The 54,297-nt window shown below is 69.1% G+C and carries 61 protein-coding genes and 1 pseudogene (1 of these 62 cut by a window edge); 10 read left to right on the top strand and 52 right to left on the bottom strand.

Going from position 1 to position 54,297, the window contains the following annotated elements:
• Both coaA and ACWDYF_RS18890 read left to right on the top strand, forming a co-directional pair.
• Window positions 1-86, top strand: the 3' portion of a protein-coding gene (gene coaA, locus ACWDYF_RS18895) for a type I pantothenate kinase (RefSeq protein ID WP_381736718.1). The gene continues 883 nt to the left of window position 1, outside the view; the window shows 86 of its 969 coding nt (coding positions 884-969); its start codon lies beyond the left edge, outside the window; it ends in the stop codon at window positions 84-86.
• A 28-nt stretch (window positions 87-114) separates the two neighbouring features.
• Complete coding sequence (locus tag ACWDYF_RS18890) at window positions 115-1,065, top strand: DUF389 domain-containing protein (RefSeq protein WP_389469001.1); 951 nt, start codon at window positions 115-117, stop codon at window positions 1,063-1,065.
• Window positions 1,066-1,095: 30 nt separating this feature from the next.
• Here the strand turns inward: ACWDYF_RS18890 and glmM are convergent, their stop codons facing one another.
• From glmM to rplM, 3 genes are all read right to left on the bottom strand, one after another.
• Complete coding sequence (gene glmM / locus ACWDYF_RS18885; RefSeq protein WP_389468998.1) at window positions 1,096-2,454, bottom strand: phosphoglucosamine mutase; 1,359 nt, start codon at window positions 2,452-2,454, stop codon at window positions 1,096-1,098.
• 284 nt (window positions 2,455-2,738) lie between these two features.
• Window positions 2,739-3,251, bottom strand: coding sequence for a 30S ribosomal protein S9 (gene rpsI, locus ACWDYF_RS18880; protein ID WP_018564827.1), 513 nt, complete (start codon window positions 3,249-3,251; stop codon window positions 2,739-2,741).
• Window positions 3,252-3,293: 42 nt separating this feature from the next.
• Entirely contained in the window at window positions 3,294-3,737 is a 444-nt protein-coding gene (gene rplM, locus ACWDYF_RS18875) for a 50S ribosomal protein L13 (protein WP_018564826.1), read from the bottom strand.
• A 317-nt stretch (window positions 3,738-4,054) separates the two neighbouring features.
• Here rplM and ACWDYF_RS18870 point away from each other — a divergent pair, with 317 nt between their 5' ends.
• Complete coding sequence (locus tag ACWDYF_RS18870) at window positions 4,055-4,933, top strand: hypothetical protein (protein WP_381736720.1); 879 nt, start codon at window positions 4,055-4,057, stop codon at window positions 4,931-4,933.
• A 47-nt stretch (window positions 4,934-4,980) separates the two neighbouring features.
• Here the strand turns inward: ACWDYF_RS18870 and ACWDYF_RS18865 are convergent, their stop codons facing one another.
• The 35 genes and pseudogenes from ACWDYF_RS18865 to ACWDYF_RS18695 all read right to left on the bottom strand — a co-directional run bounded on the left by ACWDYF_RS18865 (window position 4,981) and on the right by ACWDYF_RS18695 (window position 25,027).
• Entirely contained in the window at window positions 4,981-5,778 is a 798-nt protein-coding gene (locus tag ACWDYF_RS18865; protein ID WP_389468993.1) for a polyprenol monophosphomannose synthase, read from the bottom strand.
• A gap of 51 nt (window positions 5,779-5,829) precedes the next feature.
• A complete protein-coding gene (truA, locus tag ACWDYF_RS18860) occupies window positions 5,830-6,684 on the bottom strand; it encodes a tRNA pseudouridine(38-40) synthase TruA (protein ID WP_381736722.1) in 855 nt (284 codons plus the stop codon).
• Window positions 6,685-6,774: 90 nt separating this feature from the next.
• Window positions 6,775-7,260: a 50S ribosomal protein L17 gene (gene rplQ, locus ACWDYF_RS18855; RefSeq protein ID WP_018564822.1), complete on the bottom strand. Its 486-nt coding sequence runs from the start codon at window positions 7,258-7,260 to the stop codon at window positions 6,775-6,777.
• Window positions 7,261-7,429: 169 nt separating this feature from the next.
• Window positions 7,430-8,452 carry a DNA-directed RNA polymerase subunit alpha gene (locus tag ACWDYF_RS18850; RefSeq protein ID WP_003966937.1) on the bottom strand — a complete coding sequence of 341 codons (1,023 nt, stop codon included), beginning with the start codon at window positions 8,450-8,452 and terminating at the stop codon, window positions 7,430-7,432.
• A 140-nt stretch (window positions 8,453-8,592) separates the two neighbouring features.
• Window positions 8,593-8,997 carry a 30S ribosomal protein S11 gene (gene rpsK / locus ACWDYF_RS18845; RefSeq protein ID WP_003956432.1) on the bottom strand — a complete coding sequence of 135 codons (405 nt, stop codon included), beginning with the start codon at window positions 8,995-8,997 and terminating at the stop codon, window positions 8,593-8,595.
• Window positions 8,998-9,063: 66 nt separating this feature from the next.
• Window positions 9,064-9,444 (bottom strand): 30S ribosomal protein S13, encoded by a 381-nt coding sequence (gene rpsM, locus ACWDYF_RS18840; RefSeq protein WP_018564821.1) that lies wholly within the window; start codon window positions 9,442-9,444, stop codon window positions 9,064-9,066.
• A 202-nt stretch (window positions 9,445-9,646) separates the two neighbouring features.
• Window positions 9,647-9,760, bottom strand: coding sequence for a 50S ribosomal protein L36 (gene rpmJ / locus ACWDYF_RS18835; protein WP_003998809.1), 114 nt, complete (start codon window positions 9,758-9,760; stop codon window positions 9,647-9,649).
• Window positions 9,761-9,830: 70 nt separating this feature from the next.
• A complete protein-coding gene (infA, locus tag ACWDYF_RS18830) occupies window positions 9,831-10,052 on the bottom strand; it encodes a translation initiation factor IF-1 (RefSeq protein WP_004927214.1) in 222 nt (73 codons plus the stop codon).
• A gap of 236 nt (window positions 10,053-10,288) precedes the next feature.
• Window positions 10,289-11,125, bottom strand: a complete 837-nt coding sequence (gene map / locus ACWDYF_RS18825) for a type I methionyl aminopeptidase (protein ID WP_389468982.1) — start codon at window positions 11,123-11,125, stop codon at window positions 10,289-10,291.
• Between the two features lie 120 nt (window positions 11,126-11,245).
• On the bottom strand, window positions 11,246-11,908 hold the full coding sequence (locus tag ACWDYF_RS18820; RefSeq protein WP_018564819.1) for an adenylate kinase: 663 nt from the start codon (window positions 11,906-11,908) through the stop codon (window positions 11,246-11,248).
• On the bottom strand, window positions 11,908-13,221 hold the full coding sequence (gene secY, locus ACWDYF_RS18815) for a preprotein translocase subunit SecY (RefSeq protein ID WP_018564818.1): 1,314 nt from the start codon (window positions 13,219-13,221) through the stop codon (window positions 11,908-11,910). The genes ACWDYF_RS18820 and secY overlap by 1 nt, the downstream gene beginning before the upstream one ends.
• A 242-nt stretch (window positions 13,222-13,463) precedes the next feature.
• On the bottom strand, window positions 13,464-13,919 hold the full coding sequence (gene rplO / locus ACWDYF_RS18810) for a 50S ribosomal protein L15 (protein WP_018564817.1): 456 nt from the start codon (window positions 13,917-13,919) through the stop codon (window positions 13,464-13,466).
• A gap of 2 nt (window positions 13,920-13,921) precedes the next feature.
• Complete coding sequence (gene rpmD / locus ACWDYF_RS18805) at window positions 13,922-14,104, bottom strand: 50S ribosomal protein L30 (RefSeq protein ID WP_009190145.1); 183 nt, start codon at window positions 14,102-14,104, stop codon at window positions 13,922-13,924.
• Window positions 14,105-14,106: 2 nt separating this feature from the next.
• Window positions 14,107-14,712 carry a 30S ribosomal protein S5 gene (rpsE, locus tag ACWDYF_RS18800; RefSeq protein ID WP_007494753.1) on the bottom strand — a complete coding sequence of 202 codons (606 nt, stop codon included), beginning with the start codon at window positions 14,710-14,712 and terminating at the stop codon, window positions 14,107-14,109.
• 40 nt (window positions 14,713-14,752) lie between these two features.
• Window positions 14,753-15,136, bottom strand: a complete 384-nt coding sequence (gene rplR / locus ACWDYF_RS18795) for a 50S ribosomal protein L18 (RefSeq protein ID WP_079660410.1) — start codon at window positions 15,134-15,136, stop codon at window positions 14,753-14,755.
• A 3-nt stretch (window positions 15,137-15,139) separates the two neighbouring features.
• On the bottom strand, window positions 15,140-15,679 hold the full coding sequence (rplF, locus tag ACWDYF_RS18790; RefSeq protein ID WP_018564815.1) for a 50S ribosomal protein L6: 540 nt from the start codon (window positions 15,677-15,679) through the stop codon (window positions 15,140-15,142).
• A gap of 24 nt (window positions 15,680-15,703) precedes the next feature.
• A complete protein-coding gene (gene rpsH, locus ACWDYF_RS18785) occupies window positions 15,704-16,102 on the bottom strand; it encodes a 30S ribosomal protein S8 (protein WP_389468977.1) in 399 nt (132 codons plus the stop codon).
• 212 nt (window positions 16,103-16,314) lie between these two features.
• Window positions 16,315-16,500, bottom strand: a complete 186-nt coding sequence (locus ACWDYF_RS18780; protein WP_003948630.1) for a type Z 30S ribosomal protein S14 — start codon at window positions 16,498-16,500, stop codon at window positions 16,315-16,317.
• Between the two features lie 5 nt (window positions 16,501-16,505).
• Window positions 16,506-17,063, bottom strand: coding sequence for a 50S ribosomal protein L5 (gene rplE, locus ACWDYF_RS18775; RefSeq protein ID WP_018564813.1), 558 nt, complete (start codon window positions 17,061-17,063; stop codon window positions 16,506-16,508).
• The gene (rplX, locus tag ACWDYF_RS18770) at window positions 17,063-17,386 is read right to left on the bottom strand and encodes a 50S ribosomal protein L24 (RefSeq protein ID WP_024883202.1); all 324 of its coding nucleotides are present in this window, start codon (window positions 17,384-17,386) and stop codon (window positions 17,063-17,065) included. The genes rplE and rplX overlap by 1 nt, the downstream gene beginning before the upstream one ends.
• A gap of 2 nt (window positions 17,387-17,388) precedes the next feature.
• Complete coding sequence (gene rplN, locus ACWDYF_RS18765) at window positions 17,389-17,757, bottom strand: 50S ribosomal protein L14 (RefSeq protein ID WP_003998823.1); 369 nt, start codon at window positions 17,755-17,757, stop codon at window positions 17,389-17,391.
• Window positions 17,758-17,853: 96 nt separating this feature from the next.
• On the bottom strand, window positions 17,854-18,138 hold the full coding sequence (rpsQ, locus tag ACWDYF_RS18760) for a 30S ribosomal protein S17 (protein ID WP_018543912.1): 285 nt from the start codon (window positions 18,136-18,138) through the stop codon (window positions 17,854-17,856).
• Window positions 18,135-18,359 carry a 50S ribosomal protein L29 gene (gene rpmC, locus ACWDYF_RS18755; protein WP_018564811.1) on the bottom strand — a complete coding sequence of 75 codons (225 nt, stop codon included), beginning with the start codon at window positions 18,357-18,359 and terminating at the stop codon, window positions 18,135-18,137. Before rpmC ends, rpsQ begins: the two co-directional genes overlap by 4 nt.
• Window positions 18,359-18,778, bottom strand: coding sequence for a 50S ribosomal protein L16 (rplP, locus tag ACWDYF_RS18750; RefSeq protein WP_018564810.1), 420 nt, complete (start codon window positions 18,776-18,778; stop codon window positions 18,359-18,361). The genes rpmC and rplP overlap by 1 nt, the downstream gene beginning before the upstream one ends.
• Window positions 18,779-18,783: 5 nt before the next feature.
• The gene (rpsC, locus tag ACWDYF_RS18745) at window positions 18,784-19,614 is read right to left on the bottom strand and encodes a 30S ribosomal protein S3 (protein ID WP_028420771.1); all 831 of its coding nucleotides are present in this window, start codon (window positions 19,612-19,614) and stop codon (window positions 18,784-18,786) included.
• Entirely contained in the window at window positions 19,614-19,961 is a 348-nt protein-coding gene (rplV, locus tag ACWDYF_RS18740; protein ID WP_006130776.1) for a 50S ribosomal protein L22, read from the bottom strand. Before rplV ends, rpsC begins: the two co-directional genes overlap by 1 nt.
• A gap of 44 nt (window positions 19,962-20,005) precedes the next feature.
• Window positions 20,006-20,287, bottom strand: coding sequence for a 30S ribosomal protein S19 (gene rpsS, locus ACWDYF_RS18735; RefSeq protein ID WP_003948639.1), 282 nt, complete (start codon window positions 20,285-20,287; stop codon window positions 20,006-20,008).
• A 12-nt stretch (window positions 20,288-20,299) separates the two neighbouring features.
• Window positions 20,300-21,136 carry a 50S ribosomal protein L2 gene (gene rplB / locus ACWDYF_RS18730; protein WP_018564806.1) on the bottom strand — a complete coding sequence of 279 codons (837 nt, stop codon included), beginning with the start codon at window positions 21,134-21,136 and terminating at the stop codon, window positions 20,300-20,302.
• A gap of 53 nt (window positions 21,137-21,189) precedes the next feature.
• Window positions 21,190-21,609, bottom strand: a complete 420-nt coding sequence (gene rplW / locus ACWDYF_RS18725; protein WP_018564805.1) for a 50S ribosomal protein L23 — start codon at window positions 21,607-21,609, stop codon at window positions 21,190-21,192.
• A complete protein-coding gene (rplD, locus tag ACWDYF_RS18720) occupies window positions 21,609-22,268 on the bottom strand; it encodes a 50S ribosomal protein L4 (RefSeq protein ID WP_064534640.1) in 660 nt (219 codons plus the stop codon). The genes rplW and rplD overlap by 1 nt, the downstream gene beginning before the upstream one ends.
• A gap of 8 nt (window positions 22,269-22,276) precedes the next feature.
• The gene (gene rplC, locus ACWDYF_RS18715; RefSeq protein WP_018564803.1) at window positions 22,277-22,921 is read right to left on the bottom strand and encodes a 50S ribosomal protein L3; all 645 of its coding nucleotides are present in this window, start codon (window positions 22,919-22,921) and stop codon (window positions 22,277-22,279) included.
• Between the two features lie 17 nt (window positions 22,922-22,938).
• Window positions 22,939-23,247, bottom strand: coding sequence for a 30S ribosomal protein S10 (gene rpsJ, locus ACWDYF_RS18710; protein WP_003948644.1), 309 nt, complete (start codon window positions 23,245-23,247; stop codon window positions 22,939-22,941).
• Window positions 23,248-23,694: 447 nt separating this feature from the next.
• Window positions 23,695-23,883: a DUF397 domain-containing protein gene (locus tag ACWDYF_RS18705; protein WP_389468966.1), complete on the bottom strand. Its 189-nt coding sequence runs from the start codon at window positions 23,881-23,883 to the stop codon at window positions 23,695-23,697.
• A gap of 51 nt (window positions 23,884-23,934) precedes the next feature.
• Complete coding sequence (locus tag ACWDYF_RS18700; protein ID WP_389468963.1) at window positions 23,935-24,186, bottom strand: DUF397 domain-containing protein; 252 nt, start codon at window positions 24,184-24,186, stop codon at window positions 23,935-23,937.
• A pseudogene (locus ACWDYF_RS18695) lies at window positions 24,183-25,027 on the bottom strand (helix-turn-helix domain-containing protein). Before ACWDYF_RS18695 ends, ACWDYF_RS18700 begins: the two are co-directional and overlap by 4 nt.
• Before the next feature lie 158 nt (window positions 25,028-25,185).
• On the opposite strand from ACWDYF_RS18695, the gene ACWDYF_RS18690 reads away from it, so the two are divergent.
• Both ACWDYF_RS18690 and ACWDYF_RS18685 read left to right on the top strand, forming a co-directional pair.
• Window positions 25,186-25,653, top strand: coding sequence for an ATP-binding protein (locus tag ACWDYF_RS18690; protein ID WP_389468961.1), 468 nt, complete (start codon window positions 25,186-25,188; stop codon window positions 25,651-25,653).
• 274 nt (window positions 25,654-25,927) lie between these two features.
• Window positions 25,928-26,839 (top strand): helix-turn-helix domain-containing protein, encoded by a 912-nt coding sequence (locus ACWDYF_RS18685; protein ID WP_389468958.1) that lies wholly within the window; start codon window positions 25,928-25,930, stop codon window positions 26,837-26,839.
• A 48-nt stretch (window positions 26,840-26,887) separates the two neighbouring features.
• On the opposite strand, the gene ACWDYF_RS18680 is transcribed toward ACWDYF_RS18685, so the two are convergent.
• Entirely contained in the window at window positions 26,888-27,385 is a 498-nt protein-coding gene (locus ACWDYF_RS18680) for a MarR family winged helix-turn-helix transcriptional regulator (protein WP_389468955.1), read from the bottom strand.
• Window positions 27,386-27,775: 390 nt separating this feature from the next.
• Here ACWDYF_RS18680 and ACWDYF_RS18675 point away from each other — a divergent pair, with 390 nt between their 5' ends.
• Window positions 27,776-29,308, top strand: a complete 1,533-nt coding sequence (locus ACWDYF_RS18675; protein ID WP_381736725.1) for an MFS transporter — start codon at window positions 27,776-27,778, stop codon at window positions 29,306-29,308.
• A gap of 124 nt (window positions 29,309-29,432) precedes the next feature.
• Here the strand turns inward: ACWDYF_RS18675 and gdhA are convergent, their stop codons facing one another.
• On the bottom strand, window positions 29,433-30,791 hold the full coding sequence (gene gdhA / locus ACWDYF_RS18670; protein WP_381736726.1) for an NADP-specific glutamate dehydrogenase: 1,359 nt from the start codon (window positions 30,789-30,791) through the stop codon (window positions 29,433-29,435).
• Window positions 30,792-31,097: 306 nt separating this feature from the next.
• On the opposite strand from gdhA, the gene ACWDYF_RS18665 reads away from it, so the two are divergent.
• The 3 genes from ACWDYF_RS18665 to ACWDYF_RS18655 all read left to right on the top strand — a co-directional run bounded on the left by ACWDYF_RS18665 (window position 31,098) and on the right by ACWDYF_RS18655 (window position 34,463).
• Window positions 31,098-31,763, top strand: a complete 666-nt coding sequence (locus tag ACWDYF_RS18665) for a hypothetical protein (protein WP_451584285.1) — start codon at window positions 31,098-31,100, stop codon at window positions 31,761-31,763.
• A 189-nt stretch (window positions 31,764-31,952) separates the two neighbouring features.
• Window positions 31,953-32,921, top strand: coding sequence for a LysR family transcriptional regulator (locus tag ACWDYF_RS18660; protein ID WP_381736728.1), 969 nt, complete (start codon window positions 31,953-31,955; stop codon window positions 32,919-32,921).
• A gap of 165 nt (window positions 32,922-33,086) precedes the next feature.
• Window positions 33,087-34,463, top strand: a complete 1,377-nt coding sequence (locus tag ACWDYF_RS18655) for an alpha-lytic protease prodomain-containing protein (protein WP_381736729.1) — start codon at window positions 33,087-33,089, stop codon at window positions 34,461-34,463.
• Between the two features lie 146 nt (window positions 34,464-34,609).
• Here the strand turns inward: ACWDYF_RS18655 and ACWDYF_RS18650 are convergent, their stop codons facing one another.
• The 8 genes from ACWDYF_RS18650 to ACWDYF_RS18615 form a co-directional block, all read right to left on the bottom strand.
• On the bottom strand, window positions 34,610-35,116 hold the full coding sequence (locus ACWDYF_RS18650; protein WP_389468949.1) for a hypothetical protein: 507 nt from the start codon (window positions 35,114-35,116) through the stop codon (window positions 34,610-34,612).
• A gap of 163 nt (window positions 35,117-35,279) precedes the next feature.
• Entirely contained in the window at window positions 35,280-37,100 is a 1,821-nt protein-coding gene (locus ACWDYF_RS18645) for an alpha/beta hydrolase (protein ID WP_389468946.1), read from the bottom strand.
• A 9-nt stretch (window positions 37,101-37,109) separates the two neighbouring features.
• Window positions 37,110-37,547 carry a hypothetical protein gene (locus tag ACWDYF_RS18640; RefSeq protein ID WP_389468943.1) on the bottom strand — a complete coding sequence of 146 codons (438 nt, stop codon included), beginning with the start codon at window positions 37,545-37,547 and terminating at the stop codon, window positions 37,110-37,112.
• 174 nt (window positions 37,548-37,721) lie between these two features.
• A complete protein-coding gene (tuf, locus tag ACWDYF_RS18635; RefSeq protein ID WP_018564791.1) occupies window positions 37,722-38,915 on the bottom strand; it encodes an elongation factor Tu in 1,194 nt (397 codons plus the stop codon).
• A gap of 165 nt (window positions 38,916-39,080) precedes the next feature.
• Complete coding sequence (gene fusA, locus ACWDYF_RS18630; RefSeq protein WP_381736733.1) at window positions 39,081-41,207, bottom strand: elongation factor G; 2,127 nt, start codon at window positions 41,205-41,207, stop codon at window positions 39,081-39,083.
• A 39-nt stretch (window positions 41,208-41,246) separates the two neighbouring features.
• Window positions 41,247-41,717, bottom strand: coding sequence for a 30S ribosomal protein S7 (gene rpsG, locus ACWDYF_RS18625; RefSeq protein WP_003992340.1), 471 nt, complete (start codon window positions 41,715-41,717; stop codon window positions 41,247-41,249).
• A gap of 2 nt (window positions 41,718-41,719) precedes the next feature.
• A complete protein-coding gene (rpsL, locus tag ACWDYF_RS18620; protein ID WP_003948652.1) occupies window positions 41,720-42,091 on the bottom strand; it encodes a 30S ribosomal protein S12 in 372 nt (123 codons plus the stop codon).
• A gap of 345 nt (window positions 42,092-42,436) precedes the next feature.
• The gene (locus ACWDYF_RS18615; RefSeq protein ID WP_389468938.1) at window positions 42,437-43,480 is read right to left on the bottom strand and encodes a glycosyltransferase family 2 protein; all 1,044 of its coding nucleotides are present in this window, start codon (window positions 43,478-43,480) and stop codon (window positions 42,437-42,439) included.
• Between the two features lie 137 nt (window positions 43,481-43,617).
• On the opposite strand from ACWDYF_RS18615, the gene ACWDYF_RS18610 reads away from it, so the two are divergent.
• Entirely contained in the window at window positions 43,618-44,937 is a 1,320-nt protein-coding gene (locus ACWDYF_RS18610; protein ID WP_389468935.1) for a glycosyltransferase family 39 protein, read from the top strand.
• Window positions 44,938-45,021: 84 nt separating this feature from the next.
• Here ACWDYF_RS18610 and ACWDYF_RS18605 read toward each other — a convergent pair whose 3' ends face one another.
• The 4 genes from ACWDYF_RS18605 to rplJ all read right to left on the bottom strand — a co-directional run bounded on the left by ACWDYF_RS18605 (window position 45,022) and on the right by rplJ (window position 54,158).
• Entirely contained in the window at window positions 45,022-48,921 is a 3,900-nt protein-coding gene (locus ACWDYF_RS18605) for a DNA-directed RNA polymerase subunit beta' (RefSeq protein ID WP_018564787.1), read from the bottom strand.
• 102 nt (window positions 48,922-49,023) lie between these two features.
• Window positions 49,024-52,509: a DNA-directed RNA polymerase subunit beta gene (gene rpoB, locus ACWDYF_RS18600; protein WP_018564786.1), complete on the bottom strand. Its 3,486-nt coding sequence runs from the start codon at window positions 52,507-52,509 to the stop codon at window positions 49,024-49,026.
• 618 nt (window positions 52,510-53,127) lie between these two features.
• The gene (gene rplL / locus ACWDYF_RS18595) at window positions 53,128-53,511 is read right to left on the bottom strand and encodes a 50S ribosomal protein L7/L12 (protein ID WP_381736736.1); all 384 of its coding nucleotides are present in this window, start codon (window positions 53,509-53,511) and stop codon (window positions 53,128-53,130) included.
• A 116-nt stretch (window positions 53,512-53,627) separates the two neighbouring features.
• A complete protein-coding gene (rplJ, locus tag ACWDYF_RS18590) occupies window positions 53,628-54,158 on the bottom strand; it encodes a 50S ribosomal protein L10 (protein ID WP_018564784.1) in 531 nt (176 codons plus the stop codon).
• Window positions 54,159-54,297 lie beyond the last annotated feature (139 nt).

The following is a 54,297-nucleotide window of genomic DNA, read 5'->3' as shown; positions in this document are numbered from 1 at the left end:
TCGCCCCCACCCGCGGCCGGGCCACCCTCGTCGTGCGCAAGGGTCCCGACCACAAGGTGCAGCGGCTGCGGCTGCGCAAGCTGTGAGGCCGCGGCGGCGTCTACGCTGCCCCGCATGCTGCATCTGCGACTGATCACCCCCGCCGGCCGCACCGACGAGGTCGCGGCGCTGATCGAGGGAACGGTCGGCACCGCCCACCTCGTGGTGCTGCCGGGCGCCGCCCGCAGCCCCGCCGGGGACGTCGTGATGTGCGACGTCGCCCGCGAGGCCGCCGACGAACTCCTCGGCGGACTGCGGGAGCTGGGCATCGACCGCAGCGGTTCCATCGCCGTGGAGAGCATCGACCTGACGCTGTCCGACCGGGCGGAGCGGGCCGAGGAGGAGGCACCGGGCGAGGCCGCCGACGCGGTGCTGTGGGAGGAGCTGACCGACGCCACCCACGAGGAGTCGACGCTGTCGATCACCTATCTGGCGTTCATCACCCTGGCCACCATGATCGCGGCCTGCGGTGTGGTGCTCGACAACGCCGTGCTGATCGTCGGCGCGATGGCCGTGGGCCCGGAGTTCGGCCCGCTGGCCGGGGTCAGCACGGCCCTGGTGCGGCGGGCGCCGCGGCTCGCGCTGCGCTCACTGGTCGCGCTGCTGGCCGGGTTCGCGCTGGCGATGGCCGTGACCGTGGGTTTCAGCCTGTTCATGGACGTGCTCGGCCTGTTCAGCAGGGCGAAGCTGGAGGCGCCCCGGCCCAACACCAGCTTCGTGTACGCGCCCGACGCGTTCTCCTTCGTGGTGGCGGTCCTCGCCGGGGCCGCCGGCACGCTCTCGCTGACCTCCGCCAAGTCCGGCGCCCTGGTCGGCGTGGCGATCTCGGTGACCACCGTCCCGGCCGCCGCCAACGCGGCCGTCGCCCTCGCCTACGGCGACACCGCCCAGACCTGGGGTTCCAGCAAGCAGCTCCTGCTGAACCTCTTCGGCATCGTGCTCGCCGGGACCCTCACCCTGCTCCTCCAGAAGTGGCTGTGGTCCACCCAGCGCGCCCGGATGCGCAGGCCCGCCGGGCGCCCGTAGGACGCCCGGCGCACCGCGTGCTCACGCTCTTCAGCCCAGCGCCGACTTCACCGCGTCCGCCAGCCGTCCCGCCACCGAGCGGGCCTGCTCGATGTCCGCGGCCTCGACCATCACCCGCACCAGCGGCTCGGTGCCCGACGGGCGCAGCAGCACCCGGCCGGTCTGGCCCAGCTCGTGCTCGGCCTCGGCGACCGCGGTGGCCAGGTCGGCGGAGGTCCGCACCCGGGACTTGTCCACGTCCGGCACATTGACCAGGACCTGCGGCAGGCGCTCCATCACCCCGGCCAGGTCCCGCAGCGTACGGCCGGTGTCCGCGACCCGGGCCGCCAGCATCAGGCCGGTCAGCGTGCCGTCGCCGGTGGTGGCGTGGTCGAGGATGATGACGTGGCCGGACTGCTCGCCGCCGAGGGCGAACCCGCCGGACTTCATCTCCTCCAGGACGTACCGGTCACCGACACCGGTCTGCACGAGGTGGATGCCCTCGCGCTCCATGGCCAGCTTGAAGCCCAGGTTGGACATGACGGTCGCGACGACGGTGTCGGAGCGCAGCGCGGAACGCTCCCGCATCGCCAGCGCGAGCACGGCCAGGATCTGGTCGCCGTCGATCTCCTCGCCGGTGTGGTCCACGGCCAGGCAGCGGTCGGCGTCGCCGTCGTGCGCGATGCCGAGGTGGGCGCCGTGCGCGACGACGGCGGCCTTGAGCTGGCCCAGGTGGGTGGAGCCGCAGCCGTCGTTGATGTTGAGGCCGTCCGGTTCGGCACCGATGGTGACGACCTCGGCACCGGCCCGCGCGAACGCCTCGGGCGAGACCCGGGCGGCGGCGCCGTGCGCCTCGTCCAGCACGATCCGCAGGCCGTCGAGCCGGTTGGGCAGGACCCCGACGAGATGGGCGACGTACTTGTCGAAGCCCTCGTCGTAGTCGCGCACCCGGCCGACCCCGGCGCCGGTCGGCCGGTCCCAGGGGGCGCCCGTGCGGTGCTCCTGGTAGATCTTCTCGATCCGGTCCTCCAGCTCGTCGGCGAGCTTGTGCCCGCCGCGGGCGAAGAACTTGATGCCGTTGTCCGGCATGGCGTTGTGGCTGGCCGAGAGCATCACGCCGAGGTCAGCGCCGAGCGAGCCGGTCAGATACGCGACGGCGGGCGTCGGCAGCACGCCGACCCGCAGCACGTCCACACCGGCGCTGGCCAGGCCCGCGACCACGGCGGCCTCCAGGAACTCACCGGAGGCGCGCGGGTCCCGGCCGACCACGGCCTTCGGGCGGTGCCCCTCGAAGGTGCCCGCCTCGGCCAGTACGTGCGCCGCGGCGACGGACAGGCCGAGCGCCATCTCGGCGGTCAGGTCCGCGTTGGCGACGCCACGCACGCCGTCCGTGCCGAAGAGTCGTCCCACTTGTCCTCCTGAGAAAGCGTCAGTTCGTGAAGCCGTGCCGTGATGTCCGACGCGCGTTCACCGTTCACTGGGTTCGATGGTCCCGGTGCGCCCGCGGATCCCGGTAGCCGGACCCCGCCGGATCCGGACATCCGGTCGGACCATCCGCTGAGCACCTGTGCGGCTGAGCACTTGAGCACCTTGTGCCGTTATACGCCCAAGGCCGGTGATAAACGAACGCCCCGGCGGCACAATGGCGTGCCGCCGGGGCGTTCGGAGTAGGCCTGTCCGCAGGCAGCCGCTGTTTAGCGCTTGCTGTACTGCGGAGCCTTGCGGGCCTTCTTCAGACCGGCCTTCTTGCGCTCGACCGCACGGTCGTCGCGCTTGAGGAAGCCGGCCTTCTTGAGCGGGCCGCGGTTGTTGTCGACGTCGGCCTCGTTCAGGGCGCGGGCGACACCGAGACGGAGGGCACCGGCCTGACCGGAGACACCGCCGCCGGAGATGCGGGCGACGACGTCGTAACGGCCTTCGAGCTCCAGCACCTTGAAGGGCTCGTTGACTTCCTGCTGGTGCACCTTGTTCGGGAAGTAGTCCTCGAGGGTGCGACCGTTGATCTTCCACTTGCCGGTGCCCGGGACGATCCGGACACGGGCGATGGCGTTCTTGCGGCGGCCCAGGCCGGCGGCCGGCTGCGGCTCACCGAAACGGGAGGCCATCGACTCGGAGGTGTACTCGCCCTCGACGGGCACCTCGGACTCGGTGGTGTAGCTGTCGATGTCAAGCTCTTCGAGCGGCTGCTCGGCAGTGGTCTCGGCCACGATTCTCCTCAGATTCTCTTCGGTCTTAGGGGGTGGCCGGACTTACTGCGCGACCTGGGTGATCTCGAACGGCACCGGCTGCTGGGCGCCGTGCGGGTGCTGGTCACCCCTGTAGACCTTCAGCTTCGAGAGCATCTGACGGCCCAGGGTGTTCTTGGGGAGCATGCCCTTGACGGCCTTCTCGACGGCCTTCTCGGGGTTGTTCGCGAGCAGGTCGTCGTAGCGGACGGACCGCAGACCACCCGGGTAGCCGGAGTGGCGGTACGCCAGCTTCTGCTGCCGCTTGTTGCCGGACAGGTGCACCTTGTCGGCGTTGATGATGATGACGAAGTCACCAGCGTCGACGTGCGGCGCGTAGATCGGCTTGTGCTTGCCGCGCAGGAGAGTGGCGGCAGTGGTCGCCAGACGACCCAGGACGACGTCCTGGGCGTCGATGACGTGCCACTGGCGCGTGATGTCGCCGGGCTTGGGGCTGTACGTACGCACGGTTCGTAGCCTTCGCTTCTTCAGTGAATGGTCCTGACAAGGTCACCGAAGACGATCACGACAGCCCTGACCGCACAGCGGTGACGCAAACCGCGTGCTGGTCGCTGGTCATCGGCCCGGTGGACCGGTGTAAGGGCCGGGTCCGTGAGAAGAGCCAAGCCAATACACAACGAACATGCAGGATACCCGTGCGGCACTCCGGGGGTCAAAACGGGGTTGCCCGGGTCGTTCCCGCGTGTTCCGCGACCCAGTGTACGGGCGGCGGGCTCCTGCCACGGCGGGCGGCGCCCGCGGCGGGCGCCGTTAAGATGCGCCCCATGAGCTATGGGCAGGGGGGCGGTCCGCAGTCCCAGTGGGACCCGTGGACACCGCATTCTCAGCAACCGTCCGGCGGCGACGACCAGACCCCGGACTGGGCGGCACTCGCCGAGGCGTCCGCGACCCGGAACAAGCGGCGCAGGCTGCTGTTCATCGGGGGCGGCGCGCTGGCCACGGTCGCCGTGGGCGCGGCCGTCGCCGTCGCCGTGGTGTCCGCGAACAGCGACGACGACACCTCCGGCGGCCACGCCTCCCAGCTGCCCTCCACCGCCGCCCTGCCGAGCGGCTCGGCCGGGGCGCCCTCCTTCGAGCCGACCACCGCCCCGCCCCCGCTGGACCCGAAGGACTTCATATCCAGCGCGCGCAAGGACACGGCCCCCCTCGGCCCGGACACCCTCTTCCCCGGCACCCGCCTCACCATGAACGAGGCCGCCTACGCCAAGGGCCCCACCGCCGACACCAAGGACTGCGCCTCCGCCGTCCAGGGCAGCCTGGCCAAGGCCCTCACCGGCAACGGCTGCACCCGTGTGATCCGCGCCACCTACACCCGTGACGGCGTCGACGTCACCGTCGGTGTCGCCGTCTTCGACAGCGCGGCACAGGCGGCCAAGGCCAAGAGCCAGACCGACAAGAAGAGCATCGTCAAGCCGCTCACCGGCAGCGGCGTCAAGGACTTCTGCTCCGGCGCGGTCTGCCGCTCCACCACCAACTCCTACGGCCGCTACGCCTACTTCACCCTCGCCGGCTTCCCCGGCGACAAGGACGTCACGACCAAGGACACCAAGGTCTTCCGCACCGGCGACGACCTCGCCGAGTACGCGTTCCGGCAGATCCGCCGGCGCGGCGAGGCCCAGGCGTCCGCGGCCGCCACCCGGTAGCCGCGGGGGCGGGCCCGGCCGCCAGGACCTGTCCTCCAGGACCTGTCCTAACGGCGCCGCAGCCTCAGCCGCAGCGGCACCACCGCCGACTCCAGCTGGGTGCGCAGCGTCATCTTCGACACACCCTCGGCGCGCTGCCCGAACCGGATCGGCACCTCGGCGGCCCGGTGCCCCGCCCGCACCGCCCGGTACTTCAGCTCGACCTGGAAGCTGTAGCCCGCGCTGTCCAGCGTCGAGAGGCCCACCTCGCGCAGGACCGCCGCCGACCACAGGTTGAAGCCCGCCGTGATGTCCTTGATCCGCGTACCGAGCACGGCGCGCGCGTAGGCGTTCGCGAACCGGGACAGCAGCACCCGGTGCGCGCCCCACTCCTCGTCCAGCGAGCCGCCCGCCGCGTACCGGCTGCCCACCACGAGCCCGGCGCCCGTGGTGAGCGCCTCGCGCAGCATGCGCGGCACCGCCTCCGCCGGGTGGCTGCCGTCGGCGTCCATCTGCACCACCCAGTCGGCGCCGTCCGCCAGCGCGGCCGTCATGCCCGCGACGTAGGCCCGGCCGAGACCGTCCTTCGCCGTGCGGTGCAGCACCCGCATCCGGGCGCCGCCCCCGGCACCGGCCGTGCCGTACTCCCGCGCCAGCTCCTCCGCGATCCGGCCGGTGCCGTCCGGACTGGCGTCGTCGACCACCAGCAGCCGCAGCCCGGCCAGCGGCAGCCCCAGCACCGCCGCCGCCGTGCGCGGCAGGCTCCCCGCCTCGTCGTACGTCGGCATCACCACCGTGACCCGCGCGTCCTCACCGCCGCCGTCCCCGCCGTCCCCGCCGTCCCCGCCGTCGCCAGATCGCCCCATCGGCTCCTCCGCCTCCCTCACCGCTGCCCGCCCGCCCCGGGCGGTGCCCGCTCAGCAGCAGCCGGCGGCCGGGAGCGACCGCTTGTTGCGGGCCTCCCGGCTGCGCGCGGCCAGCAGCTCGTCGGCCGGGTAGCCGACCTCCTCCAGCGTCAGCCCGTGCGGCCGCACCACATGCACGGCGGAGTCCCGTACGCCCGCGGCCAGCACCTTTCCCGGCCAGTCGGGCGGCCGGTGGCCGTCGCCGACGAAGAGCAGCGCGCCGATCAGCGAGCGCACCATGTTGTGGCAGAACGCGTCCGCGCGGACCGTGGCCGTGACGATCCCGTCCGCCCCGCGCTCCAGACCGAGCTGCTGGAGGGTGCGGATGGTGGTCGCGCCCTCGCGCTTCTTGCAGTACGCGGCGAAGTCGTGCTCGCCGAGCAGGGCGCGGGCGGCCTCGTTCATGGCGTCGACGTCCAGCGGCCAGTCGTGCCACAGGACGTGCCCGCGCAGCAGCGGGTCGACCCCGCCCGGGTTGTCGGTGACCCGGTAGGCGTAGCGGCGCCAGACGGCGGAGAAACGGGCGTTGAACCCGCTCGGGGCGGGCCGCAGCGCCCAGACCCGCACGTCCTTGGGCAGCCGCCCGGCGAGCCGCTTGAGCAGCTTCTCGTGGTGCTCGCGCCAGACCTCCTCCGGCAGGTCCACGTGGGCCACCTGGCCGCGCGCGTGCACCCCGGCGTCGGTCCGCCCGGCCACGGTCAGCTCGTACGTCCGCCGCGAGCGCGTGACCGTGCGCAGCGCGTCCTCGATCTCGCCCTGCACGGTGCGCTTCCCGCCGGCCTGCTTGGCCCAGCCGTGGAAGCCGCCGCCGTCGTAGGACAGGTCGAGGCGGACGCGGACATGACCGGGCTCTGCTTCGTCACTCACGGCGGAATCCTCTCAGGACACCCGCCGGTCCGGAAAACACGGAAGCGGGCCCGCCCCCGGAAAGGGACGGGCCCGCTTCAGGCATCAGCCTCAGGCGTCCTTGGACTCCTCGGCCGGAGCCTCGGTGGCCTCGGTCTGCTCGACCTTGGCCTCCTCGGCCTCCTTGACCGCACGCTTGGTGGCGGCCTCGGCCTCGCCCACGGCGTTCTGCTGCACCGTCAGCGCCTCGACCAGCTCGATGACGGCCATGGGCGCGTTGTCGCCACGGCGGTTACCGATCTTGGTGATGCGGGTGTAGCCACCGGGACGGTTCTCGTACCGCGGGCCGATCTCGGTGAAGAGCGTGTGGACGACGCTCTTGTCCGTGATGACCTGGAGCACCTGACGGCGGTTGTGAAGGTCGCCCTTCTTCGCCTTGGTGACCAGACGCTCGGCGTACGGGCGCAGGCGGCGGGCCTTCGCCTCGGTGGTGGTGATACGGCCGTGCTCGAACAGCGCCTTCGCGAGGTTCGCGAGGAGGAGCTTCTCGTGCGCGGCGCTGCCGCCCAGACGGGCACCCTTGGTGGGCCTCGGCATGATGTTTCTCCTAGGTGTCTGCCCCGGCCGTACGAGGTACCGGAGTCAGTATCCGAGCAGGCGGTCGCCTGTCGGAGATCCGGGGCCTTCCAGCCCCGGAAGGGGCGCGGGGAACTGCGCGATCAGGCACAGCGCCCCCGCACCCGGCAGGACCGTCGGTCCCGAGCTGTCAGTACTGCTCGGTCTCGACGAACCCGGCGTCCGCGTCGTCGTCGGCGCCGAAGGCGTCCGCGGCGGCGGTCGGGTCGAATCCGGGCGGGCTGTCCTTGAGGGCCAGGCCCATGCCGGCCAGCTTCGCCTTGACCTCGTCGATCGACTTCGCACCGAAGTTGCGGATGTCGAGCAGGTCGGCCTCGGAGCGGGCGACGAGCTCACCCACGGAGTGGATGCCCTCGCGCTTGAGGCAGTTGTACGACCGAACGGTGAGCTCCAGCTCCTCGATCGGCAGCGCCAGATCGGCGGCGAGCGCGGCGTCCGTCGGGGACGGACCCATGTCGATGCCCTCGGCGTCGATGTTCAGCTCGCGGGCGAGACCGAACAGCTCCACCAGGGTCTTGCCCGCGGAGGCCATGGCGTCGCGCGGACGCATCGCCTGCTTGGTCTCGACGTCGACGATCAGCTTGTCGAAGTCGGTGCGCTGCTCGACACGGGTGGCCTCGACCTTGTACGTGACCTTGAGCACCGGCGAGTAGATGGAGTCGACCGGGATACGGCCGATCTCCTGGCCCACCTGCTTGTTCTGCACGGCGGAGACATAGCCGCGACCGCGCTCGACGGTCAGCTCCATCTCCAGCTTGCCCTTGCCGTTGAGCGTGGCGAGGACGAGGTCGGGGTTGTGCACCTCGACACCGGCCGGGGGCGCGATGTCGGCGGCGGTGACCAGACCCGGGCCCTGCTTGCGCAGGTACATCACGACCGGCTCGTCGTGCTCCGAGGAGACGACCAGCTGCTTGATGTTGAGGATCAGGTCGGTGACGTCCTCCTTGACGCCCGGCACGGTGGTGAACTCGTGCAGCACGCCGTCGATGCGGATGGACGTGACCGCCGCACCCGGGATCGAGGAGAGGAGGGTACGGCGCAGGGAGTTGCCGAGGGTGTAGCCGAAGCCCGGCTCCAGCGGCTCGATGACGAACCGGGAGCGGAACTCGTCGACGACCTCTTCGGTCAACGAAGGTCGCTGAGCGATCAGCATCTGTGGATCAGATCCTTCATTCGTGGGCGCCCGCTATTTGACGCCCGACGGACCGCACCCGAAGGGGTGCGGATACTGCAAGGGTACGGGCGGCACGGCCCGAAGGAGCCGTACCGCCCGGCACACACTGCGAGACGGCGTCAGACGCGACGGCGCTTCGGCGGGCGGCAGCCGTTGTGCGGGGTCGGGGTGACGTCCTGGATGGAGCCGACCTCGAGACCGGTCGCCTGGAGCGAGCGGATGGCGGTCTCACGACCGGAACCCGGGCCCTTGACGAACACGTCGACCTTGCGCATGCCGTGCTCCTGGGCGCGGCGGGCAGCCGACTCGGCGGCCATCTGCGCGGCGAACGGCGTGGACTTGCGGGAGCCCTTGAAGCCGACGTGGCCGGCGGAGGCCCAGGAGATCACGTTGCCGCTGGGGTCGGTGATCGAAACGATGGTGTTGTTGAACGTGCTCTTGATGTGCGCGTGGCCGTGAGCGACGTTCTTCTTTTCCTTGCGGCGCACCTTCTTGGCAGCGCCCTGACGTCCCTTGGGGGGCATGTCGTTCTCCTACGGGAGGTGGTCGGTCCTACAGCGAAGACCGCTGGACGGCGAGTCCGCTGCGGACTACTTCTTGCCCGGCTTCTTCTTGCCGGCGATGGCGCGACGCGGGCCCTTGCGGGTACGGGCGTTCGTGCTGGTGCGCTGACCGCGGACGGGCAGACCGCGGCGGTGCCGCAGACCCTGGTAGCAGCCGATCTCGACCTTGCGGCGGATGTCGGCCTGGATCTCGCGACGGAGGTCACCCTCGGTCTTGATGTTGTTGTCGACGTACTCGCGGATCGCGACGAGCTGCTCCTCGGAGAGGTCGCGAACGCGGGTGTTCGGGTCGATGCCGGTGGCGTCCAGCGTCTGCTGGGACAGGGTCCGGCCGATGCCGAACACATAGGTCAGGGCGACCTCCACGCGCTTTTCGCGCGGGATGTCAACACCGGAAACGCGTGCCATTCAATGGCTCCAGTTTGATCTTCGGAGGTCTTCCACAGGACCGGTGCCCAGCCGCCGTACCAGGTACGAACTGGGTCCCCGGCCTCCGAACCGGGGGTGTCGAGCGTGCGCGCACGCCGCTCGGGTCCTGCGTATGAACATATTCAGCTCGCGTCGCGCGAATCTCTGCGATTGCGGTGCAGAGGGAGCGGTCGGTCGTGCGTCAGCCCTGGCGCTGCTTGTGGCGCGGGTTCTCGCAGATGACCATGACCCGACCGTGACGGCGGATCACCCTGCACTTGTCGCAGATCTTCTTGACGCTCGGCTTGACCTTCATGGGATGTGAGGTTCTCCGGGTCAGTTGCCGGCGGACCCATGGCCTGGCGGCCACGGGACGTGGGCAAGATCTACTTGTACCGGTAGACGATCCGGCCACGCGTCAGGTCGTACGGAGAAAGCTCCACCACGACCCGGTCGTCAGGGAGGATGCGGATGTAGTGCATACGCATCTTGCCGCTGATGTGTGCCAGGACCTGGTGGCCGTTCTGGAGCTCGACCCTGAACATGGCGTTCGGCAGAGACTCGACGACAGTGCCCTCGATCTCGATGGCACCTTGCTTCTTGGCCACGCTTCGCCCTTCGAATCGACTACCTTGATCGACTCTCGGTGCTTTCCCTTGCGGGCGCATGCGGACATACGGATGCACGAGAGCCGACGAGTCAGTCTACGTCAGCGCACCCGGAAACACGAATCGGGAAAGTCTGCCCCACCCGGGAGATCGTTACGCCGGGCCCCCTCGGACAACTCGTCCGAGCGTGGGCCGCGGGTGAGGGCGGCTGAGCCGGCGCCCGCGCCGGGCGGGAATCAGCCCAGCGGGTCCGGCGCCGCCGTCACGCCCAGCTCGGCCAGCTTCGCGCGGCCGCCGTCCGGGGAGGTCAGGACCAGCGGGCCCGCCTCGGTCAGGGCCACCGAGTGCTCCCAGTGCGAGGACCAGGTGCCGTCCGTGGTGATGACCGTCCACTCGTCGTCCAGGACACGGGTCCTCGGGGTGCCGAGGGAGACCATGGGCTCGATGGCCAGGCAGAAGCCGGGGACCAGCTTGGGACCCTTGCCGCGGCGGCGGTCGACGTAGTTCAGCAGATGCGGGTCCATGTGCATCTCGGTCCCGATGCCGTGGCCGCCGTAGTCCTCGATGATCCCGTACTTGCCGCCGCCGGGCTTGGGCTGGCGGCGGATGTACGTCTCGACGGCACGGGAGATGTCCACGAGCCGGTTGCCCTGCTTCATGGCCGCGATGCCCGCCCACATCGACTCCTCGGTCACCCGCGACAGCTCGACCAGTTCCGGGGCGTGCCCGGAACCGACGAAGGCGGTGTACGCCGCGTCACCGTGCCAGCCGTCGACGATCGCGCCGCAGTCGATGGAGATGATGTCGCCGTCCTTGAGGACGACGTCCTCGGCGGGGATGCCGTGCACGACCACCTCGTTGACCGAGGTGCAGATCGTGGCGGGGAAGCCGCCGTAGCCGAGGAAGTTCGGCTTGGCGTCGTGCTCGGCCAGCACCTTGCGGGCCACCTGGTCCAGGTCCTTGGTGCTCGCGCCCGGTACGGCCGCCTCCCGGGTGGCCGCGTGGATCGCGGCGACGACCAGCCCCGCCGCACGCATCGTGGCGATCTGCTCGGGGGTCTTGATCTGCACCATGGGGACGGGGCCTTTCTCGGAACCGGGGGCCGACTTCTTCAACCATAAGGGCGCCTCGGGGCGCCCACAGCGCAGCCGCGGCCCCCGGCGAAGGGACCGCGGCTGCGACCGTCGTGATGACTACTGCGTGGCGTCCTCGCGCTTGAGCGCCTCCAGGGCGCGCCGCGTGATCTCGTCCACCGGACCCAGCGACGAGATCGTCACGACCAGGCCCTGCTTCCGGTAGTAGTCGATGATCGGCTCGGTCTGCGTGTGGTAGACCTCCAGCCGCTTGCGGACGGTGTCCTCGTGGTCGTCGTCCCGCTGGTACAGCTCGCCGCCGCAGACGTCGCAGACGCCTTCCTGCTGCGGCTTGCTGTACGTCACGTGGAAGACGTGGCTGGAGTCGTTGCGGCAGATGCGCCGGCCGGCGATCCGCTTCACGACCTCGTCCTCGGGAGCCTCCAGGTCGAGCACCGCGTCCAGCCGGATGCCCTCGCTGCTGAGCGTCTCGTCCAGCGCCTCGGCCTGCGACACATTGCGCGGGAACCCGTCGAGCAGGAACCCGCCCTCGGCGTCCGGCTGCTCCATGCGGTCCTTGGCCATCGCGATGGTGACCTCGTCCGGGACCAGGTTGCCGGCGTCCATGTAGGACTTCGCGAGCTTGCCCAGCTCCGTCTGCCTGCTGATGTTGGCGCGGAACAGGTCACCCGTGGAGATGTGCGGGATCGACAGCTTCTCTGCAAGGCGCGTGGCCTGCGTACCCTTGCCTGCGCCAGGCGGCCCGACGAGGACGATTCGCATCAGCGGAGGAACCCTTCGTAATTGCGCTGCTGGAGCTGGCTCTCGATCTGCTTCACCGTCTCCAGACCGACACCCACGATGATCAGGATGCTGGTACCGCCGAACGGGAAGTTCTGGCTTGCCCCGAAGCCGACCAACGCCACTGTTGGCACGAGAGCGATCAGACCCAAGTACAGCGAACCCGGCCAGGTGATCCGGTTGAGCACGTACGAAAGGTACTCAGCGGTCGGTCGGCCAGCCCGGATGCCCGGGATGAAGCCACCATACTTCTTCATGTTGTCGGCGACTTCTTCGGGGTTGAAGGAGATCGCCACGTAGAAGAACGCGAAGAACACGATGAGCAAGAAGTACGCGGTGATGTAGATCGGGTGGTCGCCCTTGGTCAGGTTCTGCTGGACCCAGGTCTTCCACCCGGAGTTGCCGCCGGAGAACTGCGCGACGAGCGCCGGGATGTAGAGCAGCGACGAGGCGAAGATGACCGGGATCACACCCGCCTGGTTCACCTTGAGCGGGATGTACGTCGACGTACCGCCGTAGGACCGGCGGCCGATCATGCGCTTCGCGTACTGCACCGGGATGCGGCGCTGGGCCTGCTCCACGAAGACGACCAGACCGACCATGATCAGGCCGACCAGGAGCACGGTGCCGAACTCGATCCAGCCGTCGGCCAGCTTGCCCGACTTCTTGATCGACCACAGGGCCGACGGGAAGGTGGCGGCGATCGAGATGAACATCAGGATCGACATGCCGTTGCCGATGCCGCGGTCGGTGATCAGCTCACCGAGCCACATGACCGTGACGGTGCCGGCGGTCATGCAGATCACCATGACGACGGTGTTGAAGATCGCCTGGTCCGGGACGATGCTCGACGCCACCGTGCACCCGGAGAACAGGGCGCCGCTGCGGGCGGTGGCCACCAGGCCGGTGCCCTGGAGGATGGCGAGCGCCACCGTCAGGTAGCGGGTGTACTGGGTGATCTTCGCGGTGCCGGACTGGCCCTCCTTCTTGAGGGCCTCCAGCCGCGGGATCACCACGGTCAGCAGCTGAAGAATGATGCTCGCCGTGATGTACGGCAGGATCCCGAGGGCGAAGATCGTGATCTGGAGCAGCGCGCCGCCGCTGAACATGTTGACCAGACCGAACAGCCCCTGGTTGCCCGAGGCCTCGGTCACGCACTGCTGCACGGCCTTGTAGTTGACGCCCGGGATCGGGACGTGGGTACCGACGCGGTACACCACGACGATGCCGAGCGTGAAGAGCAGCTTCTTGCGCAGGTCGGGCGTCCTGAACGCCCGGGCGAAGCCGGTGAGCACGGTGCCTCCTGCGACCCCCGCGCACGTGCGTCAGGGTGACGGTTTTGAGGTTCCAACAGAGAACGACGAATGGACAACGGACGACTGCCGCTCCGGGTGCCCGAGGTGCGGCGTCCGGTGGAAGTGGACAGTGCAGGCCACCTTACCGGCGATACCGCCCCCCTAGGAACGACCAACCGGGGATACCCCATTTGTGGGTATCCCCGGTCGGGACGTTCAGGTCATCGAGACGTCCGAGGGTTTCAGACGAGCTCGGTGACGCTACCGCCGGCGGCGGTGATCTTCTCCTTGGCGGACCCGGAGACGGCGTCGACCGTCACCTGGAGCGCCACGGAGACCTCGCCCTGGCCGAGAACCTTGACGAGGCTGTTCTTGCGAACGGCACCCTTGGCCACCAGGTCCTCGACGGTGACCTCGCCACCCTCGGGGTACAGCGCGGCCAGCTTGTCGAGGTTCACGACCTGGTACTCGGTCTTGAACGGGTTCTTGAAGCCCTTCAGCTTCGGAAGACGCATGTGGAGGGGCATCTGGCCACCCTCGAAGCGCTCCGGAACCTGGTAGCGGGCCTTGGTGCCCTTGGTACCACGACCGGCCGTCTTACCCTTCGACGCCTCACCACGACCCACACGGGTCTTGGCGGTCTTGGCGCCCGGGGCGGGACGGAGGTTGTGGATCTTGAGCGGGTTCTGCTCCGCCATGATCAGTCGACCTCCTCGACCGTCACGAGGTGGCGGACGGTGTGCACCATGCCGCGGAACTCGGGACGATCCTCCTTGACGACCACGTCACCCAGGCGCTTGAGGCCCAGGGAACGCAGGGTGTCGCGGTGGTTCTGCTTGCTGCCGATGTAGGACTTCGTCTGCGTGATCTTGAGCTGCGCCATGATTACGCACCCGCCCCGGCACGCGCACGAAGGAGAGCCGCGGGGGCGACGTCCTCAAGGGGCAGACCGCGGCGGGCCGCGACCTCCTCGGGACGCTGCAGGCCCTTGAGGGCCGCCACGGTGGCGTGCACGATGTTGATCGCGTTGTCGGAGCCCAGGGACTTCGACAGGATGTCGTGGATACCGGCGCACTCGAGCACGGCGCGCACCGGACCACCGGCGATAACACCGGTACCGGGCGACGCGGGCTTGAGCAGCACGACGCCGGCAGCCTTCTCACCCTGGATCGGGTGCGGGATGGTGCCCTGGATGCGGGGGACCTTGAAGAAGTGCTTCTTGGCCTCCTCAACACCCTTGGCGATGGCGGCCGGCACCTCCTTGGCCTTGCCGTATCCGACACCCACGGTGCCGTCACCGTCGCCCACCACGACCAGCGCGGTGAAGCTGAAGCGACGACCACCCTTCACAACCTTGGCGACACGGTTGATCGCGACGACGCGCTCGACGTACGCGGTCTTCTCGGCGGCAGCTGCGCCGCCGTCACGGCCCTTCCGGTCCCGCCGCTCGCCGCCACCGGCACCGCCACCGCGGCGCTGGGGTCCAGCCATTGGAATTACCTCTCTCTGTTTCCGCTAGCTCGGAACCGGCTCAGAACTTCAGGCCGGCTTCGCGGGCGGCGTCCGCCAGGGCGGCGATGCGCCCGGCGTACTGGTTGCCACCACGGTCGAACACGACAGCCTCGACACCGGCGGCCTTGGCGCGCTCGGCGACCAGGGCGCCGACCTGCTTGGCCTGCGCGGACTTGTCGCCCTCGGCGCCGCGGATCGACGTGTCCAGCGTGGACGCCGATGCCACGGTGTGGCCCTTGAGGTCGTCGATCACCTGCGCCACGATGTGGCGGTTGGAGCGGGTCACGACCAGACGGGGGCGCTCCGCCGTACCGGAGATCCGCTTGCGGATCCGGATGTGACGGCGCTTGATCGCGGCGCGCTTGTAGGCGTCGCCCTTGAGGATCTTCTGCCCGTATGCCATGGCTTACTTACCCGCCTTTCCGACCTTGCGGCGGATGACTTCGCCCTCGTACTTGACACCCTTGGCCTTGTACGGGTCGGGCTTGCGCAGCTTGCGGATGTTCGCCGCAACCTCGCCGACCTTCTGCTTGTCGATACCCTCGACCGAGAAGCGGGTGGGGGCCTCGACCTTGAAGGTGATGCCCTCGGGTGCCTCGACGGTGATCGGGTGGCTGTAGCCGAGCGCGAACTCCAGGTTCGAACCCTTGGCCGTCACGCGGTAACCGACACCGCTGATCTCGAGCTTCTTCACGTAACCCTGGGTCACGCCGGTGATCATGTTCGCCACCAGCGTGCGGGACAGGCCGTGCAGGGCCTTGTTCTGACGCTCGTCGTTGGGGCGGGTGACGTTGAGAACGCCGTCCTCACCCTTGGCGATGTCGATCGGCGCCACGACGGTGTGGGTCAGTTCGCCCTTGGGGCCCTTGACCTTGACCGTACGGCCGTCGATGGTGACGTCCACGCCGGCGGGAACCGTGATGGGGAGCTTGCCAATGCGCGACATAGCTGTTTCCTCCGTTCCCTTCCGCTACCAGACGTAGGCGAGGACTTCCCCACCCACGCCCTTCTTGCCGGCCTGCTTGTCGGTGAGGAGCCCGTGCGACGTGGAGATGATCGCCACGCCGAGGCCGCCCAGCACCTTGGGCAGGTTGGTGGACTTCGCGTAGACCCGGAGACCGGGCTTCGAGATCCGCTTGATGCCCGCGATGGAGCGCTCACGGTTCGGGCCGTACTTCAGCTCGAGGACGAGGCTCTTGCCGACCTCGGCGTCCTCGGTCTTCCAGCCGGTGATGAAGCCCTCCTGCTGGAGGATCTCCGCGATGTGCGACTTGATCTTCGATGCCGGCATCGTCACGGAGTCGTGGTATGCCGAGTTCGCGTTCCGCAGACGCGTAAGCATGTCTGCGATCGGATCAGTCATGGTCATGAATTGGCCTTCGGCCTCTCTCGCCGGGGTTTCCTGGTGCGCCATCCCTCTCCCCGATCCGAGACGGGACGGGTGCGGCGCGGTGGACCTACGGCGTAGTAAGTCGTTTAGGGCGCGGCGGGCGCCCAACCCCACAAGCCTAAGGCATGGGGGGTGGGTCGCCTGCCGACCCCGGTTGCTTACCGAGAGTCCTGGTTAACCCAAGTGGGCTGTTACCAGGAGCTCTTGGTCACGCCCGGCAGCTCGCCACGGTGAGCCATCTCACGAAGGCACACGCGGCACAGGCCGAACTTGCGGTACACGGAGTGCGGGCGGCCGCAGCGCTGGCAGCGGGTGTAGCCACGCACACCGAACTTGGGCTTGCGAGCAGCCTTCGCGATGAGAGCCTTCTTCGCCATCTCGCTCACGCCTCCTTGAACGGGAAGCCGAGGTGACGGAGAAGGGCGCGGCCCTCTTCGTCGTTGGTCGCCGTGGTGACCACGGTGATGTCCATACCCCGGACACGGTCGATCTTGTCCTGGTCGATCTCGTGGAACATGACCTGCTCCGTGAGACCGAAGGTGTAGTTGCCACGGCCGTCGAACTGCTTGGGGGACAGGCCGCGGAAGTCGCGGATGCGCGGCAGCGCGAGCGACAGGGTGCGGTCCAGGAACTCCCACATGCGGTCGCCACGGAGCGTGACGTGGGCACCGATCGGCTGGCCCTCACGCAGCTTGAACTGCGCGATGGACTTGCGGGCCTTGGTGACCGCGGGCTTCTGGCCGGTGATCGTGGTGAGGTCGCGGATGGCGCCCTCGATCAGCTTGGAGTCGCGGGCGGCGTCGCCCACACCCATGTTGACCACGATCTTGACGAGGCCCGGGATCTGCATGACGTTCTCGTACTTGAACTCGTCACGCAGCTTGGGGGCGATCTCGCCGCGGTACTTCTGCTTCAGACGCGGGGCAGTGGTGGTAGCCATCAGATGTCCTCACCCGTCCGCTTGGCAACGCGGATCTTGTTGCCCTCGTCGTCGAAGCGGTAACCGACGCGCGTGACGACCTTGTTGCCGTCCTTCTCCACGACCAGCTGGACGTTGGAGACGTGGATCGGGGCCTCGGTGGTCACGATGCCGCCGGCCTGGGAACCGCCGGCGGTCGGGCCGGCCTTGGTGTGCTTCTTGACCCGGTTGACACCCTCGACCAGGACGCGGTCCTCGCGGGGGAAGGCCGCGATGACCTTGCCCTGCTTGCCCTTGTCCTTACCGGTGATGACCTGGACCAGGTCGCCCTTCTTGATCTTCATGCTCACAGCACCTCCGGCGCGAGGGAGATGATCTTCATGAACTTCTTCTCGCGCAGCTCACGGCCGACCGGGCCGAAGATACGGGTGCCGCGAGGGTCGCCGTCGTTCTTCAGAATGACGGCGGCGTTCTCGTCGAAGCGGATGTACGAGCCGTCCGGACGGCGGCGCTCCTTGACGGTGCGAACGATGACCGCCTTGACGACGTCACCCTTCTTCACGTTGCCACCGGGGATCGCGTCCTTGACGGTGGCGACGATGACGTCACCGATGCCCGCGTAGCGGCGACCGGAGCCACCGAGCACACGGATGCAAAGGATTTCCTTCGCACCAGTGTTGTCGGCGACACGCAGCCGCGACTCCTGCTGGATCACGTCTATCTCCTGTTTGTCTGCCGGTTCCCCGGGGGCCGCTCAGCGAGCGGCCCCCGGAGCCTGGCGGAACTGTCCTGCGGATGGTCCCCGCAGGAATTACTTGGCCTTCTCGAGGATCTCGACGACGCGCCAGCGCTTCGTCGCGGACAGCGGCCGGGTCTCCATGAGGAGGACGCGGTCGCCGACACCCGCGGCGTTCTGCTCGTCGTGCGCCTTGAGCTTGTTCGTACGGCGGATGACCTTGCCGTACAGCGCGTGCTTGACGCGGTCCTCGACGGCGACGACGACGGTCTTGTCCATCTTGTCGCTGACGACGAGACCCTCACGGGTCTTGCGGAAGCCGCGCGCCTCTGCGTTCTCAGTCACGTTCTTCTCGCTCATGCGTTCTCCACCGTTTCGATGCCCAGCTCACGCTCGCGCATCAGGGTGTAGATCCGCGCGATGTCCTTGCGGACCGCCTTGAGACGGCCGTGGTTTTCGAGCTGACCCGTCGCCGCCTGGAAACGGAGGTTGAACAGCTCTTCCTTGGCCTCGCGGAGCTTGCCCAGAAGCTCCTCGTTGCCCAGCTCGCGCAGCTCGGACGCCTTGGTACCGGCCGACATCACGCTTCACCTGCCTCGCGCTTGACGATCCGGCACTTCATCGGCAGCTTGTGGGCCGCACGAGTCAGCGCCTCACGGGCGATCTTCTCGTTGGGGTACGACAGCTCGAACATGACGCGTCCGGGCTTGACGTTCGCGATCCACCACTCCGGCGAACCCTTACCGGAACCCATGCGGGTCTCGGCCGGCTTCTTGGTGAGGGGACGGTCCGGGTAGATGTTGATCCAGACCTTGCCGCCACGCTTGATGTGGCGGGTCATCGCGATACGGGCCGCCTCGATCTGGCGGTTCGTGACGTAGGCCGGGGTCAGCGCCTGGATGCCGTACTCGCCGAACGCAACCTGCGTGCCACCCTTGGCCATGCCGTCGCGCTTGGGGTGGTGCTGCTTGCGGTGCTTGACCCTACGGGGGATCAGCATGGTGGTCAGGCCTCCGTTCCGGTGCTCTCAGCCGGAGCCGCAGCGGCCGGAGCCTCGGCCTTGGGGGCCTCGGCGGCCGGAGCCTGCTGCTGCTGCGGCTTGCGACCGCGCCGCTCGCCACCGCGGCCACCACGGGCCGGGCGGTCGGCACCGCCGCGGGCCGGGCGGTTACCCGCACGGGCCGCAGCGTTCTCGGCGCGGACCTCGGCGATGTTCTTGACGTCGCCCTTGTAGATCCAGACCTTCACGCCGATGCGGCCGAAGGTCGTCTTGGCCTCGAAGAAGCCGTAGTCCACGTTCGCGCGGAGCGTGTGCAGGGGCACACGGCCCTCGCGGTAGAACTCCGAGCGGGACATCTCGGCGCCACCGAGGCGGCCGCCGCACTGGATCTTGATGCCCTTGGCGCCGGCCTTCATCGCCGACTGCATGCTCTTGCGCATGGCACGGCGGAAGGAGACGCGGGAGGAGAGCTGCTCGGCGACGGCCTGGGCAACCAGCTGAGCGTCGGTCTCGGGGTTCTTGACCTCGAGGATGTTCAGCTGGACCTGCTTGCCCGTGAGCTTCTCGAGGTCGCCGCGGATGCGGTCGGCCTCGGCGCCGCGGCGGCCGATGACGATGCCCGGACGCGCGGTGTGGATGTCCACCCGCACACGGTCACGGGTGCGCTCGATCTCGACCTTGGAGATGCCGGCGCGCTCCATGCCGGACGTCATCATCCGACGGATGGCGACGTCTTCCTTGACGTAGTCCTTGTACAGCTTGTCGGCGTACCAACGCGACTTGAAGTCGGTCGTGACACCGAGCCGGAACCCGTGCGGGTTTACCTTCTGGCCCATTACCGGGTTCCTTCCTTGCTGCTGACGACCACGGTGATGTGGCTGGTCCGCTTGCGGATCCGGTAGGCACGGCCCTGGGCGCGCGGCCGGAACCGCTTCAGGGTCGGGCCCTCGTCGACGTAGGCCTCGGAAATGAAGAGGCTGTCGACATCGGTGTGGTCGTAGTTGTGCGCGGCGTTGGCGATGGCGCTGTCCAGCACCTTGCCGACCGGCACGCTCGCGGCCTGCGGGGCGAAACGCAGGACCGCCTGAGCCTCCGTGGCATCCATGCCACGGATGAGGTCCACCACACGGCGGGCCTTCATGGGCGTGACGCGGATGTACCGCGCCTGGGCCCTGGCTTCCATGGTTGTCCCTTCAGTGTTTGTCATGATCTTTCACACCCCGCTGACTAGCGGCGCTTCGACTTCCGGTCGTCCTTCACGTGACCCCGGAAGGTGCGCGTCGGCGAGAACTCGCCGAGCTTGTGGCCGACCATGGACTCGGTGACAAACACCGGGATGTGGGTCTTGCCGTTGTGCACCGCGATCGTGTGGCCGAGCATCGCCGGGACGATCATCGAGCGACGGGACCAGGTCTTGATGACGTTCTTGGTGCCTGCTTCGTTCTGTACGTCCACCTTCTTGATCAGGTGGTCGTCGACGAAAGGCCCCTTCTTCAAGCTACGAGGCATCTCAACCCGTCCTTAACGCTTCTTGTTCGTCTTGCGGCGGCGGACGATGTACTTGTTGCTCGCCTTCTTGGGAGAACGAGTACGACCTTCCTTCTGACCCCAGGGGCTGACCGGGTGGCGGCCACCCGAGGTCTTGCCCTCACCACCACCGTGGGGGTGGTCAACCGGGTTCATCGCCACACCGCGAACGGTCGGGCGGACGCCCAGCCAGCGCTTGCGGCCGGCCTTGCCCCAGTTGATGTTGCTCTGCTCGGCGTTGCCGACCTCGCCGACCGTGGCGCGGCAGCGCTGGTCGACCAGGCGGATCTCACCGGACGGCATGCGGAGGTGGGCCATCGTGCCCTCCTTCGCGAGCAGCTGCACGGAGGCACCGGCGGAGCGGGCGAACTTGGCACCGCCACCGGGGCGGAGCTCGATCGCGTGGATCGTGGTACCGACCGGGATGTTGCGGAGAGCCAGGTTGTTGCCCGGCTTGATGTCGGCCCCGGGACCGTTCTCGACGCGGTCGCCCTGCTGGAGGTTGCGCGGGGCGAGGATGTAGCGCTTCTCGCCGTCGGCGTAGTGCAGCAGCGCGATGCGCGCGGTGCGGTTGGGGTCGTACTCGATGTGCGCGACCTTCGCCGGCACGCCGTCCTTGTCGTGACGACGGAAGTCGATCACGCGGTAGGCGCGCTTGTGTCCGCCACCCTGGTGGCGAACGGTCACACGACCGGAATTGTTACGGCCGCCCTTGCTGTGCAGGGGACGGACCAGCGACTTCTCCGGCGTGGACCGCGTGACCTCGACGAAGTCGGCGACGCTGGCGCCACGACGGCCAGGAGTCGTCGGCTTGTACTTGCGGATACCCATTGTCTCTCAGTCCTCGGAAAGTGATTCCGAAATCTGGACGCTCCAGACCACCGTCAGGCGGTCGGACCGCCGAAGATGTCGATACGGTCGCCGTCGGCGAGGGTCACGATCGCGCGCTTGGTGGCGGCACGCTGACCGAAGCCGGTCTTGGTGCGCTTGCGCTTGCCCTGGCGGTTGATCGTGTTGACGCCGGTGACCTTGACCTCGAAGACCGCCTGGACGGCCTGCTTGATCTGGGTCTTGTTGGCGTTCGGGTCGACGATGAACGTGTACTTGTTCTCGTCGAGGAGCGCGTAGCTCTTCTCCGACACGACCGGCTTGAGCAGGACGTCACGGGGGTCCGTGTACGACTTGCTCAGCGGGGTCTCGACGGTGTTCTTGCCCTCGGCGGCGTGGCGGCGCGCCTTGGCGACGCGCGCGGCCTTGGCGGCCTTGGCGGCCTTCGAGGCGATGGAGGGGTGACGCGTAGCCATCAGGCCTCGCTCCCTTCGGTGTCGTTGGCCTTGTTCGGGCCGGCGACGAAGGACTCGAAAGCGGCCTTGGTGAAGACCACGTCGTCCGAGACGAGAACGTCGTACGTGTTCAGCTGGCCCGGCTCCAGGATGTGGACCTGGGGCAGGTTGCGGGCGGACAGCCACGCGGCCTCGTCGGCGCGGTCGACGACCAGGAGCAGGTTCTTGCGCTCCGAGATCTTGCCGAACAGCGTCCGGGCGGCCTTGGTGGAGGCGGTCTCACCCTCGACCACGCCGGAGACGACGTGGATGCGGTTGTGGCGGGCCCGGTCGGTGAGGGCGTGGCGCAGGGCCGCGGCCTTCATCTTCTTCGGGGTCCGCTGCGAGTAGTCGCGCGGCACGGGACCGTGCACGACGCCACCACCGGCGAACTGCGGCGCGCGGGTCGAGCCCTGACGGGCCCGGCCGGTGCCCTTCTGGCGGTACGGCTTCTTGCCACCGCCGCGGACCTCGCCACGCGTCTTGGTCTTGTGGGTGCCCTGACGGGCAGCGGCCAGCTGTGCGACGACGACCTGGTGGATCAGCGGAATGCTGACCTTCTCAACGCCGAAGATCTCCGCGGGGAGCTCGACGGTACCGGCCTTCTCGCCCGCCGGCGAAAGGATCTCAACAGTGCTCATCGGTTACCTCAGGCCCCCTTGGCCGCGGTGCGGACCAGGACGAGGCCGCCGTTCGGACCGGGAACCGCGCCCTTGATGAGCAGCAGACCCTTCTCCGCGTCAACGGCGTGGACGGTCAGGTTCTGGGTGGTGACCCGCTCGTTGCCCATACGACCCGCCATGCGGAGGCCCTTGAACACACGGCCCGGGGTGGCGCAGCCACCGATGGAACCGGGCGAGCGGTGCTTGCGCTGGGTGCCGTGACCGGCGCCGAGGCCCTTGAAGTTGTGACGCTTCATGACACCGGCGAAGCCCTTGCCCTTGCTCTTGCCGGTGACGTCGACCTTGATGCCCGCCTCGAAGACCTCGGCGGTGACTTCCTGGCCGAGGGTGTACTCGGAGGCGTCCGCGGTGCGGATCTCGACGAGGTGACGGCGGGGGGTGACGTCGGCCTTGGCGAAGTGGCCCTTGAGGGGCTTGTTCACCTTGCGCGGGTCGATCTCGCCGAAGGCGATCTGGACCGACTCGTAGCCGTCGACATCGTTCGTACGGACCTGGGTGACGACGTTGGGGCCGGCCTTGACGACGGTGACCGGAACAACACGGTTGTTCTCGTCCCACACCTGCGTCATGCCGAGCTTCTCGCCCAGGATGCCCTTGATCTGCTTAGCCATTCTCAGATCACCAGCCCTCAGAGCTTGATCTCGATGTCGACACCGGCCGGGAGGTCGAGTCGCATCAGAGAGTCAACGGTCTTGGGGGTCGGGTCGAGAATGTCGATCAGGCGCTTGTGCGTGCGCATCTCGAAGTGCTCGCGCGAGTCCTTGTACTTGTGCGGCGACTTGATGACGCAGTACACGTTCTTCTCAGTGGGCAGCGGCACCGGGCCCGCGACCGACGCACCAGTGCGGGTCACCGTCTCGACGATCTTCTTCGCCGAGGAGTCGATGACCTCGTGGTCGTAGGCCTTGAGCCGGATGCGGATCTTCTGTCCCGCCATGGCTACTTCGTAGTCCTGTCTCTTCTTACGCTCTGGAACCCGGTGTCTTCCTGGTTCCCCTTGGTCTTCGCCGACCCACGCGGTCGGGCGTGTCGCGCTCTCGCTGACATGGATGTCCCTTGTGAGGACATCCCTGCGGGATTGCGCGGCCCCACCGGAACCGCAGGCCGGGGATCGAAGACCCACCGGGCGCCTGGTCGGTGCCGCACCCACGCTTCCCGAAAGATTCCCGTACGTCCGCCCCAGCGCTGCCGTGAGGCAGTTAGGGCGACGAGTACTGTGGGACTCGCTTCCGGTCCTCCCGGCGGGAGGCGCGCAGCATCAACACTCGACCGAGCAACTCGGACAGTCTGCCATACGGGACGGCGGCCTGGCCAATCGAGCCGAAGAGATTACCCCGAAGGTGACGCAGGTCAAACCGGCGAGCGGGGCGGCACGGGCGAGAGATCAGCTCTCCGAGGCGTACGACACGAAGTCCACCCAGGCACCTGGGGCCAGCGCGAGCTGGGGGCCACCGGTGTTCTTGGAGTCGCGGACGTGGACGGTGGCGGGGGCGTGGGCCACCTCGACGCAGTCGTTGCCGTTGCTGCTGTCGCTGTAGCTGCTCTTGAACCAGTGGAGTTCCGGAGTGCTCATAGTTCCCTCCAGCGCTTGCTCGATGAAGACCAGAGACGCCCTACTGAGAGGTCAGCTCTCCGAGGCGTACGAGACGAAATCCGCCCAGACACCCGGCGCCAGCGCGAGCTGGGGGCCGCCGGTGATCTTGGAGTCGCGGACGTGGACGGTGCGAGACGCTACCGCGATCTCGACGCAGGAGTCGCCCTCTGTTCCGTCGCTGTAGCTGCTCTTGAACCAGGCGAGGGCGACTTCGAGGCAGTCGTTCACATCGGGGCCGCTGCTGTACCTGCTCTTGAACCAGTGGAGTTCCGCGGTGCTCATAGTTCTCCCAGCGTTTCCTCGATGAAGACCAGAGACTCCTCTGGCGTGAGCGCCTGAGCCCGGATGATGCCATACCGCAGTTCAAGCACCCGAAGTCGCTTCGGGTCCGAGGTCGGCCGACCGTTGAATGCGCCATCGGAGCGACCCAAGGCCGTACCGTCCCCGAATTTCAGCACCTCGATCTTGCCGTCAACTCCGGGGTGCGCACCGGACTTCGTCGGCATCACCTGGAACGTCACGTTGCGCAACTGGGCTACCTCCAGCAGATGTTCGAGCTGGTGGCGCCACACCATTGTGCCCCCCACCCGGCGGCGCAGCAGAGACTCTTCCAGCACGAAGCTCAACGCTGGCACCGGTGAGCGCTCGAAAATCGCCTTCCTGGCCATGCGCGCCGACAGGTTGCGCTCCACCTCTTTCTCCTCGTAGGGGGCTGCCGAGCTTCGAACAGCGCCCTCGCGTGCTCGGGCGTCTGCAACAAGCCGTGGATGCTGAGGCCGACGTACACACCGATCTCCACCGCCCGGCTCTCAAGCTCCGCCAGCCGCCGCACCTTCTTCGGATAGCGGGCCTTCCTCATGTCCTCCATGAAGGCCCGCAGATGCCCCTGCGCCCGCAGGAGCTGATCCGCCTTGTCCAGGAACTCCGGCCGGGGGATGCGGGCGCCCCGCTCGATCTTGCGGAGCATGTCCTCGCCGTACCCCATGGTCCTGGACAGGTCGGCCACCGTCATCCCGGCCGCCTCCCGGCAGACCTTGAGCAGTCGGCCCACCGCCTGCACCACCGGCTCGATCTCGTCGCCCGGCTCGACGTCCCAGCCCGCCTCGTCGGCCCCTTCACTCACCGCTTCGCTCACGACTCCTCCTCCGACGCGACCCGTACGTACCCGTACTCGTACAACGCCGAGACAGCCGAGACAGCCGAGACAAAAGCCGGGACAGTGGCAGTACGTGCAGGCGTTGTCACTCACCAACGGAAGCAGGTGAGGCCACGCTGAGTGACGTGAATCAAGAAACGCGTGCCCCTGAAAACCACCTCACAGGCCCCGTCCGGAACTTCAGCCTTCAGCTGTCCTCCACTCCCCGCGGGGCCCGTCTCGCCCGTCTGCTCGCCACCGAACAGTTGCGCTCCTGGGGTCTTCCGTCGCATCCGGCGGAGTACATCGTCGCCGAGCTGGCGGCCAACGCCGTGACCCATGGCCGCGTTCCCGGCCGCGACTTCCGGCTCCTGGTCTACGTCGTCGGCGACACCCTCCGTATCGAGGTGACCGACACGCGCGGCGACCGGCTCCCGCACCCGGAGCGAACGGCAGACGCCGTCGACGACGTCGCCGAGTCCGGCCGCGGCCTGCTCCTCGTGGAGGCACTCGCCGACCGCTGGGGAGTCACCACCGGGCCGCCCCCGCGCAAGACCGTCTGGGCGGAGGTGGCGACCGGGCCGGCCGGATCGCGGGTCGTCACGGCCCGGTGACCGGCTACGCGGTCCGGCGCGTGATCAATGCTTGAAAGGACCTGGGGGAAGACCTACCGACCAACCCACCCCACCTCGCCGGTCCGCCCCGGCCGCCACGCCGCACCCCGTCACCCGGAAGAGTGGCAACGCCCAACTCGGCTGGATTTCCGCCCCGTTCGCTGGCATATGCTCGCCGCGACCGCACCACCACCGCAGACATGCGACGGCCCCCGGCCGGGACTGGCATCCCGATCGAGGGCCTGACCACCGAGGAAGACAGAGGACCTTCCCGATGGGTACCCAGAACCTTAGCGCGCCCTCGTGCGCCCAGCCGCTAAATCCGCGCGGCATCACCCACATCCACACCAGGCACACGACCCGCTTCACGGTCGTCGGCAACCACCTCGCCCAGCACAGCATGCTCTCGCTCACCGCGATCGGCCTGGCCTGTCACATCCAGTCGCTGCCCTCCGGCGCCCGCGTCGACATCAAGACGCTGGCCGCCCGCTTCCCCGAGGGCGAGACCCGTATCGCCGCCGCCCTGCGCGAGCTGGAGGCCCACGGCTACCTGGCCCGCATCCGCGAGCGCCTGCCCAGCGGCCGCCTGGTCACGTACACGGTGTCCTACAACCAGCCCCAGCCCCCGCCACGGCCACGGCCCACCCGGGCCGCCGCGCCCAAGACGCCCGAGCCGCCCGAGCCCCCGCCGCCCGCCCCGACGGATCCGCCGCCACCGGCCCCCTCCGCCCCCGAGGCGGCTCCCGAACCCCCGGCCCCGGACCCGCTCCCGGCCCCGCTCGCCCCCGACCTCGCCCGGCACCGCACGGCCACCGCCCTCCTCGCCGGGCTGCACCGCCACGATCCCCGCCTCCTCCTCTCCGAACGGGCCGTCCGGCGGCTCGCCCCCGCCGTCGCCGCCTGGCTCGAACGCGGCGCCCACCCCGACGCCGTACGCCATGCCCTGACCGCGAACCTCCCCCGAGACCCCCTGCGGCACCCGGAGGCCCTGCTCGCCCACCGCCTCACCGAGCTGCTGCCGCCTCCCGCACCCCCGGTGCCCGCACCGCCACCGTCCGGTGCCGAAGCCGCCCCGCCGCCCTTCCACAACTGCGAGAGGTGCGAACGCGCGATCCGGACCCCGCATCCCGGCGCCTACTGCCGCGACTGCCGCGCCGCCGGTCTCGACACCGCGCCCGCCGCCTGAGCCAGGGGCCCAGGGAGGCCGGAGCGGGCAGAGCGGGCAGAGCGGGCCTCAGCCCGGGTGGCCTCCGCACGTCATGCGGCCGATGGCCGCCGCCGCTGCCGCGTCCGTGCGGGACAGGCGCAGGATGCGCAGGGCGTCGGTCAGGGCCTCGACGGCGGGCTCGTCCAGCGGGGCGAGGAAGTCGTGCTCGACGCGCTCGCGGGCCTGTTCGGCCTCGGCGAGGCACTGCTGCCCGGCCGGGGTGAGCGTGACGACGTTGCGGCGCCGGTCCTGGTCGCTGCGGCGGCGCTCCACATAGCCCTTGTCCTCCAGCGCGTCGACGATCCCGACCATCGTGGTGCGGTCGACGCCGAGCAGCGCGGCGATCTCCAGCTGGGACGGCTGCTCCAGGGCGGCGTCGATGACCGTCATGACGCCCAGCTCGCGCGGGATGAGGCGGAAGGGCGCGAGCGCCTCGCCCAGCTCGGCGGCGAGGGTGGCGTAGGCGTGCTTCAGCAGATATCCGAGCCGACGGCTCATGACATCGGGGGGAGGCACGTCGTTCATGCGGGCAGCGTACACTGCACTGACCATCAGGATCACTGACGATCTCCGTAGGTGACGATGGCGTGGGGGCACAGGGGCCGCGGGGGGACGGAAGACCTCCTGGGGCCCGGGGGAACGGGGCCGGGGGGCCGGACCGGACGGACGTCCGGGTCACCGTCGCCGCGCACGGCCGCGCCGGGCCGCGAGCCGGACCCGGCCGCCGCGTCACCGCGTCACCGCGCCCCGTCACCCGCCCGCGTAGCCCGACCACAGACCACAGACCACAGACGTACACCGCAGACGCAGACCGCAGACGTACACCGCAGACCACACACGCACACCACAGACCACGGCGGCGCGCCACCACCGCCCGCACGCCTCTCCACCAGCCAAGGAAGCGACGCCCGCCCCATGAGCGACTCCCCTCCGACCGAAGCCCCGGCCGAAGCGATACGGACGGCCCCGGCCGCCACCGCGCACACACCCGACGATGCCCCCGACCCCCGCCGCTGGTGGGGTCTGGTCATCATCGCCCTCGCCCAGCTGATGGTCGTCCTCGACGCGACCATCGTGAACATCGCCCTGCCCTCCGCCCAGAAGGCCCTCGGCATGTCCGACGGCAACCGGCAGTGGGTCATCACCGCCTACACCCTCGCCTTCGGCGGCCTGCTGCTGCTCGGCGGCCGCATCGCCGACCTCGTCGGCCGCAAGCGCACCTTCGTCATCGGCCTGGTCGGCTTCGCCGTCGCCTCCGCGATCGGCGGCGCGGCCGGCAGCCCCGGCATGCTCTTCGGCGCCCGCGCCCTCCAGGGCGTCTTCGGCGCCGTCCTCGCGCCCTCCGCGCTCTCCCTGATGACGACGACCTTCACCGACCCCCGCGAGCGCGGGAAGGCGTTCGGCATCTACGGCGCCATCGCGGGCGCGGGCGCCGCGCTCGGCCTGCTGCTGGGCGGTGTCCTCACCTCGTACGCGAACTGGCGCTGGTGCCTGTACGTGAACATCCCGATCGCGGCCGTCGCCGTGATCGGCGCCGTCGTCCTGCTGCGCGACCGCCCCGGGCACAGCGGGGCCAAGCTCGACATCCCCGGTGTCATCCTCGGCTGCGGCGGCCTGGTCGCCGTCGTCTACGGCTTCTCCGAGGCCGAGCCGCGCGGCTGGAGCGACAGCCTGGTCGTCGGCCTGCTGGCCGGCGGTGTGGTGCTGCTGGTGGCGTTCGTGCTGTGGCAGATGAAGGCCAAGCACCCGCTGCTGCCGCTGCGCGTGGTCTCCGACCGCAACCGCGCGGGCAGCTTCCTGACGATGGCCCTGGCCACCATCGGCATGTTCGGTCTGTTCCTGTTCATGACCTACTACTTCCAGGGCATCCTGGGCTACTCGCCGGTCCGCAGCGGCCTGGCGTTCCTGCCGATGTCCGCGTCGATCATCATCGGCTCCACGCAGATCTCCGCCCGGCTGCTGCCCCGCACTCCCCCGCGGCTGCTGATGGTGCCGGGCATGCTGCTCGCCGCCTCCGGGCTGCTGGTGCTGACCCAGCTCGGCGTCGACTCCGCGTACGCCACACACGTGCTGCCCGCCGAGCTGCTGCTCGGCCTCGGCATGGGCCTCACCTTCATGCCGGTCTTCTCCACCGCGACCAACGGGGTCCGGCCGCAGGACGCCGGTGTGACCTCCGCCATGGTCAACACCTCGCAGCAGGTGGGCGGTTCGCTGGGCACCGCGCTGCTCAACACCATCGCCACCTCGGCGACCTCCACCTATGTCGGACAGCACCTGACCGACCCCTCCCGCAAGGCGCAGGTCCTGCGCGAGGGCATCGTGCACGGCTACACCCAGGCCATCTGGTGGGGTGTGGGCGCGATGCTGCTCGCCGCGGTGGCCTCCGGCCTCCTGGTGACCGCCCGGCCGTCCCGGCACGGCGCCCCGGCGGGAGCCGCCGCGCACTAGCCGTACGGAGGACCAGCCGTACGACGGACCAGCCGTACGGCGGACACCCCCGCGTGACCGCGCCCCGCTCCGGAACGCATGTGTTCCGGAGCGGGGCGCACTCATGTGTCCCGGGCGGCCCCGGTCAGATGACGCCCTGGGCGAGCATCGAGTCGGCGACGCGCTCGAACCCGGCGATGTTCGCGCCGGCCACATAGTCGCCGGGGGCGCCGTAGCGCTCGGCCGTCTCGTGGCAGGTGGTGTGGATGTCGCCCATGATGCGCGCCAGCTCCTCCTCGACCCGGGCGGGCGACCAGGCCGTACGGGCGTGGTTCTGCGCCATCTCCAGGGCGCTGACCGCGACGCCGCCCGCGTTGGCGGCCTTGCCGGGCCCGAAGGCGACCCCGGCGCGCTGGAACAGGTGCACGGCCTCGGGCACGGTCGGCATGTTCGCGCCCTCGGAGACGGCCTTCACGCCGTTGCGCACCAGCGTGGCGGCGTCGTTCTCGTCCAGCTCGTTCTGGGTGGCGGACGGCAGGGCGACGTCGGCCGGCACCTCCCACACCCGGCCGCCGGACACATAGCGCGCGGAGCTGCCCCGGCGCTCGGCGTAGTCGCTGATCCGCCCGCGCTCGACCTCCTTGACCTGCTTGAGCAGATCGAGGTCGATGCCCTTGTCGTCGACGACATAGCCGCCGGAGTCCGAGCAGGTCAGCGGGTTGGCGCCGAGGGCGAGCAGCTTCTCGATGGTGTAGATGGCGACGTTGCCGGAGCCGGAGACGACGGCCGTCTGGCCCTCCAGGTCCTCGCCGCGCTCGCGCAGCATGGCCTCGGCGAACAGGACACTGCCGTAGCCGGTGGCCTCGGGCCGGATCGCCGAGCCGCCCCAGCCGGGGCCCTTGCCGGTGAGCACCCCGGCCTCCCAGCGGTTGGTGATGCGCCGGTACTGCCCGAAGAGGTAGCCGATCTCGCGTCCGCCGACGCCGATGTCCCCGGCGGGCACATCGGTGTGCTCACCGATGTGCCGGTACAGCTCCGTCATGAACGACTGGCAGAACCGCATGACCTCCGCGTCGCTGCGGCCGTGCGGGTCGAAGTCGCTGCCGCCCTTGCCGCCGCCGATGCCGAGCCCGGTCAGCGCGTTCTTGAAGATCTGCTCGAAACCGAGGAACTTGACGATGCCGAGGTTGACGGAGGGGTGAAAGCGCAGGCCGCCCTTGTACGGGCCGAGCGCGCTGTTGAACTCCACCCGGAAACCGCGGTTGACGTGCACCCGGCCCTTGTCGTCCTGCCACGGCACCCGGAAGATCACCTGCCGCTCCGGCTCGCACAGCCGCTCGACCAGGCCGGGCTCCGCGTATTCCGGGCGCGCCGCCAGCACCGGGGCAAGGGTGTCCAGCACCTCGTGCACGGCCTGGTGGAACTCGGGCTGAGCGGGGTTGCGCCGCTCGATCTCGCCGCGGAGGGCGTCGAGCTGGGTCTGGCTGTCCGGTCGGGTCGTCACGGTGTCCCCTTCATGGCACGGCTGCCACCGGTCCGGGACCGGTGGTGAGCTTGGTGAGCTTGCTGAGCGCTCGGCGCCGTTGCCGCGCGCGTGACGCTTCAGTGTTACTCCTCTGTGAATGTACTGACCAGTGATCGAACGCCGGTCTTCCATCATTTGAGACACGGTGGACCCTGCGGAGGCGCGCGGCGCGCGGTCATCCACCACCGGCCCGGTGCGGCCCGGTGCGTCTGAGCACCTGTCCCCAGCGGAGAATGAGTAGCGCACCGCTGCCGCGGGCCGGGAGCCGTCCGCTTCGATCGCCCCATGCCCACGACGACTCCGACGACTCCGACGACTCCGGTGGCTCCAGCGACCCCGGCGGCTTCGATCACCGCGACGACCGCGACGACCGCGGCGGCTCCGTCCGCCTCCGGTGGCTGCTACTTCACCGCCACCCTGATCGCGGCGCTCCTGACCGCGCTCATCGGCCTCTGCGGCGTCGGTCTGCAATCCCTGGAGGGCGGCCCGGTCAGGCCACCCGAGGCGTACCGCGAGCGCGTGGCGGTGACCAGGGCGGCGGGCGAGGACGTACTGCACGGCCTCGCCCCGCGCCCGGCCTCGGCCGACGCCACGCCCCGAAGGGTGCCGGACACGTCCTGCGTCGACGACCTCGGTTTCGACGACGACGGAGTCACCCGCGACCGGCCGGCCTACGAGTGGCGCGTGGACTACGCCGACCGCGCCGCCTACCACTCCGCCCTGGACGGCCTGCGCGGGATCTGGACCGGACGCGGCCTGACGGTACGCACCCTGGAGGCCCCGCCCCCGGGCACACCCGGCGCCGGTCTGCGCGGCATCGCGACCACCGACGAGAACGGCGTCGCCCTGTCGGTCGGCCCCGACTCCTTCACGGGCGAGCCCCGCGTGACGTCGGACGGCGGATGCGTACGGCACCAGCCGACGACGGAACTGACGGAACAGACGGAATAGACGGAATAGACCGAACTGACGGAACCGACGGAACTGACGGAATACAGGAGACCGACGGGGCGTACGGGTCCGGCGGGACGTTTCGACCGAAGGCGCCCCGGGTACCGCCCGGCCCGTGCGCCCGGCGGTGCTTCCAGTGGTCCGGACCAACCCCTTGCCCCTCCGCCGCCTGCGCAGCAAGCTCCCCACATGGAGCTGGAGTTGCGGCATCTCAAGACGGTCCGGGCGATAGCCGAGGCGGGCAGCCTCACCAGAGCGGCAACGGTCTTAGGGCTCGCACAACCCGCGCTGAGCGCCCAGCTCAGACGCATCGAACGGGCCCTTGGCGGAGAACTGTTCGAACGCGGGCGGCACGGCGTGCGCGCCACCCCGCTCGGCGAGCTGGTGCTGGAGCGCGCGCGGATCGTGCTGCCCGCGGTGACCGAACTCCAGCAGGAGGCCGTCCGGTTCGCCCGCGCGCGGGCCGGCCGGGAGGCCGAGCGGCTGCGGCTGGGCGCCACGCACGGGCCGCTGCTGGGCGCTCTCGTGGATCTGCTGGCGGCGGCCGCGCCCGACGTCCAGGTGTCCACCCAGGCCTCCTGGTCGGAACGCGAACTGGCGACGCTGCTCGCCGAGGGCCGCCTCGACTTCGCCGTCACCGGGGCCTGCGGCACCGCCGCGCCACCGGACAGCGAACACCTGGCGTGGGAGGAGTTCGCCGTCGACCCGGTGTTCGTCATGCTCGCCGACGACCATCCGCTCGCCCGCACCTGCGAGGTCGAGCTGGCCAAGCTGGCCGACGAGGAGTGGGCCTGCGTGCCCGGCGACGGCTGTTTCGCCGACTGCTTCACCGCCGCCTGCGCCCGCGCCGGGTTCGCGCCCGGCCGGATGTACGAGACGGACATCGCCTCCTGTGTGCACCTGGTCCAGGTGGGCCGGGCGGTGGGGCTGTGCCGGGCCACCTTCCCGACCACGCCCGGCCTCACCACCAGGCCGCTGGCCGGCACCCCGCTCCTGTGGCGGCACCTGCTGGGCTGGCACCCGGCGACCCAGCACACCGGCACCGCGGACACCGTCCTCGCCCAGGTCCGCCGCGCCCACTCCGCCGTGGCGGCGCGCAGCGACAGCTACGCCGACTGGCTCGCGGGCGGCGGCCGGACGAGCAGCACCCTGCCGTGACCCCGCCCGTGCCCGTACGGCACCGGCGCCTCCGCCGCGAACGCCGCGGCACGCCGGACGGACCGGTTCCATAACGCCGGGCAAGGGGGTCAACCGAGGTCTTACGCACCCCTGTCGGCCCTCCTACGGTTTCGGCACCCCCACCCGAATCCGAGGAGATCCCCCATGCCCCACAGACATACGAGAGCCGCGTGCGCCGCGGTGGTGGCGACGGGCGCCCTGGTCCTGACCGGGCTCAGCGGACAGGCCGGTGCCCAGGCAGCCTCCACCACGCAGTCGCGGGCAGCGGTGCAGTCGGCCGCCCGGACCCTGCACACCGCGGACACCTCCGCGGCCGTCCTCGACGCCATGCAGCGCGACCTGGGCATCGACCGGCAGCAGGCCGAACACCGGCTGGCCAACGAGGCCGGGGCCGGGGCCACCGCGGGCCGGCTGCGCGCCGCCCTCGGCGCGGACTACGCGGGCGCGTGGGTGCACGGCGCGGACTCCGGCAGGCTGAGCGTGGCCACCACCGACGCCGCCGACGCGGCGGCGATCAGGGCCGGGGGCGCCGAGGCGGTCGTGGTCCGCCACTCCCTCGCCTCGCTGGACGCGGCCAAGGCGCGCCTGGACCGCGCCGCCGCCCACCGCGACACACGCGACGCTCCCGCGTGGTACGTCGACGTCCCCACCAACACGCTGGTCGTACAGGCCCTGCGGCCCGCCGCGGCCCGTGACCTGCTGGCCGCCGCCGGGGTCGACCGGTCGCTGGCCAAGGTGGTGAAGACGTCCGAGCGGCCCCGGCCGCTGTACGACCTGCGGGGCGGCGACGCGTACTACATCAACGGCAACACGCGCTGCTCGATCGGCTTCCCCATCACCCGGGGGACGCAGCAGGGCTTCGCCTCGGCCGGGCACTGCGGGCAGGCGGGCTCCACGACCACCGGCTCCAACCAGGTGTCGCAGGGCACGTTCCAGGCGTCGATCTTCCCCGGCAACGACATGTCGTGGGTGGCCACCAACTCCAGCTGGACCGCGACGCCGTACGTCAGCCAGAACGGCCAGAACCTCCAGGTGACCGGGTCCACGGTGGCGACCGTCGGTTCCTCGGTGTGCCGCTCGGGTTCGACCACCGGCTGGCACTGCGGCACCGTCCAGCAGCTGAACTCCAGCGTGACCTACCAGGAGGGCACCGTCTCCGGTGTCACCCGCACCTCGGTGTGCGCCGAGCCCGGTGACTCCGGCGGCTCCTTCATCTCCGGCAGCCAGGCGCAGGGTGTCACCTCGGGCGGTACCGGGAACTGCTCCAGCGGCGGGACGACCTACTTCCAGCCGATCAACCCGATCCTGTCCAACTACGGCCTCACCCTGAAGACCACCGGTGACGGCCCCGGCCCCGGTCCCGGCCCCGGCGACCCCAGCGGCACCTGGGCGGCCGGCACGGTCTACCAGCCCGGCGACACCGTCACCTACGGCGGCTCCACCTACCGCTGCCTCCAGGGCCACCAGGCCCAGCCCGGCTGGGAGCCCCCGAACGTCCCGGCCCTGTGGGCCCAGTCCTGAGCCCGACCCCGGCTCCCGCCCCCCACGACAACCACCACCCCACCTGAACCACTGCCCGCCCGAGGGGGAAAAACGGGCCCGGACCACCCAACCCAGGGCGAGTCCGGGCCCGCTCCGGCGTGTGCCGCCAGGCTGAGGCACATACCTCAGGAGTGCTGGACCCTCTGCCCTTCCGGCACCCGATAGCAGCCCGAGGTGACCTCGACACCGATACTCGGCACCGCACGCTTGCTGTACGCGACGATCCAGACGCTCGCGCTCCGGGCGTCGTTGTCCGCGACCAGGTTGAGGTTCTTGTTCGCACTGGTGTCCCGGTACGACCGCTTGAGCACCCACCCACCCGTGCTCAGCCTCTTCTCCAGGTTCTTCATGGCCACGTCGTTGTCGGAGCCGGACGCCGGTGCGAAGTTCCACGGGTGGTAGACCTGGAAATACGTGTCAGGGTCCTTTCCCTCACACGCCCGCACACCAGGGCCGGGCTCGGAGGCTCGCCCGGGGATCCCGAGGAAGTCGTGGATCTGGCTCGACACCTCCTTCACCCGCGCGACCGCCTCCTCGGTCGTCGCGGTACCCGCGTCGGGGATCTCCGACCCGGACCCGGCCGACCTGCCCGCATCACCACCGGGAGACCCGGCGCCGCCATCGTCCGTCATGTCACATCCACTGAGAAGAAGGCCGGCCGCCACAAGACCGAGGCAGATGCCTCCTGGGCGACGCCGACGGGGCGGGCGAAACAGTGCACGGAGCATGCGATTCCTAGAGGTTGTCCGGCAGATCGGTACTGCTTCGAAGAACGACTGTACGAAGGGGCACCCATCACCGCGGAGCCGTGACGTCGCCGTACTCGCCGACCACGACCAGCGCCTGGTTCTTCAGCGCCGTCGTATCCGCGTTCCAGTAGTCACTGTGGCCCTCCGCTCCGCTGGTCCCCGACAGGCCGCTGCCCTCGGCATGCGTGTTCATCTGGTTGGCGCCGAAGAGATCGTCACTGGGGATGATGAACATGCCACCGCCCCATCGCCACTGGCTGCCGCCATGGCCCCAGCGGCCGATGTCAGGGACCACGTCTCCGTCCGCTTCCTCGTTCCACACATGCCCGTGGGGCACATCCAGGTCGTCGGCCGAGCCGACCCTGACCCCCGGGCTTCCCGCGAAGACCACGTCGTCCGCTCTCAGATCGCCGGTCTCGGCCGCCGCTCCGATGAGGGTGGTCCCGTACGAGTGGCCGATGGCCGTGCGGTGCACCTCGCCCGGACCGGTGTGCGACACGTCGAGGCCGTCCATGAACTGCCGGTAGGCGGGTGCCCCGTCATAGGCGTAGTGCCCGCGCGGCGCGTCCATGACGATGTCCTGCGGGGCGTCGTAACCGAGCCAGCTGATGGTCGACACGGAGGCGTCCGGGCTGGCCTGCTGGGTCTGCCGCCACAGTCGGGTCATCCGGTCGATGTCCCCGCCGGTCGTCCCGAGGTTCGAGGTCGTGCCGGGCACATACACCGCCTGGTGCCGGGCCGTGTCGGGGTTGCCGTTGGCCACGACGGCCCGCCCGTTGCCCTCGGGGCTGAAGGCCAGAAGGTAGGCCTCGGGCAGTCCCTCCACACCGGTCCGAGCGAACCGTGCATGGATGGCGTCCATCCCCTTGAGGGACGACTGCAGGTGCCGGTACTCGTCGCCGTACTGGTTGTCCCACGCCATCCACTCGTCGGTGTGCACCTTCGACGCGTACCCGTTCCCGCTGATCCACGTCCACTCGTCGGCGGGCGGCTCGGGCATGGCATCGAACCTGAGCCGGTAGTCGGCCTGGACCTCTTCCAGCACAGTCCGGTTCGCCTCGTCCCGCACCCCCGCCGGTACCCCGTCCAGCGCCCCGACCGTCTCCGGGTGGACGGACAGGTAGTCGGCGCGCTGGGTGTCGGTGAGGGATGTCCACCAGGCCGCGTTCTCCGCGGGGGTGCCGTGGGCGGGTGGGTGCGGGAGGGAGTCCAGGTAGCCGGCGGCGCCCTTGAGGACGCCGTCGGTGTCCTGCTTCACGTCCGTCCAGTCGCCCGCGGAAACGGTGAGGTCGTCGTCGGCCTTCAGGGCGCGCAGTTTCGGCGCCCACTTCTCGTCGGCCTCGGTGGCGTCCTGGAGGGCGGCGGCGATGCGGTCGGCGATGTCCTGGGCACGCCGGTGGGCGGGGTTCGGGTCGAGGGCACCGGCCTGGCGGCCCAGGGCGGCCGCCGTGGGATCGGTCAGCCCGGCGGCCGAGCCGCCGGACGGCCGTTCGCCACCGCTCTCCCCGACGCCCGCCGGATAGGTCACCGATCCGTCCGCGCCGACCGTGAAATCAGCCGCCCGCGCGTCCTCCAGCGCCGCTTCGAGCTTCCTCCGGGCGGCCGTCATCTCATGGGCGAAGGCGTCCAGCGCCGTGGCGGCGAGCCCGCATTCGACCTGGACGTAGTGGAAGTTCCCGGACAGCGCCTGGAGCTGGCCCAGCGCCTCGGTCGCGGCCTCGCCCTTCAGCGACTGCCGCATGGAGCGGGCGATCTCGTCGTCGACGCGCTCCCTGGCCGTGGACGCCATGCCGCTCGCGGCGCGGTACCCGTCGGCCGCGTCGGTGTACCGGGTGGGCCGCAGGGCCCTGAGGGTGGCCAGATCCATACCCTCGGGTCACTTCCCCCGGCCGTCGGCGGGCGTGTCCGCGCAGGCGGCCTTCATCCGGGCGATCTCCGCCTTGATCGCCTCCTCGGTCCGCAGCTCGTCGCGGCCGGCCCTCTCCAGGACGTCCGCCAGCTTCCCGCAGCGCCCGCTCACCTTGCGGAGGTACTTCTCCCAGGAGCCGTACACATCCTGCTGCGCCGCGGCGGTCAGACAGCCCGCGTCCTCGCCCGGCCCCAGCCCCTCCTGGCCGTCGGCCAGCTGTCCCAGGCCCTTGGCGAGATCCGTGCGCAGCGCGCCGACCCCGTGTCCGGCGCGGGACCACGCGGGCCGGTCGGACACCAGCGTGCCCGGGTCGCCGGGAGCGGACGGCGCGCCGTTCAGCTCCGTCCGGGCGGACTGCCGGGCGACCGCCGCGGCCTTGACCTGGTTCCACTCGTTCCACGCCATGCGCGGACGCCCTCCCCGTTCCCCGTGCATACCCGCCGGTGCGGTGATCGGAGTACACCGTAGTGGCCCACGGGCGGTGCTCCACCGGATCCGGACATGCGGAAGGGCCCGTACGACCGGAGTCGTACGGGCCCTTCCCGTAGCTCAGCTGGTGCTGGTGCTACAGGACCTGGGTCACTTGTTGATCTTGATGACCTGGCCGGCGCCCACGGTGCGGCCACCCTCGCGGATGGCGAACTTCAGGCCCTCTTCCATGGCGACGGGCTGGATGAGCTCCACCGTCATCTCGGTGTTGTCACCCGGCATGACCATCTCGGTGCCCTCGGGGAGGGTCACGACGCCGGTCACGTCCGTCGTACGGAAGTAGAACTGCGGGCGGTAGTTGTTGAAGAACGGCGTGTGGCGGCCACCCTCGTCCTTGGAGAGGATGTAGGCCTGCGCCTCGAACTCGGTGTGCGGGGTGACCGAGCCCGGCTTGATGATGACCTGGCCGCGCTCGACGTCCTCGCGCTTGATGCCACGGAGGAGCAGACCGACGTTCTCACCGGCCTGGCCCTCGTCGAGCAGCTTGCGGAACATCTCGATGCCGGTGACCGTGGTGGTGGTCTTCTCGGTCTTGATGCCGATGATGTCGACGGTCTCGTTGACCTTGAGGACACCACGCTCGATACGGCCGGTGACGACCGTACCGCGACCGGTGATCGTGAAGACGTCCTCGATCGGCATCAGGAACGGCTTGTCGACGTCGCGCTCCGGCTCCGGGATCGCGGTGTCGACGGCGCTCATGAGGTCCAGGACGGACTGGGTCCACTTCGCGTCGCCCTCGAGGGCCTTCAGCGCGGAGACCTTGACGACCGGAACGTCGTCGCCCGGGAACTCGTACTCGGAGAGGAGCTCACGCACCTCGAGCTCGACGAGCTCCAGGATCTCCTCGTCGTCCACCATGTCGGCCTTGTTCAGGGCGACGACGATGTACGGAACGCCGACCTGGCGGGCCAGGAGCACGTGCTCCTTGGTCTGCGGCATCGGACCGTCGGTGGCGGCGACGACGAGGATCGCGCCGTCCATCTGCGCGGCACCGGTGATCATGTTCTTGATGTAGTCCGCGTGACCCGGGCAGTCGACGTGGGCGTAGTGACGGGTCTCCGTCTGGTACTCGACGTGCGCGATGGAGATGGTGATACCGCGCTGACGCTCCTCGGGCGCCTTGTCGATGTTGTCGAACGCGGTGGCCTCGTTGAGCTCCGGGTACGCGTCGTGCAGCACCTTGGTAATGGCGGCCGTGAGGGTCGTCTTACCGTGGTCGATGTGACCGATGGTGCCGATGTTGACGTGCGGCTTAGTCCGCTCGAACTTCGCCTTCGCCACTGGGGTCCTCCTGTGGAGTGGTTCTGTACGCCTTACTTCATCGGCGCCAGGTGATCTTTGCTGGATGGCCCGGATCCCGGGGGCACTCCGGCCGGTTCCTGTCGGTTCCGGCGGAATGCCCCACGAGGCTCCGGAGTCAAGCCTACGGGCTGGAACTCGGGAGAGTTACTCGCCCTTGGCCTTCGCGATGATCTCCTCGGCGACGTTCCGCGGAACCTCGGCGTAGGAGTCGAACTGCATCGAGTAGCTTGCGCGACCCGACGTCTTGCTGCGGAGGTCTCCGACGTAGCCGAACATCTCCGAGAGGGGCACGAGACCCTTCACGACGCGGGCACCCGCCCGCTCCTCCATGGCCTGGATCTGGCCACGGCGGGAGTTGATGTCGCCGATGACCTCACCCATGTAGTCCTCGGGCGTGGTGACCTCGACGGCCATCATCGGCTCGAGCAGCACGGGGCTGGCCTTGCGCGCGGCCTCCTTGAAGGCCTGCGAACCGGCGATCTTGAAGGCGAGCTCGGAGGAGTCGACCTCGTGGTAGCCGCCGTCGAGAAGCGTGACGCGGACGCCCGTCATCTCGTAGCCGGCCAGGATGCCGAACTGCATGGCCTCCTGCGCACCGGCGTCGACCGAAGGGATGTACTCCTTCGGGATGCGGCCACCGGTGACCTTGTTCACGAACTCGTACGCCGTGTCACCGCTGTCGATCGGCTCGATCGCGATCTGCACCTTGGCGAACTGACCGGTACCACCGGTCTGCTTCTTGTGGGTGTAGTCCACGCGCTCGACGGCCTTGCGGATCGTCTCGCGGTAGGCGACCTGCGGCTTGCCGACGTTGGCCTCGACCTTGAACTCGCGCTTCATCCGGTCGACGAGCACCTCGAGGTGCAGCTCGCCCATACCGCCGATGACGGTCTGGCCGGTCTCCTCGTTGGTGCTGACCTGGAAGGAGGGGTCCTCCTCCGCGAGCCGCTGGATGGCGACACCCAGCTTCTCCTGGTCACCCTTGGACTTGGGCTCGATCGCGACCTCGATGACCGGCGCCGGGAAGTCCATGGACTCCAGGATCACCGGGTTCTTCTCGTCCGCGAGCGTCTCACCGGTGGTGGTCTGCTTCAGGCCCATGACGGCGACGATGTCGCCGGCGCCCACCGCGTCGATCTCCTCACGCTTGTTGGCGTGCATGCGGTAGATCTTGCCGATGCGCTCCTTGCGGCCCTTGACGGAGTTCAGCACGGCGGTGCCGGACTCCAGGCGGCCGGAGTACACCCGGACGAAGGTGAGCTTGCCCAGGTGCGGGTCGCTCATGATCTTGAACGCGAGGGCCGACAGCGGCTCGTCCTCGGACGGCTTGCGCTTGACGACGACCTCGGGGTCCTTGACGTCGTGGCCCTCGATGGCCTCGACGTCCAGGGGGGTCGGCAGGTAGCGCACGACCGCGTCGAGCAGGGGCTGGACGCCCTTGTTCTTGAACGCGGTGCCGCAGAACACGGGGGTGACCGTGGTCTCGCTGGACTTGCCGGAGGCGATGGTGATGCGGCGGATGGCCGCGTACAGCTGGTCCTCGGTGGGCTCGGTGCCCTCCAGGTACAGCTCCATCAGCTCTTCGTCGTTCTCCGCGACGGCCTCGACCAGCTTGCCGCGCCACTCCTCGGCAGCCTCGGTGTGGGTGTCCGGGATGTCGACGATGTCGTACATCTCGCCCTTGGCCGCCTCGGCGGACCACACGAGCGCCTTCATGCGGACCAGGTCCACGACGCCCTTGAAGTCGGCCTCGGCACCGATCGGCAGCTGCATGACCAGCGGCTGCGCACCCAGGCGGTCGCTGATCATGTCGACGCAGCGGTGGAACTCGGCGCCGGTGCGGTCCAGCTTGTTGACGAAGCAGATGCGCGGCACGCCGTAGCGGTCGGCCTGACGCCACACCGTCTCGGACTGCGGCTCGACACCGGCGACACCGTCGAACACCGTCACGGCACCGTCGAGCACGCGCAGGGAGCGCTCCACCTCTACGGTGAAGTCGACGTGCCCGGGGGTGTCGATGATGTTGATGGTGTAGTCGTTGTCGTCGAGCGGCCAGTGACAGGTGGTCGCAGCAGACGTGATCGTGATGCCACGCTCCTGCTCCTGCTCCATCCAGTCCATGGTGGCGGCGCCGTCGTGGACCTCACCGATCTTGTACGACACGCCGGTGTAGAACAGGATCCGCTCGGTGGTGGTCGTCTTGCCCGCGTCGATGTGGGCCATGATCCCGATGTTGCGGACCTTGGCCAGGTCAAGTGAAGTGGTAGCCATAAGGCTTCAGTCTTCTCTCGGTCTCGATGTGGGTAGCGACTACCAGCGGTAGTGCGCGAAGGCCTTGTTGGACTCGGCCATCTTGTGCGTGTCCTCGCGCTTCTTGACGGCCGCACCGAGGCCGTTCGAAGCGTCGAGAAGCTCGTTGAGCAGACGCTCGGTCATGGTCTTCTCGCGACGGGCGCGGGAGTAACCGACCAGCCAGCGCAGCGCGAGCGTGTTGGCGCGACCGGGCTTGACCTCGATCGGAACCTGGTACGTCGCACCACCGACACGGCGGGACTTGACCTCGAGGGTCGGCTTGATGTTCTCCAGCGCGCGCTTCAGCGTGATGATCGGGTCGTTGCCCGTCTTCTCACGCAGACCCTCCATGGCGCCGTAGACGATGCGCTCGGCGGTGGAGCGCTTGCCGTTCAGCAGCACCTTGTTGATCAGCGACGTGACCAGAGGAGAACCGTAGACCGGGTCGATGATGACCGGGCGCTTCGGGGCGGGGCCCTTACGAGGCATTCTTACTTCTCCTTCTTGGCGCCGTAACGGCTGCGGGCCTGCTTGCGGTTCTTGACACCCTGGGTGTCGAGCGAGCCGCGGATGATCTTGTAGCGAACACCCGGCAGGTCCTTCACACGGCCGCCGCGCACGAGCACGATGGAGTGCTCCTGCAGGTTGTGTCCCTCACCCGGAATGTAAGCGGTGACCTCGATGCCACTGGTCAGACGCACACGCGCGACCTTACGCAGGGCCGAGTTCGGCTTCTTCGGGGTGGTCGTGAACACACGCGTGCAGACGCCGCGGCGCTGGGGCGAACCCTCGAGTGCCGGCGTCTTGTTCTTCTCGACCTTGTCCTGCCGGCCCTTCCGGACCAGCTGCTGGATCGTAGGCACTACTTCTCCGGTTTCTGTGTGCCGATGGGTACAGCTAACCTGGAACATCGCCGACCCACGCGGTCGGGTGTGTCGGATCGCGCGGACTTCCGCCGCGAGGCAGAAGGAAGCGCGGATCGCGGTGGCCTTGTGACGGCTCCCTGGCGGTTGTAGGCACGCACGAGAGCCAGGGCACACCCCAGGCACAAGGTCTGAGCGTACCTATCGCATTCGCTGCGGTCAAAACAAATGCGTGTGACCGGCGCTCCCGCCGGTTCTCTACCACTTTGTTCCACTTCGCGCCAGCGCCCGGTCGCGTGGTGTTCACGGCCGCGCGTGCGTGGCTGCGCGTGCGCGGTCGCGCGTTCACGGCTCCGCACGGGTGCGCGAGCGGGGAACCGAGCGGGGAGCAGGGGGCCGCTCCCCCGTGCTGTCCCCCGGGCCGTCCGCCGCGCCGTCCGCCGTGTCGTGCCCCACGTAGTACGAGGGCCGGTTCTGCACCGCGGTGTAGATCCGGGCGACGTACTCGCCGAGCAGCCCCACGCACACCAGCTGCACCGCCCCGATGAAGACCACCGCGGTGAGCAGCGAGGTCCAGCCGGGCACGGTGTGCCCCAGCGCGTACCCGGTGAGGGTGTACACCAGCAGCCCCAGGCAGACGACGAACGCTCCCCCGCCCAGCCAGGTGGCCAGCCGCAGCGGTGCCGCCGAGAAGCCGGTGATGCTGTCGGCGGCGAGCAGGATCATCCGCCCGAGCGGATACTTGGTCCGGCCGGCCGAGCGCAGCTCGCGCTCGTAGCTCACCTGCCCGCTGGGGAAGCCCAGCCACGGCACCAGCAGCCGGTAGACCCGCTGCTGGTCGGGCAGGGCCTTCAGGGCGTCCACGGCGGCCCGGCTGAGCAGCCGGAAGTCCCCGGCGTGCGCGGGCACCGAAGGACCCGCCAGGCGCCGCAGCAGCCGGTAGTAGCCGCCCGCGGTCCAGCGCTTGAAGGCGCTGTCGCTGCTGCGGTCGGCCCGGACGCCGTAGACGACGTCGAGCCCCTGCTCGCGGGCGAGCGCGAGCATCTCGGGGATCTTCTCGGGCGGGTCCTGGCAGTCGGCGTCCAGGCTCACCACGTACGCGCCCGCCGCCCGGTCGAGCCCCGCGGTGAGCGCGGCCTGGTGCCCGGAGTTGCGGCGCAGGCCGATCACCCGCAGCTCGGGCCAGCCGAGCCGGAAGGCGGCGAGGAGCGCGGCGGTGCGGTCGCGGCTGCCGTCGTCGACGGCGACGACCTCGTAGCCGTCGCCGAGGCCGTCCAGGACCGGGCGCAGCCGGTTGACCAGCGCGGGCAGCGCCTCTTCCTCGTTGTACATGGGTATGACGACCGACAGCACGGTCGTCCCGTGCGTGCCGTCCACCTCTTGTGCCACCCGGGCCTCCCCTCGGCCCGCGCCGATGTGCGACCGTGGTGCGATCTTATGACAGTCGGTTCACAGGCCCCCGGCCCCGCGCGACCACGCCGGGCGGACGCGGCCGGGACCGGGGGACCGAGGGGAAGCACACGGGCATGAGTACGGGTTCGGACAACGCGGTGACCGGCACCCCGGCGGATGCCGCGCAGGACGCCCAGGAACCGCCCGCGCGGCCGCCGCGGGAGTCCGGGCGCGCGTCCGGGCCCGGGTGGTTCGACCCGGACGCGCTGCGCGCCGCCGCCCGCCCCTACCTGCCCCCGCTCCTCCTGTACGGCGTGGCCAAGCTCACCGGCCTCGCCGTCTTCGCCTGGCTGCTGGAGCACGCCGGGGACTACCACAAGAAGGAGCCCCGCTTCGGCGGCGGCGCCCACTGGTGGGACGTCCTGTCCACCTGGGACGGCTGGTGGTACCTCCAGGTCGCCCAGCACGGCTACGACCCCAAGCTGGAGCGGCTCGGCGGCGACGGCCTCTTCACCGTCCAGCAGAACTCGGTCGCCTTCTTCCCGCTGTACCCGGCGCTGATACGGATGGTGTCCGCCGTGACCGGGCTCGGCCCGTACGGCGCGGCGATCCTGGTCTCGGTCGTGTCGTCGTTCGTCGCCGCCGCCGGGATCTACGCCGTGGTCAAGACGCTGGCCGGGGTCCGCGCGGGCACCGTCGCGGCCGGGCTGTGGGCGGTGGCGCCGGGCGCGGGCGTGGAGTGGGCGGTCTACTCCGAGTCCGTGTTCGTCGCGCTCGCCGCCTGGTGCTGCTACGCCGTGATGACCAGGCGCTGGATCACGGCCGGACTGCTCGCCTGCGTGGCCGGGCTGAACCGGCCCACCTCCGCGGTGCTGATCGGCGCGGTCGGCCTGGCCGCGCTGGTGACGCTGGCGCGCCGCGACAGCCGGCGCGAGCACGGCGTGGGCGGCCCCCTGTACGCGATCCTCGTCGCCCCGCTCGGCCTGCTCGGCTATGTGGCCTGGGTCGGGTACGCCACCGGCGAGCCCACCGCCTACTTCACCCTCCAGCGCGAGGGCTGGGCCCACTACTTCGACTACGGCGCCTACACCCTGCGGGTCCTGAAGAACCTGGCCGTCGGCCGCCACGACTACGTCTTCGCCTTCGACGTCCCCGACGTGCTCTCGCTCCAGCTGGTGCTGGCCCTGCCGTTCCTGATCGCCCTGATGCTGCGCAAGCGGCCCCCGCTGGTGCTCGTCGCCTACACCCTGGCCACGATCGTCACCGTGCTGGGCACCCAGCAGATGTTCGGCAACACCATGCGCTATCTGCTGCCCGCCTTCCCGCTGCTGCTCGCCCCGGCCGCCGCGCTGGGCCGGCTGAGGAACGGCAGCCTCGCGGTCTTCTTCGCCACGGCGGCCCTGGCCTCCGGCTGGTACGCCCACTACGTCCTCTTCGAGCTGGGCGTCCCGTAGAGCGGCTCCCCCCCCCGGCGGACGCCGGGAACGCCGAAGGGCGGCCACCCCACCGGGGTGACCGCCCTTCATGCTGCTGCTCGCTTACTGGTTGTACGGACCGTAGTCGTAGTCCTCCAGCGGAACGGCCTGGCCGGAGCCGGTGCCGAACGGCGAGTAGTCGATGTCGTCGTAGCCGACGGCCGAGTACATCGCGGCCTTGGCCTCCTCGGTCGGCTCCACCCGGATGTTGCGGTAGCGGGACAGACCCGTACCGGCCGGGATGAGCTTACCGATGATGACGTTCTCCTTGAGGCCGATGAGGCTGTCGGACTTGGCGTTGATCGCCGCGTCCGTCAGCACTCGGGTCGTCTCCTGGAAGGAGGCGGCCGACAGCCAGGACTCCGTCGCCAGCGAGGCCTTGGTGATACCCATCAGCTGCGGACGGCCGGAGGCCGGGTGTCCGCCCTCCTGGACCACACGACGGTTCTCCTGCTCGAACTTCGAGCGCTCGACCAGCTCGCCGGGCAGCAGCTCGGCGTCGCCGGACTCGATGATCGTCACCCGGCGGAGCATCTGCCGGATGATGATCTCGATGTGCTTGTCGTGGATCGACACACCCTGCGAGTTGTAGACCTTCTGGACCTCGCCGACCAGGTGGACCTGGACGGCACGCTGACCCAGGATGCGCAGCACGTCGTGCGGGTTGGTGGCACCCACGGTGAGCTTCTGGCCCACCTCGACGTGGTCGCCCTCGCCGACCAGCAGACGGGCGCGCTTCGAGATCGGGTACGCCGTCTCGTCGCTGCCGTCGTCCGGGGTGACGACGATCTTCTTGGTCTTCTCGGTCTCCTCGATCCGCACGCGGCCCTGGGCCTCGGAGATCGGGGCGACACCCTTCGGCGTACGGGCCTCGAAGAGCTCGACGACACGGGGCAGACCCTGGGTGATGTCGTCACCGGCCACACCACCGGTGTGGAAGGTACGCATCGTCAGCTGGGTACCGGGCTCACCGATGGACTGGGCGGCGATGATGCCGACCGCCTCACCGATGTCGACCAGCTTGCCGGTGGCCAGCGAACGGCCGTAGCACATGGCGCAGGTGCCGACGGCGGACTCGCAGGTCAGGACCGAGCGGGTCTTGACCTCCTCGACGCCGTGCTTGACCAGCTCGTCGATGAGCACGTCACCGAGGTCGGTACCGGCCGGGGCCAGCACCTTGCCGTCGACGACGATGTCCTCGGCGAGGCAGCGCGCGTACACGGACGTCTCGACGTCCTCCGCCTTGCGCAGCACGCCGTCCGCGTCGCGGGAGGCGATGTGCAGCTTGAGGCCGCGATCGGTGCCGCAGTCCTCCTCGCGGATGATGACGTCCTGCGAGACGTCCACCAGACGACGGGTGAGGTAACCCGAGTCGGCGGTACGCAGGGCGGTGTCCGCCAGACCCTTACGGGCACCGTGCGTGGAGATGAAGTACTCCAGCACGGACAGGCCCTCACGGAACGACGCCTTGATCGGACGCGGGATCGTCTCGTTCTTCGCGTTCGACACCAGACCACGCATACCAGCGATCTGACGCATCTGCATCATGTTGCCTCGTGCACCCGAGTTCACCATCATGAAGATCGGGTTGGTCTTCGGGAAGTTCTCGTTCATCGCCTCGGCGACCTCGTTGGTCGCCTGGGTCCAGATCTGGATGAGCTCCTGCGTGCGCTCTTCCTTGGTGATCAGACCGCGCTCGTACTGCTTCTGGACCTTCTCGTCCTTGGCCTCGTACCCGGCGACGATCTCCTTCTTCGCGTCGGGGACGACGACGTCGGAGATGGCGACGGTGACACCGGAGCGGGTGGCCCAGAAGAAGCCGGACGCCTTCAGGTTGTCGAGCGTCGCCGCCACGATGACCTTCGGGTAGCGCTCGGCGAGGTCGTTGACGATCTCCGAGAGCTGCTTCTTGCCGACCTCGTAGTCGACGAACGGGTAGTCCTCGGGCAGCAGCTCGTTGAAGAGCGCGCGGCCCAGGGTGGTCCTCAGCCGGAAGCTGTCACCCTGCTGCCACTCCGGTTCGCCCTCCTCGCGGGCCGGCGGGGTCCAGCCGCGCGGCGGGATGGTGCCCACCGGGAAGCGGATGTCCACGCGCGACTGGAGCGAGAGCTCACCGGCGTCGAACGCCATGATCGCCTCGGCCACGGACGCGAAGGAGCGGTCCTCGCCCTTCACGTTCCGCATCTCGCCGTCGGTGGTGAGGAAGAACAGACCGAGGACCATGTCCTGGGTCGGCATCGTCACCGGACGGCCGTCGGCCGGCTTGAGGATGTTGTTCGAGGACAGCATCAGGATGCGGGCCTCGGCCTGCGCCTCCGCGGACAGCGGCAGGTGCACGGCCATCTGGTCACCGTCGAAGTCCGCGTTGAACGCGGTGCACACGAGCGGGTGGATCTGGATGGCCTTGCCCTCGACCAGCTGCGGCTCGAAGGCCTGGATGCCGAGGCGGTGCAGGGTGGGAGCACGGTTCAGCAGCACCGGGTGCTCGGCGATGACCTCTTCGAGGACGTCGTACACGACGGTGCGGCCGCGCTCCACCATGCGCTTGGCGGACTTGATGTTCTGCGCGTGGTTCAGGTCCACCAGGCGCTTCATCACGAACGGCTTGAACAGCTCCAGCGCCATCGCCTTGGGCAGACCGCACTGGTGCAGCTTGAGCTGCGGGCCGACGACGATGACGGAACGCGCGGAGTAGTCCACACGCTTGCCGAGCAGGTTCTGACGGAAGCGGCCCTGCTTGCCCTTGAGCATGTCGGACAGCGACTTCAGCGGACGGTTGCCGGGGCCCGTGACCGGGCGGCCGCGGCGGCCGTTGTCGAAGAGCGCGTCGACGGCCTCCTGGAGCATGCGCTTCTCGTTGTTCACGATGATCTCGGGCGCGCCGAGGTCGAGAAGCCGCTTCAGGCGGTTGTTGCGGTTGATGACACGGCGGTACAGGTCGTTCAGGTCGGAGGTCGCGAAGCGGCCACCGTCCAGCTGCACCATCGGACGCAGGTCCGGCGGGATGACCGGCACGCAGTCCAGCACCATGCCCTTGGGGCTGTTGCTGGTCTGGAGGAACGCGGAGACGACCTTGAGGCGCTTGAGCGCACGGGTCTTCTTCTGGCCCTTGCCGGTGCGGATGATCTCGCGGAGCTTCTCGGCCTCCTCGTCGAGGTCGAAGGACTCCAGGCGCTTCTGCAGCGCCGCGGCACCCATCGAGCCGTCGAAGTAGGTGCCGAAGCGGTCGCGCAGCTCGCGGTAGAGCAGCTCGTCGCCCTCCAGGTCCTGGACCTTGAGGTTCTTGAACCGGGTCCAGACCTCGTCGAGGCGGTCGATCTCGCGCTGCGCGCGGTCGCGCAGCTGCTTCATCTCACGCTCGGCGCCCTCGCGCACCTTGCGGCGCACATCGGCCTTGGCGCCCTCGGCCTCCAGCTCGGCCAGGTCGGTCTCGAGCTTCTTGGCGCGGGCCTCCAGGTCGGCGTCGCGGCGGTTCTCGATCTGCTGGCGCTCGACGGAGACGTGCGCCTCCAGCGAGGGCAGGTCGCGGGTGCGGCGCTCCTCGTCGACGTACGTGATCATGTACGCCGCGAAGTAGATGACCTTCTCCAGGTCCTTCGGGGCGAGGTCGAGCAGGTAGCCCAGCCGCGACGGGACGCCCTTGAAGTACCAGATGTGGGTGACGGGGGCGGCCAGCTCGATGTGGCCCATCCGCTCACGGCGCACCTTGGCACGCGTGACCTCGACGCCACAGCGCTCGCAGATGATGCCCTTGAAGCGGACGCGCTTGTACTTGCCGCAGTAGCACTCCCAGTCCCGGGTGGGGCCGAAGATCTTCTCGCAGAAGAGCCCGTCCTTTTCCGGCTTGAGGGTGCGGTAGTTGATGGTCTCGGGCTTCTTGACCTCGCCGTGGCTCCACTGACGGATGTCGTCAGCGGTGGCCAGGCCGATCCGGAGCTCGTCGAAGAAGTTGACGTCGAGCACTATGCGTCAATCCCTCTCAGGGTCGTAAGTCTGTGGTCTGAAACGGGGGCCTGGGGGTCGGCGGGGGCCTCACACGGCGGTGAGGCCCCTACCGGACTCCCGTCAGACCTCTTCGACGCTGCTCGGCTCGCGCCGGGACAGGTCGATGCCGAGCTCCTCCGCGGCGCGGAAGACATCCTCGTCGGTGTCACGCATCTCGATGGACATACCGTCGCTGGACAGCACCTCCACGTTCAGGCAGAGCGACTGCATCTCCTTGATGAGCACCTTGAAGGACTCGGGGATGCCGGGCTCAGGGATGTTCTCGCCCTTGACGATGGCCTCGTAGACCTTCACGCGGCCGGTGACGTCGTCGGACTTGATGGTCAGCAGCTCCTGGAGGGCGTAGGCGGCGCCGTACGCCTCAAGGGCCCACACCTCCATCTCGCCGAACCGCTGGCCACCGAACTGGGCCTTACCACCCAGCGGCTGCTGGGTGATCATGGAGTACGGGCCGGTCGAACGGGCGTGCAGCTTGTCGTCGACCAGGTGGTGCAGCTTCAGGATGTACATGTAGCCGACCGAGATCGGGTCCGGGAACGGCTCACCGCTGCGGCCGTCGAACAGCCGCGCCTTGCCGGTCGGGAGCACCATGCGCTCGCCGTCCCGGTTCGGGATGGTGTGCTGGAGCAGACCCGCCAGCTCGTCCTCCCGGGCACCGTCGAAGACCGGGGTCGCGACGTTGGTGCCGGGGTCGACCTGGTCGGCGCCGATCGCCTGGAGGCGCTGCGCCCACTCCTCCGCCAGGCCGGAGACGTCCCAGCCGCGGCTGGCGAGCCAGCCGAGGTGGATCTCCAGGACCTGTCCCGGGTTCATGCGGGACGGGACACCCAGCGGGTTGAGGATGATGTCGACCGGGGTGCCGTCCTCCAGGAACGGCATGTCCTCGATCGGGTTGATCTTGGAGATGACGCCCTTGTTGCCGTGGCGGCCGGCGAGCTTGTCACCGTCGGTGATCTTGCGCTTCTGCGCGACGTAGACGCGGACCAGCTGGTTCACGCCCGGCGGCAGCTCGTCGCCCTCCTCGCGGTCGAAGAGGCGGACACCGATGACCTTGCCGATCTCGCCGTGCGGCACCTTCAGCGAGGTGTCGCGGACCTCACGGGCCTTCTCGCCGAAGATCGCGCGCAGCAGCCGCTCCTCCGGGGTCAGCTCGGTCTCGCCCTTGGGCGTGACCTTGCCGACCAGGATGTCACCGGCGACGACCTCGGCACCGATGCGGATGATGCCGCGCTCGTCGAGGTCGGCGAGGACCTCCTCGGAGACGTTCGGGATGTCCCGGGTGATCTCCTCGGGGCCGAGCTTGGTGTCACGGGCGTCGACCTCGTGCTCCTCGATGTGGATCGAGGAGAGGACGTCGTCCTGCACGAGGCGCTGCGACAGGATGATCGCGTCCTCGTAGTTGTGGCCCTCCCACGGCATGAACGCGACCAGCAGGTTCTTGCCGAGCGCCATCTCGCCGTTCTCGGTGGCCGGACCGTCGGCGAGGACCTGGCCCTCGATGATCCGGTCGCCCTCGTTGACGATGACCTTCTGGTTGACCGAGGTGCCCTGGTTGGAGCGGGAGAACTTGTGCAGGCGGTACGTGATGTACGTGCCGTCGTCGTTGGCGGTGGTGATGTAGTCGGCGGAGACCTCCTGCACCACACCGGCCTTCTCGGCCTTGACGACGTCACCGGCGTCGACGGCGGAGCGGTACTCCATGCCGGTGCCGACGAGCGGGGCCTCGCTCTTGATGAGCGGCACGGCCTGGCGCATCATGTTCGCGCCCATGAGGGCACGGTTGGCGTCGTCGTGCTCAAGGAACGGGATCATGGCGGTCGCGACCGACACCATCTGGCGCGGCGAGACGTCCATGTAGTCGACGTCGTCACCGGCGACGTAGTCGACCTCACCGCCGCGGCGGCGGACCAGGACGCGGTTCTCGGAGAAGCGCATGTCGTCGTTGAGGCCGGCGTTGGCCTGCGCGATGACGAAGCGGTCCTCCTCGTCGGCGGTCAGGTAGTCGACCTCGTCGGTGACCTGGCCGTCGACGACCTTGCGGTACGGGGTCTCGACGAAACCGAACGCGTTGACCCGGCCGTAGGAGGCGAGCGAGCCGATCAGACCGATGTTCGGGCCTTCGGGCGTCTCGATCGGGCACATGCGGCCGTAGTGCGAGGGGTGCACGTCACGGACCTCGAAGCCGGCCCGCTCACGGGAGAGACCACCGGGGCCCAGCGCCGACAGACGGCGCTTGTGGGTGAGACCCGACAGCGGGTTGTTCTGGTCCATGAACTGCGACAGCTGGCTGGTGCCGAAGAACTCCTTGATGGAGGCGACGACCGGCCGGATGTTGATCAGGGTCTGCGGCGTGATCGCCTCGACGTCCTGGGTGGTCATGCGCTCGCGCACGACGCGCTCCATACGGGCGAGACCCGTACGGACCTGGTTCTGGATCAGCTCGCCGACGCTGCGCAGGCGGCGGTTGCCGAAGTGGTCGATGTCGTCGGTCTCGACGACGATCGTGCCGCCGTTGTCCCCGGCGGTCTCGGTCTCACCGGCGTGCAGCTTCACCAGGTACTTGATCGTCGAGAGGATGTCCTCGACGGTCAGGATGCCGGCGTCCAGCGGCGCGTCCGCGCCCAGCTTCTTGTTGACCTTGTAGCGGCCGACCTTGGCGAGGTCGTAGCGCTTGGGGTTGAAGTACAGGTTCTCCAGCAGCGTCTGCGCGGCCTCGCGCGTGGGGGGCTCGCCCGGACGCAGCTTGCGGTAGATGTCGAGCAGCGCGTCGTCCTGGCCCTGGGTGTGGTCCTTCTCCAGGGTGGCGCGCATCGACTCGTACTCGCCGAACTCCTCGAGGATCTGCTCGTTGGTCCAGCCGAGCGCCTTCAGCAGCACGGTGACCGACTGCTTGCGCTTGCGGTCGATGCGGACACCGACCATGTCGCGCTTGTCGATCTCCATCTCCAGCCAGGCACCCCGGGACGGGATGATCTTGGCGGAGAAGATGTCCTTGTCGGACGTCTTGTCGATGCTCGAGTCGAAGTAGACACCGGGCGAGCGGACCAGCTGGGAGACGACGACACGCTCGGTGCCGTTGATGACGAAGGTGCCCTTGTTCGTCATGAGCGGGAAGTCGCCCATGAAGACGGTCTGGGACTTGATCTCGCCGGTCTCGTTGTTGGTGAACTCGGCCGTGACGAAGAGCGGGGCGGCGTACGTGAAGTCGCGCTCCTTGCACTCGTCGATGCTGTTCTTCGGCGGCTCGAAGCGGTGGTCGCGGAACGTCAGCGACATCGACCCGGAGAAGTCCTCGATCGGGGAGATCTCCTCGAAGATCTCCTCGAGGCCGGACTTGGTGGGGACGTCCTGACCGGATTCCAGAGCCGCCTCGACGCGAGCCTTCCACGCGTCGTTGCCGAGCAGCCAGTCGAAGCTCTCGGTTTGCAGCGCGAGAAGGTTCGGAACCTCGAGGGGCTCCTTGATCTTTGCAAAGGAGATGCGCAGCGGGGCGGTGCTGGCAGCGTTGTTCGTATTCGCGGTCGAGGCATTGCGCGAGGCGGCCAAGAGGGGGTCCTTCCGAGGGCTCGGACTCACTACGCGCGTACCGGCCCCTCTCTCGGACAACGGGACGGACGGTCCCCGACAGGGCCGTCAGGCCAGGTCAGGTGCGGTCCGGTCGTCGATGCTCGGGGGAGGGCATGCCCCTGGTGACGGGCAGGGGACAGCTAACAGGCAGCGCAAAGGGTCAGTGTAGCCACTTGGCCCACTGATGTCCAGTGCCGGGTTTTGGGAACCCTCGTCGTCGTCACCGCCTACGGCCTGTCACCCTCAACGCACGTTGATACTGCCCTCTTCGCCGTCGATCCATGCCTCGGATTCGGATCGTTGTGACGACGCGTCCTGAGAATTGCGCGCTGCGTGCGGTTCGTCAAGGCCCCCCTACCCGAACCGGATGCTGCCATCGTCACTCGCGGCCTGTCTCCGGGGGCCTCTCGAGGCCGAACGAAGATCACCATACCCCTCCCGGTCGCGGGTGCAAGGCCGCCACAGCCACCCCCGGGAACGCCGAAGAGCGACCACCCGGATGGATGATCGCTCTTCGGTGCGTTCGCGTTACAGCCCTTTCGGGCCGCGTTCAGCTCGCGCGGGAGAGTCCTGCCCGATCAGCAGAGACTCGTGAGGTCACTTGACCTCGACGGAGGCGCCGGCGCCCTCGAGGGACTCCTTGGCCTTCTCCGCGGCGTCCTTGGCGACCTTCTCCAGAACCGGCTTCGGCGCACCGTCGACCAGGTCCTTGGCCTCCTTCAGGCCGAGGGAGGTCAGCTCACGCACGACCTTGATGACCTGGATCTTCTTGTCGCCGGCACCCGTGAGGATGACGTCGAACTCGTCCTGCTCCTCGGCGGCCTCGACGGCGGTGGCCGGACCGGTCGGGCCGGCCACGGCGACCGCGGCGGCGGCGGTGACGTCGAACTTCTCCTCGAAGGCCTTCACGAACTCGGAGAGCTCGATGAGGGTCATCTCCTCGAACTGCGCGAGCAGGTCTTCCTGGCTGAGCTTCGCCATGATGGGCGATCCTTCCACTAATTCGGCAGGTGCCGGATGTACTGGGTGTGGCGGGCGTACGTCGGCCCGCTGCGACCCGTGCCGCCTAGACGGCCAGGGTCAGAAAGCGAGCCGAATTACTCGGCACCGCCCTGCTCGTCCCGCTTGGCACGAAGAGCGTCCACGGTGCGGACGAGCTTCGAGGGAAGCGCCTGGAAGAGCTGAGCAGCCTGGGACTGCTTGCCCTTGAAGGCACCCGCCAGCTTGGAGAGCAGAACCTCGCGGGACTCGAGGTCCGCAAGCTTCTTGATCTCGTCGGCGGACAGCGCCTTGCCGTCAAGGACACCGCCCTTGATGACGAGATTCGGGTTGTCCTTGGCGAAGTCACGGAGACCCTTCGCCGACTCCACCGGGTCACCGGTGACGAAGGCGACAGCCGTCGGACCGTTGAAGAGGTCGTCCAGCGTGGTGATCCCGGCCTCGTTGGCCGCAATCTTGGTCAGCGTGTTCTTCACCACGGCGTACTGGGCGTTCTCACCGAGCGAACGACGCAGCGTCTTGAGCTGCGCCACGGTGAGACCGCGGTACTCGGTCAGCACGGCAGCGCTGGAGTTGCGGAACTGCTCCGTCAACTCCGCCACTGCGGCAGCCTTGTCGGGCCTCGCCATAGAGCCTCGGCCTCCTTCCGGGTGATTCTGACCGCGCGGACCCGAAGGAGGACTGGGGAAAACGAAACGCCCCGGCGCAGGCGCTCGGGGCGGACTCGACCGGTCGTACGCACACCGTGGGCGTGCACACTCCGGGAGT

This window comes from Streptomyces sp. NPDC003284 (assembly GCF_053589675.1).
This window is presented reverse-complemented; position numbering and strand designations above follow the sequence as displayed.

What these genes read in the sequence shown, in the direction of transcription:
- ACWDYF_RS18890 (WP_389469001.1), top strand. Translation starts at nt 115, where the DNA reads ATGCTGCATCTGCGACTGATCACCCCCGCCGGCCGCACCGACGAGGTC.
- ACWDYF_RS18870 (WP_381736720.1), top strand. Translation starts at nt 4,055, where the DNA reads ATGAGCTATGGGCAGGGGGGCGGTCCGCAGTCCCAGTGGGACCCGTGG.
- ACWDYF_RS18865 (WP_389468993.1), bottom strand. Translation starts at nt 5,778, where the DNA reads ATGGGGCGATCTGGCGACGGCGGGGACGGCGGGGACGGCGGGGACGGC.
- rplQ (WP_018564822.1), bottom strand. Translation starts at nt 7,260, where the DNA reads ATGCCGAGGCCCACCAAGGGTGCCCGTCTGGGCGGCAGCGCCGCGCAC.
- ACWDYF_RS18850 (WP_003966937.1), bottom strand. Translation starts at nt 8,452, where the DNA reads ATGCTGATCGCTCAGCGACCTTCGTTGACCGAAGAGGTCGTCGACGAG.
- rpsK (WP_003956432.1), bottom strand. Translation starts at nt 8,997, where the DNA reads ATGCCCCCCAAGGGACGTCAGGGCGCTGCCAAGAAGGTGCGCCGCAAG.
- rpsM (WP_018564821.1), bottom strand. Translation starts at nt 9,444, where the DNA reads ATGGCACGCGTTTCCGGTGTTGACATCCCGCGCGAAAAGCGCGTGGAG.
- rpmJ (WP_003998809.1), bottom strand. Translation starts at nt 9,760, where the DNA reads ATGAAGGTCAAGCCGAGCGTCAAGAAGATCTGCGACAAGTGCAGGGTG.
- map (WP_389468982.1), bottom strand. Translation starts at nt 11,125, where the DNA reads ATGGTGCAGATCAAGACCCCCGAGCAGATCGCCACGATGCGTGCGGCG.
- ACWDYF_RS18820 (WP_018564819.1), bottom strand. Translation starts at nt 11,908, where the DNA reads ATGCGAATCGTCCTCGTCGGGCCGCCTGGCGCAGGCAAGGGTACGCAG.
- rplO (WP_018564817.1), bottom strand. Translation starts at nt 13,919, where the DNA reads ATGGCGGAGCAGAACCCGCTCAAGATCCACAACCTCCGTCCCGCCCCG.
- rpmD (WP_009190145.1), bottom strand. Translation starts at nt 14,104, where the DNA reads ATGGCGCAGCTCAAGATCACGCAGACGAAGTCCTACATCGGCAGCAAG.
- rpsE (WP_007494753.1), bottom strand. Translation starts at nt 14,712, where the DNA reads ATGGCTGGACCCCAGCGCCGCGGTGGCGGTGCCGGTGGCGGCGAGCGG.
- rplR (WP_079660410.1), bottom strand. Translation starts at nt 15,136, where the DNA reads ATGGCATACGGGCAGAAGATCCTCAAGGGCGACGCCTACAAGCGCGCC.
- rplF (WP_018564815.1), bottom strand. Translation starts at nt 15,679, where the DNA reads ATGTCGCGCATTGGCAAGCTCCCCATCACGGTTCCCGCCGGCGTGGAC.
- rpsH (WP_389468977.1), bottom strand. Translation starts at nt 16,102, where the DNA reads ATGACCATGACTGATCCGATCGCAGACATGCTTACGCGTCTGCGGAAC.
- ACWDYF_RS18780 (WP_003948630.1), bottom strand. Translation starts at nt 16,500, where the DNA reads ATGGCGAAGAAGGCTCTCATCGCGAAGGCTGCTCGCAAGCCCAAGTTC.
- rplE (WP_018564813.1), bottom strand. Translation starts at nt 17,063, where the DNA reads ATGGCTACCACCACTGCCCCGCGTCTGAAGCAGAAGTACCGCGGCGAG.
- rplX (WP_024883202.1), bottom strand. Translation starts at nt 17,386, where the DNA reads ATGAAGATCAAGAAGGGCGACCTGGTCCAGGTCATCACCGGTAAGGAC.
- rpsQ (WP_018543912.1), bottom strand. Translation starts at nt 18,138, where the DNA reads ATGAGCGAGAAGAACGTGACTGAGAACGCAGAGGCGCGCGGCTTCCGC.
- rpmC (WP_018564811.1), bottom strand. Translation starts at nt 18,359, where the DNA reads ATGTCGGCCGGTACCAAGGCGTCCGAGCTGCGCGAGCTGGGCAACGAG.
- rplP (WP_018564810.1), bottom strand. Translation starts at nt 18,778, where the DNA reads ATGCTGATCCCCCGTAGGGTCAAGCACCGCAAGCAGCACCACCCCAAG.
- rpsC (WP_028420771.1), bottom strand. Translation starts at nt 19,614, where the DNA reads ATGGGCCAGAAGGTAAACCCGCACGGGTTCCGGCTCGGTGTCACGACC.
- rplV (WP_006130776.1), bottom strand. Translation starts at nt 19,961, where the DNA reads ATGGAAGCCAGGGCCCAGGCGCGGTACATCCGCGTCACGCCCATGAAG.
- rpsS (WP_003948639.1), bottom strand. Translation starts at nt 20,287, where the DNA reads ATGCCTCGTAGCTTGAAGAAGGGGCCTTTCGTCGACGACCACCTGATC.
- rplB (WP_018564806.1), bottom strand. Translation starts at nt 21,136, where the DNA reads ATGGGTATCCGCAAGTACAAGCCGACGACTCCTGGCCGTCGTGGCGCC.
- rplW (WP_018564805.1), bottom strand. Translation starts at nt 21,609, where the DNA reads ATGGCTACGCGTCACCCCTCCATCGCCTCGAAGGCCGCCAAGGCCGCC.
- rplD (WP_064534640.1), bottom strand. Translation starts at nt 22,268, where the DNA reads ATGAGCACTGTTGAGATCCTTTCGCCGGCGGGCGAGAAGGCCGGTACC.
- rplC (WP_018564803.1), bottom strand. Translation starts at nt 22,921, where the DNA reads ATGGCTAAGCAGATCAAGGGCATCCTGGGCGAGAAGCTCGGCATGACG.
- rpsJ (WP_003948644.1), bottom strand. Translation starts at nt 23,247, where the DNA reads ATGGCGGGACAGAAGATCCGCATCCGGCTCAAGGCCTACGACCACGAG.
- ACWDYF_RS18705 (WP_389468966.1), bottom strand. Translation starts at nt 23,883, where the DNA reads ATGAGCACTCCGGAACTCCACTGGTTCAAGAGCAGCTACAGCGACAGC.
- ACWDYF_RS18700 (WP_389468963.1), bottom strand. Translation starts at nt 24,186, where the DNA reads ATGAGCACCGCGGAACTCCACTGGTTCAAGAGCAGGTACAGCAGCGGC.
- ACWDYF_RS18685 (WP_389468958.1), top strand. Translation starts at nt 25,928, where the DNA reads ATGGGTACCCAGAACCTTAGCGCGCCCTCGTGCGCCCAGCCGCTAAAT.
- ACWDYF_RS18680 (WP_389468955.1), bottom strand. Translation starts at nt 27,385, where the DNA reads ATGAACGACGTGCCTCCCCCCGATGTCATGAGCCGTCGGCTCGGATAT.
- ACWDYF_RS18675 (WP_381736725.1), top strand. Translation starts at nt 27,776, where the DNA reads ATGAGCGACTCCCCTCCGACCGAAGCCCCGGCCGAAGCGATACGGACG.
- ACWDYF_RS18665 (WP_451584285.1), top strand. Translation starts at nt 31,098, where the DNA reads ATGCCCACGACGACTCCGACGACTCCGACGACTCCGGTGGCTCCAGCG.
- ACWDYF_RS18660 (WP_381736728.1), top strand. Translation starts at nt 31,953, where the DNA reads ATGGAGCTGGAGTTGCGGCATCTCAAGACGGTCCGGGCGATAGCCGAG.
- ACWDYF_RS18655 (WP_381736729.1), top strand. Translation starts at nt 33,087, where the DNA reads ATGCCCCACAGACATACGAGAGCCGCGTGCGCCGCGGTGGTGGCGACG.
- ACWDYF_RS18650 (WP_389468949.1), bottom strand. Translation starts at nt 35,116, where the DNA reads ATGACGGACGATGGCGGCGCCGGGTCTCCCGGTGGTGATGCGGGCAGG.
- ACWDYF_RS18645 (WP_389468946.1), bottom strand. Translation starts at nt 37,100, where the DNA reads ATGGATCTGGCCACCCTCAGGGCCCTGCGGCCCACCCGGTACACCGAC.
- ACWDYF_RS18640 (WP_389468943.1), bottom strand. Translation starts at nt 37,547, where the DNA reads ATGGCGTGGAACGAGTGGAACCAGGTCAAGGCCGCGGCGGTCGCCCGG.
- fusA (WP_381736733.1), bottom strand. Translation starts at nt 41,207, where the DNA reads ATGGCTACCACTTCACTTGACCTGGCCAAGGTCCGCAACATCGGGATC.
- rpsG (WP_003992340.1), bottom strand. Translation starts at nt 41,717, where the DNA reads ATGCCTCGTAAGGGCCCCGCCCCGAAGCGCCCGGTCATCATCGACCCG.
- ACWDYF_RS18610 (WP_389468935.1), top strand. Translation starts at nt 43,618, where the DNA reads ATGAGTACGGGTTCGGACAACGCGGTGACCGGCACCCCGGCGGATGCC.
- rplL (WP_381736736.1), bottom strand. Translation starts at nt 53,511, where the DNA reads ATGGCGAAGCTCAGCCAGGAAGACCTGCTCGCGCAGTTCGAGGAGATG.
- rplJ (WP_018564784.1), bottom strand. Translation starts at nt 54,158, where the DNA reads ATGGCGAGGCCCGACAAGGCTGCCGCAGTGGCGGAGTTGACGGAGCAG.